Raw genomic sequence first — 57,671 nt, 5'->3', positions numbered from 1 at the left:
GAGATCCGGCTCCACGTCGTCGCGCCAGACGGCCACGGCGTTCGTGCCGACGGCCTTGCTGTAGGTCACGGCGAGCGTGCGCGGGTCGCCGGAGGCGCCGAAGGTGACCCGGTAGGCCAGGTCCTCCTGACGCGAGGTGTCCAGCGGCTTCCAGCCCTTGGGCAGCGCGATCGAGAAGCCCAAGGGGGAGTGGTACTCCGTGTACCCGGCCGGCAGACCCGCGCCCGCGGTGGGAGAGGCCGACCTGGTCGGCGTGGGCGGCGGTGTCGTCGGCGGGGTGGGGTTCTGCTCGTCGGTGCGGTTCCCGGGCGGGCTCGCCGACGGGGAGGGAGTGGGCGGTGCCGAGGCGGACGCGGACGGGGCGGGTGCCTCGCCGGTCGTCGCGGAGTCGGTGCCGGGCAGCCCGTTGGTGACCGTGAGGACGGCGGCGGCCACCGTGACGACGGCCAGCGCGGTCCCGGCGATCAGCAGCCGGCTGCCGCGGCCCGGCGCCGTGCCGTGCAGGCCCCGCAGCCGGGACCTGGACTCCTGGGCCGGCATCGCATCGGGGTCCTCGTCGAGGACCCGGATCAGGGCGTCCCGCACCGAGGCCCGCGTCAGTCGCTCCTGGGAGCTCTTGCGCAGCAGCCCCTGCACGGTCTGGGTGAGCGGCCCGGCCCGCACCGGCGCCCGCAGGGGCAGCCGGTCGACTCCCTTCAGGGTGGCCGCGGGACGGTCGCGGTCCCGGAAGGGCGGCCGGCCCTCGACCATCGTGTAGAGGAGCGCGCCGAGGGCCCACAGGTCGGCCGCGGGGCCGATGCGCTCGTCGCGGGCCTGTTCGGGGGAGGCGTACGACGGTGCCGCGAGCCGCGGTGCGAGGGTCGCGCCCGCCAGGCCGAAGCCGGTGACCACGACGGTCCCGTCGGTCCGCACGAACACCTGGCCCGGACTGAGTTCCCCGTGCGTGATGCCCTCGCCGTGCGCGGCCTCCAGCACCTCCAGCAGCTCCAGCCCGATCCGGGCCGCCCGCACATGGTCGAACGTGCCCTGCTGGGCGAGGAGTTCGCCGAGCAGTACGCCGTCGACGGGCTCGGTGACCGTCCACAGGAGGCCCTCCTGCGTGACCGCGTCCACGACCGCGGCGACCCGGCCGGGCGCGAGCACCCGCATGGTCTTGGACATACGGATCACGCCCGCGGAGGTGCGCAGCGAGGCGTCCTCGTCCGTGTCGGCGGGCAGCCCCATCTCGGTGAGCAGGCAAGGGCGTTCCGTCGAGATGTCCTCGCCGTACCAGCACGCCCGGTTGGTCTCGCGGTGCAGGACGTCCAGGGGCCGGTACCTTCCGGCGACCAACTCATTTGTGGAGACGTGCGCCTTGACCATGGTCATCCTTCGCTGAACCCCTGGCTCTCACCTTTCCCAGTGGTACGGCGGGTGCGGCTGGGTATGTTCAATCAAATCCTCAACCGATGGAATCCGCTTTCCGGCCGGTCGGTATCTGACTCAGGAGTCAGTAGAACGGCCTGTTCATGACCCGGAGTTGAACATCTCTCTCAGCGCAGCCCGAACCGCTCGGCCCACCCCATGACATCGGCGGTGGTCGCGTTGCCTCCGCACACCACGAGCCCCAGCCGGGCGCCCTCCCCGACCCGCTCCAGCACCCGGCGGGCGGCGGGCAGGAGACAGCCGGCCGCCGGTTCGGCCCACACCTTGGCGTGGTCGGCGAGGTCGAGCGAGCCGCGCACCGCCTCCCGGTCGGGGACCACGAGGACCTCCTCGACCAGGGCCGCCACATGGTCGTAGGTGGACCGCGAGACGGCCGGCGCGCTGAGCGTGGAGACGAGGGAGGACAGGGCGACCGGCACCGGTCCGCCCGCCGCCAGCGCCCGGGACATGGCCTCGGCGCCCTCGGTCTCCACGCCCCACACCCGCACTCCGGGACGGCGGGCCCGCAGTGCCGTCGCGACCCCCGAGATCAGCGCGCCGCCCCCGACACTGACGAGGACGTCGGTGAGGTCGCCCGCGTCCTCGGCGAACTCCAGCCCGACGGTGCCCTGTCCGGCGATCACCACGGGGTCGTCGAAGGGGTGGACCAGCGTGAGCCCCTCGTCCCGCAGCCGGTTCATCAGCGCGAACGCGCTGTCCATGTCGTCCGTCAGCCGCAGCGACGCTCCGGACGCCGTCACGAGCTCCACGGACCGGGCGGGCGCCGACCGCGGCATGACGACCGTCGCCTTCACGTCGAGGGCCGCGGCCATGTGGGCGAGGGCGATCCCGTGGTTGCCGCCGCTGACCGCCACGACCCCGGCGGCCCGCTCCTTCTCGCCGAGCGACAGCAGCTTGGCCGTCGCCCCGCGCGCCTTGAACGAGCCGGTGCGCTGGAGCAGTTCGAGCTTGACGGTGACGGGAGCACCGAGCAGCTCGGACAGGCCGGGGCTCGGCAGGGTCGGCGTGCGCACGACGTGTCCGGCGATCCGCTCGGCCTGCCGCTCGATGTCGGTGATCCCGATCAAGACAGTCTTCCTTCCGCGGGGCGGGCGCGCTTCCGGGAGGAGCAGCGCTCGGGGGTCCAAGAGGGCGGCGCGCCCGATAGAGGGGTGCTTCGAACCCTGTCCCGGCGGACGGCGACGGTCAAATCGGCGTCAGAGCTCGCGCCGCACCAGGTAGTCCAGCAGGGGCCGCAGCTCGTGCACGGTCCCCGCGGCGGCGATGTGCCGGCGTGCCTCGGCCAGCGCCGCCGTTCTGCCACCGCACCGCTCGACCAGGGCCGCGATCTCCTGTGGGGTCCCGTCCGACTCCAGGAGCCGCGCCAGGCGGGCCGCCTCGGGGGTCGGCGCGTCGAGCGCGGCCAGCACCGGGAGGGTCTTCTTGCGCTCCCGCAGATCGCCGTGCACGGGCTTCCCGGTGACCAGGGGGTCGCCCCAGATGCCCAGGACGTCGTCGACGATCTGGAACGCGAGGCCCAGGTGCCGCCCCGCCCGGTCGAGCGCGGCCACCGTGGCGGGCGGTGCCCCGCAGAGCAGCGCGCCCAGCGAGGCGGCGCAGCCCAGCAGCGCCCCGGTCTTGTGCTCGGCCATGGTCCGGTACTCGTCCGGCCGCACCCGCTCCGGTCCGGCCCAGGGGCGCGTGGCGAAGAGCAGGTCGTCCGCCTGCCCCCGCACCAGGTCGCCCAGGGCCGCGGACAGCAGCCGCACGGCGCCAGGGCCGGAGTCGGCGAGGGTCTCGACGGCCAGCGCGAACAGGGCGTCACCCGCGAGGACCGCAGGACCAGTGCCGTACGCCTTCCACACCGTCGGACGGCCGCGCCGGGCCGCGTCGCCGTCCATGATGTCGTCATGGAGCAGGGAGAAGACATGCACCAGCTCCACCGCGACCGCTGCGGGCACCCCGGCCCGTCCCGGAGCGCCGGCCGCCTCGGCACCCAGTACGGCGAGCGCCTGCCGCACGCCCTTGCCGCCGGACGCCACGGCCGGAGCGCCGCCCACCTCGCACCAGCCGAAGGAGTACGCGGCCATCTCCGCCACCCACGGGTGCAGCCGGCCGACCGCCTCCCCGAGCGCCGGTCGCACCAACTCCCGGCACCGGGTGAGGACTTCGGGAGCGACGAGCGTCGTCACCGTACCGCCTCCGCCCGGACGCCGAACTCCTCCTGGGCCCGCGCCACCATCTCCCGCGCGTGCCGGAGCCCGGTGCGCTCCAACGTGCGGGCCAGATCGTCCAGTTCGGCCGCCGTCTCGGCACGGTCGCGGCCGAGCCGGGCCAGGGACTTGGCGAGCCCCAGCCGCGCCAGCGCCTCCCCGCGCGGCTCGCTCATGGCCCGGAACTCCGTGAGCGCCTGCTCGTAGAGGTCCCGTGCCTCGGGGTAACGCCTGTCCCGGTACAGGACGTTGCCGCGCATCTTGTGGTTGTAGGCGAGGGCGCTCGACAGGTTCATCTCCCGGCAGATCTCCTCCGCCTCGGACAGCAGCGTCAGAGCCCGCTCGGTGTCGCCGTCGCGCACGGAGGCGAGATCGGCGAGCCCGCGCAACGCCCAGGCGTGACCGCGCCGGTCGTCGGCGACCGCGGTGATCCGGGCCGCCTCCTCGAACATGGCGAGCGCGGTGTCGTAGGACCCGGTGTTGCGGTGCATCTGCGCGATGCCCGACAGTGCCCACACCGTGTGCCGTGCCTCCCCGCGCCGCCGTGCCTCAGCCAGCAACTGCTCGTGCAGTCGGCCGACGGCCTCGTAGTCGCCCTGGATCCGGCCGGTCTCGGCGAGCCCCGCCAGCGAGTAGCCGCGGACCACGACGTCGCCGCCGCGCTCGCCGAACTCGGCCGCGAGCTCCAACAGCCGCCGGGCCAGGGCGAATCCGCCGCGCTGCCGGGCAAGGGTGCCGCCGCTCCACAGCGCCCAGGCCATCCCCGCGGTGTCCCCGGCGCGCCGGGCGGCACGGTAACTCGCCTTCCAGGCCCGGTCGGCGTCGGCGACCCGGCCGAGCCTGCGCTGTGCCTCGGCGACCGCGAGCCCGGAGCGGGCCGCCTCCGCGTGCCGCCCGGCCAGCTCGGCGGCTCTCAACTGCTCGGTGCCCGCGGCCAGTACGTCGTCGAGCGAGGAGTTCACGGAGAGGGTGGTGAGGGCGCCCTGGTACTCAGGGGCGAATGCCTTGCCGTACATGCATCCCTTTCGGTCCGTATACACCGCATCTATACGTGCTGTGTATACATGGTGTGCATAGTGCCTCGAAAATGAGCCCCGGCCGGGCGGCGGGGGCGTCACCTGTTGCCGGTCAAGACGTGGACGGAGCCGGACGGGTTGCCTGTGAGGCGTAGATCACGTGCTGCGGTCTCAGTGCTGCTGCGGCTTCTGCGGGGTCGCCTCGCTAGGCCGTACGACGACATATCCGGACCCCTGGAGCATCAGCTGCACCGCCTCGCCCGAACCGCCGCGCAGCATCGATCCGATGGACTGCGAGCGGTGCAGGGAGGTCGAGAGGCCCGCGGTCCAGCCGACCACGGCGTCCGTGTCGACGTACACCGGGAACTCCGGCGAGACCGGGATGACCAGCGGGTTGCCCTCGCAGACCAGCCCGAGCCTGCCGTGGCCCGTGAAGACGCTGTTGAACAGACCGCCGCCGGCGATGCCCGCGCCCTTCACGGTCGAGATCCGGTACGCCAACGAGGCGTCGAAACACAGGACGTTGCGGCCGTTGACCGTGAACTCGTCGCCGGGTTCCACGTCGACGATGAAACAGTTCTGGGCCTCGTGCGCGAACCAGGCCTCACCCTGACCGCGCACCGCCATCAGCGGCAGGCCCTCACCCGTGACGGCCCGCTTGAGCATGCCGCCGACGCCCTGGCCCTTGCGCTCGAACTGGAGATTGCCGCGGTAGGCGACCATCGCCCCCTGGCGGGCGAGCATCTCGCCGTGCACCGCGTACCTGATGCACTTGGCGTTCTCGACCGTCATGCCCGGCGCGGTGGCCGGCTGCACCATGTGCTCACTGGAAAAGAGGTCACCCTTCATGGGGGCATCCTGGCCCGGAGGGATTCCTTCCGCCAAGATCGGGGCCCAGGCGGCGTTTCCGGCTCCGCTCAGGCACCGAACATCTGGGTCCAGTACGTGCCCGCCGGGCCACCGCCCGCGAATCCGATCCCGATGTGGGTGAAGTCCGGCTTGAGGATGTTGGCGCGATGCCCTGGACTGTTCATCCACCCCTCGACGACCTCGGCGGGGGACCGCTGACCGCGCGCGATGTTCTCGCCGATCATGCGGCGTGTGGAGCCCGCGGCGGAGGCCCGGTCCCAGGGCTGGCTGCCCTCCGGGGAGGTGTGGGAGTAGAAGGCCCGGACCGCCATGTCCGTGCTGTAGCCCTGCGCCGCCCTGGCGAGCAGGGGGTCGACGGCGAGCGGCGGCAGACCCGCACCCGTGCGCTCCCGGTTGGTGAGCCGGACGACCTCGTCCACGGTCCGTGCCAGCTCCGCGGCGGTGAGCGGTCTCGCCCACAGCGCCGTCCAGTACGTGTCCCCGGAGCGACCGCCCTTGACGTACGCCAGGCCGACGTCGGTGAAGGCCGGGTCGTGCAGGGTCCTCCGGGGCTGCTCGGTGCGCAGGCAGTACTCGACGAACTCGGACGGGTCGCGCGGACCGGAGACCAGGTGCTCGCCGACCGTGATGTACGTGTATCCGGTGGCCGTGAGGCGCTGGTGGACGGAGACGCCGTCCGGGCCCTCCGTGCCGAGGCGCCCGGCGGAGGCCATGGCGGCGGCGTGCGCGCGGGCGGCGTCGGAGAGGCGGGGATCGAGGGACACCGGGGGTGAACCGGCCTTGGAACGGGCCGAGTTGACCAGGCCCAGGAAACCCGCAAGGGCAGGGTCGGGGGAGTGGGAGCCGGTCGCCGGGTGGGACCGGTGCGGGACGGCCGGTGCCGGATGCGGCGCGGGCGATCCGAACGGCGTCCCGGATGCCGTACGCGGCGCGGTGGCGGGCACTCCGGCCTCCGGTGTGTCGTCGATGACATCCACCCCGAAGTCCCGGGCCAGCCCGGCCAGTCCGTCCGCGTACCCCTGCCCCAGCGCGCGCAGCTTCCAGCCGTCGCCCCGCCGGTAGAACTCCGCCAGCAGCAGGACCGTCTCCTGCCGTGGCCGCGGAGGCGCGAACCGGGCGAGCGCGCGGCCGTCCGCGCCGGTGACCTGGAGCACCGGGGCGGGCAGCCGGACCAGGGGAGTGGTCGGGTCCTCGGCGCTGACGACCACCGTGACCCTGGTGGCACCGGCGCGCAGCCGCCGGGGCTCCACGGTCAGCGTGTCGCCGGCGAGCCGGGCGCCCGGGGCGGACGGCTGGTTGAAGAACACGAAGTCCGCGTCGCCCCGGACCTTTCCGTCGTCGTCCGTGACGAGCGCGGACACGTCGAAGGGGCCGGGCACCCGGACGGTGACAGCCCCTTCGGGGAGCGGCAGATTACCGCCGGGGACCAACTCGCTCATCGCGCCGCCCTGTTGTCGTCGTTCGCTGGAGGAACGCACACCAGGGCACCGGGGTTCCCGGCCCGCCGATCTCTCTCGGTCCGGCGCGACCGGCCGGTCCGCTCGGTCCGGCGTGACCCCGGACCGGTCGATCCAGCGCGCCCCCGGGACCGCTCAGTCCAACGCGACCCCCGGCGCCACATCCTCGTGCCGCTCCATCGGCGCCCGGCCCCGTGGAGCCTTCGCCGACTTGCCGCAGAACGCGGAGTCCAGGGTGCGCAGCATGGTGTTGAGGACCGTGCCGTTGTTGGACGTGTTGGCGACCGCCGCGAGACTCCGCTTCCCGTCCTTGGACGCGAACGCGTAGGTGTAGAAGCCCTGCACGGCACCCGTGTGGCCGTACACCGAGACACCGCACGACAGATCGCGACGGCGCAGCCCCAGGCCGTACGCCTGACCGGTCCCCGCCGGTGCCCACCGCTCCATCTGGGCCAGTTGGGCGGCCGAGGTGAGACGGCCCCCGAGCAGCGCGGAGAGGAAGGTGTTCAGGTCCCGGGTGCTGGAGATGAGCGCGCCCGCGCTCTGCGCCCACGACACGGTCTGCTCGGTCGCGTCGACGAGCGGGGCGCCCGAGCGGTCCGGGGTGAGATAGCCGCGGGCGTGCCGGCCGGGGATCTTCATGCCAGGGTGCACATAGAAGGTGTCCCGCAGCTTCAGCGGCTCGATGATCCGCTTCCGGTACTCGGTCCCCACCGGGTTGCCGGTCAGCTTCTCGACCAGCATCCCGGCGACCACGAAGTTGGTGTTCGAGTACGAATACACCGCGCCCGGCGCGTTGGTGCGAGGCCGCCGCAGCGAGAGGTTCACCAGCTCCCTGGGCGTGAAGACCTTCTTGCGGACCGCCTCGAACCCGGGGACCGTCCTGGCGAACATGTCGTTCGTGTAGTCGTACAGACCGCTGCGGTGGCTGAGCACATGACGGACCGTGATCCGGCGGTCGGGCAGCAGCCCCGGCAGGTAGCGGTCGACCGGCGCGTCGAGGCGCAGCTTCTTCTCGTCCACCAGCTGGAGCAGTACGACGGCCGTGAAGGTCTTGGTGACGCTGCCGATGCGGAACCGGTCGGCGTCGCCCATCGCCCGCTTCGTCCCGCGGTCGGCGACGCCCGCGGCGACCCGGTACACCGTGCCCCGGTCGTCGATCCGGGCCATCGAACCCGGCGCTCCCTGCGCCAGCGCGGAACGCAACACGCCGCGCAGACCTGCGAGATCCGCGGTCGGCGCGGTCGGTGAATCGGCGTGGGCGGGGACCGCGAGCAGGGGCAGCAGCACCGCTCCCGCCACCGTCCCGACGAGCACTCTTACTGATGCCATGCGGAATGTCTCCCTGATCGATCACAGCAACGGCACAGCCAATCCTGCTTCTTTTATTGACGTCAGAAAAGAATCCTCATAGGTTCCCGGCCATGCGCCCGACCTCTCGCGCCGAGACCTTCCCCGCCAACACCCCGGCCGCCACGCAGGTGTTCACCGCCGTGCTGTCCCACGGACCCCTCGCCCGACTGGAGGTGGCCCGGCGTGTCGGACTGTCACCCGCCGCCGTCACCAAGGCGGTCCGCCCGCTCATCGAGGCCGGATACCTGGTGGAGGGCGCGGACGAGGAGGCCCGGCCGGCGCTCGGACGGCCAGCGAACCTCGTACGGGTCGACGGCGGACGCGCCCTGTTCATCGGTGTGAAGGTCACCGGCAGCGAGATCATCGGCGTCCTCACCGACCTGTGCTGCCGCATCCGGGTCGCCCGGCACCTGCCGCTGCCCGACCGCGACCCCAGGACGGTGCTCGCGAGCGTCGCCGAGATCACCCAGAAGCTCCTGGCCGAGACGGACGACTCCACCGCCCCTGTCCTCGGCCTCGGCATCGCCGTCTCCGGTGACGTCGACCGGGGCGAGGGGACCGTGCGCTACTCGCCCTTCCTGGAGTGGCGTGACGTCCCGCTCGCCGAACTCGCCGCCATGACCACCGGGTTGCCGGTCACCGTCGACAACGACGTACGCGCCCTGACCGTCGCCGAGCAGTGGTTCGGCGCAGGAGTGGGCCTGTCCGACTTCGCCCTGGTGACCGTCGGCGCCGGCATCGGATGCGGACTGGTCGTGCACGGCCGGGTGGTCGCCGGGGCCCATGGTGTGGCCGGTGAGATCGGCCATGTGACCGTCGACCCGGCCGGTCCGCTCTGCCACTGCGGCAACCGGGGCTGCGTGGAGGCGATCGCCGGTGAGGCCGCGATCGTCCGGCGGATACGTGAGGCCACGGGCGCCGAACTCGCCGATGCCGACGCGGCCCTGGCCCTCGCCCGTGAAGGCGTCGCCGGAGCCCGGGACGTCTACGCGCGCGCGGGCGAGGCGATAGGCCGCGGCATCGCCACCGTCGCCAACCTCCTGGGCCCCGAACGCGTGATCATCTCCGGCGAGGGACTCGCCGCCTACGACCTGTTCGCCGAACAGATCCGTGACGCCTTCGTCGCGGCCGCGTTCGGCTCCGCCGCCCAGTGCGACGTCCGCACCCGCCCGCTGCCCTTCGACGAGTGGGCGCGCGGAGCCGCCGCCACCGCCATCCAGTCCTTCATCACCCCGAGCCACTAAGGCAACCCGCACCCCTGGGAGGCACGACCCATGCGGTCATCCTCGTACTTCGTCATGCCCGCGAGAGCCCTGCTGGTGCTCGCCCTCACCGCGGTCGCCGTCCCCACGGCCCATGCCGCCGACACCCCGGCCGCGGCCCCCGCCGCCCTGGCCTCCGCCCTCGCCGCTAAGCCCTACATGGGCTGGTCCAGCTGGAGCATGCAGTCCTCCAAGTACCCCGGCCTCAACCCGGACGGCGACTACAGCTACCTCACCGAGGCCAACGTCCTCAAGCAGACCGACGCCCTCGCCGCCAAGCTCAAGAAGTACGGCTACGAGTACGTGAACATCGACGCCGGCTGGTGGATGGACAAGACCTGGAAGTCCGGCTTCGACCGGTACGGCCGCCAGAAGCCCGACCCGGTCCGCTTCCCCCACGGCATGAAGGCCGTCGCCGACCGCATCCACGCCAAGGGCCTCAAGGCCGGCATCTACCTCCCGGCCGGCCTGGAGAAGGGCGCCTACGGCGACGGGAAGACCCCGGTGTGGAACGCGGACGGCTGCACCACCGCCGACATCGTCTACGACGACCTGCGCACCACCAACGGCTGGGACAGCGCGTACAAGCTCGACTTCGCCAAGCCGTGCGCCGGCAAGTACATCGACTCCCAGGCCGAGTTGATCGCAAGCTGGGGCTACGACTTCCTCAAGCTCGACGGCGTCGGCCCCGGTTCCGGCAAGAGCGGCGACCAGTACGACAACGTTGCCGACGTCGCCGCCTGGCACCGGGCGATAGCCGCGACCGGCCGCCCGATCCACCTCGAACTCTCCTGGTCCCTCGACATCGGCCGCGCCGCCGACTGGAAGAAGTACTCCCAGGGCTGGCGCGTCGACACCGACGTCGAGTGCTACTGCAACACCCTCGTCAGCTGGGAGAACTCCGTCGACGACCGCTGGGACGACACCCCGGCCTGGACCCGGCACGCGGGCCCCGGCGGCTGGAACGACCTCGACTCCCTGGACGTCGGCAACGGCGAGATGGACGGCCTCACCAAGGCCGAGCGCCAGAGCTACGCCACCCTGTGGGCCATCGCCAAGTCCCCCCTCTACACCGGCGACGACCTCACCCGCCTCGACTCCTACGGCCTCTCCCTGCTGACCAACCGCGAGGTCATCGCCCTGAACCAGGGCCCCAACCCGCCCGCGCAGCCGGTCACCCCGTCCGACCCCCAGCAGGTCTGGGCCGCGAAGAACCCCGACGGCACCTACACCGTCGCCCTGTTCAACCTCGCCGACAAGCCGGCCTCGGTGACCGCCGACTGGTCCACCCTCGGCTTCACCGGCAAGGCGTCCGTCCGCGACCTCTGGAACCACGAGAACCTCGGCACCCACCGGAACAAGGTCACCCAGGCCCTGCCCGCCCACGGCTCCCGGCTCTTCACCGTCACCCCGCGCGGCACCGCACTCGCCCACAAGGGATACGAGGCCGAGTCCACCACCAACACCCTCACCGGCAACGCCTCCGTCGCCGACTGCTCCTCCTGCTCCGACGGAAAGAAGGTCGGCAACTTGTACCTCGGCGCCAAGCTGACCTTCAACGACGTGATCGTCGCCAAGGCCGGCACCTACCAGATCAAGGTCTCCTACATCAGCGGTGACGCCCGCTCGGTCGACGTCTCGGCCAACGGCGGCGGCGCCACCCGCCACAAGCTCCCCGCCACCGGCGACTGGGGGACCGTGGCCAGCGTGTACGTGCCCGTGACGCTCAAGGCCGGACCCAACACGATCACCTTCGACAGCGGCACCGACTACGCACCGGACATCGACCGGATCGACGTACCGAAGGCGTGAACGAGCCCTCCGCGAAGCCTCCAGGAGCCGCCATGACCCCCGCCCCCTCCAGACGCGGTGTCCTCGCGCTGACCGCAGCGCTCGCCGCCCTGCCCACCTTCACCGCGACCGCGGCACCCCAGCGGCCCGTCGGCGCATCCGCTCTCGAAGCCGATCCGCGCCACCGGCTCTGGTGGCAGGCCCCCGCCGACGAGCACTCGATGATCGAACAGGGCCTGCCCGTCGGCAACGGCCGCCTCGGCGCCCTCGCGAGCAACGACCCCGGCCGCGAACTCCTCCTGGTCACCGACGCCACGATGTGGACCGGCGGCCTCAACGACACCCTCGATCCGGACGGGCAGTTCCCCTACGGCCGCCAGGACTTCGGCTCGTTCACCCTGCTCGCCCGGCTCACCGTGGACATCCCGGACCACGACCTGTCCGCCGTCTCCGGCTACCGGCGCACCCTCGACCTCGACCGGGGCGTCAACACCACCTCGTACGTCCGCTCCGGCGTGACCTACCGGCGCGAGATCTTCGCCAGCCACCCCGACGACGTCATCGTCCTGCACTTCACCCAGAGCGGGGGCGGCCGCTACACCGGAACCGTCACCCTGGAGGGCACGCACGGCGAGGAGCCCGCGGTCTCCTTCGGGGCCGCCCTCCCGAACGGACTGAGATACGGCGCCGCCGTCACCGCGTACGGCACCGGCGGCCGAGTCCGCGTGGACGGCTCGCACATCACGTTCGCCGGGTGCCGGGACCTCACCGTGGTCCTCAGCGGCGGCACCGACTACGCGCCCGACACGGCGGCCGGTTTCCGCGACCCGTCCCTCGACCCCGAGCGACTGGCCCGCACCAAGGTCAGGGCCGCCGCCCGCCACTCGGCGACCACCCTGCGGAACACCCACACCGCCGACCACCACGCCCTGTACGGCCAGTTGGGCGTCTCCCTCGGCACCTCCACTGCCGACCGGCGCGCCCTCGACACCTGGGAGCGGCTCCACGCACGCGCTCGGGACGACGAGCCCGACCCCGAACTGGAGGCCCAGTACCTCCAGTTCGGCCGCTACCTGACGATCGCGGGATCACGCGGCAGCCTCCCGCTCAACCTCCAGGGGCTGTGGCTCGACGGCAACGACCCGGACTGGATGGGCGACTACCACACCGACATCAACATCCAGATGAACTACTGGGCCGCCGACCGGGCCGGTCTGTCCCAGTGCTTCGACGCGTTCACCGACTACTGCGTCGCCCAACTCCCGTCCTGGACCGACCTCACCCGCAGACTGTTCGACGACCCCCGCAACCGCTACCGCAACTCCACGGGCAGGAACGCCGGCTGGACGGTCGCCATCTCCACCAACCCCTTCGGCGGAGGCGGCTGGTGGTGGCACCCGGCGGGCAACGCCTGGCTCTGCAACTCCCTCTACGAACACTGGGAGTTCACCGCCTCCCGGGCCCATCTGGAGAAGATCTACCCCCTCCTGAAGGGCGCCTGCGAGTTCTGGGAGGCGCGGCTGCTGACCATGACCCTCCCGGGCACCTCACGGGAGGTCCTCGTCGCCGACAGCGACTGGTCACCCGAGCACGGACCGCTCGACGCCAAGGGCATCACCTACGCCCAGGAACTGGTGTGGGCCCTGTTCGGCAACTACTGCGCCGCGGCGGCCGAGTTGAGGAAGGACACGGGATTCGCGGCCACCGTGGCAGGCCTGCGGAAGCGCCTCCACCTCCCGCAGGTCAGCCTCACCACGGGCTGGCTGGAAGAGTGGATGTCCCCCGACAACCTCGGCGAGACCACCCACCGCCACCTGTCCCCGCTCGTCGGCCTGTTCCCCGGCGACCGCATCCGCCCCGACCGCTCCACCCCGGCCGACCTCGTCGACGGCGCCACCGCCCTGCTCACCGCCCGCGGCATGGAGAGCTTCGGCTGGGCCAACGCCTGGCGCGCCCTGTGCTGGGCCCGCCTCAAGAACGCCGACAACGCCTACCGGCTGGTCCTCAACAACCTCCGCCCCTCCAGCGGGGGCAGCAACGGCACCGCGTTCAACCTCTTCGACATCTACCAGGTGGAACAGGGCCGCGGAATCTTTCAGATCGACGCGAACCTGGGTACCCCTGCGGCGATGATCGAGATGCTGCTCTACTCCCGCCCCGGCCACCTGGAACTCCTGCCCGCCCTGCCCGACGCCTGGGCCGCCTCCGGCTCCCTCACCGGAGCGAACGCACGCGGCGGCTTCGTCGTCGATCTACGCTGGCGGAATGGGAAACCGACCGAAGCACGGATCCGCAGCACCGGCGGCCGCACCACGACGGTCGCCTTCGGGGGGAGCGCTCGTACGGTGACGCTGAAGCCCGGGACCACCGTCACCCTGAAGGACTTCGACCGATGAGGGGCGGGATACCCCGGACCGTACGGCTGCTCGCCGTCACCGTCACGGCCGCGGCCCTCCAGGCCGGCCCCGCACCGGCCGCCGTCGGCCCGCCCGACGGGGTGATCACCTGGGGCACCAGCGCCTACCGCATCGCCGACGTGTCGGCGGCGCGCGGATACCGCATGGTGGTCCACACCAGCGTCGGCGGCCGGTCCCCGCGCATCCGGCTCTCCAACGCCTTCGGGGACCGGCCGGTGACCTTTGACAGCGTCTACGCCGGCCTCCAGCTGAAGGACGCCGAACTGGTCCGCGGCACCAACCGGCGGCTCACCTTCGACGGCTCGTCCTCCGTCACCCTGGAACCCGGCACCACCGTGTACAGCGACCCGCTGCCCGGCAGGCTGCCCGCCGAGTCGGACCTGGTCGTCAGCGTCCACACCCCGGACGCGGCGGGACCGGTCACCGGACACTGGATGGCCCTGCAGACGTCGTACACCGCCGAGGGCGACCACACCGCCGAGGAGAGCGGTACCGGCTGGACCGGGACCGTCGGATCGTGGTTCTACCTGGACGCCGTCTCGGTACGCACGGACGCGGCCACCGGCGCGGTCGTCGCGCTCGGCGACTCCATCACCGACGGCTGGCAGTCCACCACCGACCGCAACCGGCGCTGGCCCGACTACCTCGCCCGCCGCCTCCAGAAGGCCCGCACCGGTGTCAAGGGCGTGGCCAACGAGGGGATCTCCGGCAACAAGGTGCTGGCCGACGGCGCCGGACCGAGCGCCCTGAACCGCCTGGAGCGGGACGTGCTGTCCCAGCCGGGCGTGTCGACGGTCTTCCTCTTCGAGGGCGTCAACGACCTCAAGGCCCACACCGGCGTCACCGCGCAGGACCTGATCGGCGGCTACCGCCAGATCGTCGACCGGGCCCACGACGCCGGCAAGTGCGTGGTCGTCTCCACCATCGCCCCCTTCAAGGGCTGGCCGGAATGGGACCCGGCCGCCGAGGCCGTACGCCAGGAGGTCAACGAGTTCATCAGGAGCCACCGGGACGAGTTCGACGCCGTCACCGACTTCGACCGCGTCCTGCGCAGCCCCTACGACCACGAGCGGATGCTCCCGTTCTTCGACGGCGGCGACCACATCCACCCCAACGACAAGGGCATGCAGGCCATGGCGGACGCCGTCGACCTCAAGAGCCTGGAGTGCGCCCGCAGTTGAGGGGCCGTCAGTCGCGGGCCGTCGTCTCCGGGATGATCAGCCCCTCCCGGTAGGCGACGGCCACGGCCTCGGTACGGCTCGCGGCGCCCAGCTTGGCGAGGATGTTGGAGACGTGCACACTCGCCGTCTTGCCGGAGATGAACAGCTCCTCGCCGATCTGCCGGTTGCTGCGCCCCCGGGCGAGCAGCCGCAGCACGTCCCGCTCCCGGGCCGTGAGCAGGGACGCGGTGGCGGCCGGGGCCTCGGCGAGACGGCCGCGCCGGATCAGCTCGTCCGCCTGTCCCAGCAGCACCTCGGCGCCCAGCCCGGCGAACACCTCGCGGGCGGCGCGCGCCTCGACGGCGGCCTCCTCGCGCCGGTCGGCGGCGAGCAGGGCCTCGGCGTACCGCAGCCGGCAGCGCGCCGGTTCGTACACGTCACCGAAGTCGAACGCGGCCACCGCCTTCGCCCAGACCTCCGCGTCCGGCCCCGACACGGCCCGTGTCCACTCCGCCTCGGCCCGCGCCAGCCACGCCTGCCCCTCCGGACCCTGCGGTATCCCGCCCTCGCCGTCCACGGCGGTCGTCCTGGCCAGCTCCACCAGCTCCGTCGCGGTCCGCGCCCAATGGCCCGCCCCGGCCGGGTCGCCCTTGAGGCGCAGGTCCACGGCCCGGTCGGCGACCGCGGCCAGCGCGAGCGCGGCCAGCCGGACCGTCACATGCGGAGCCGTACCCGTCTCGTCGGTCAGCGCGGCCACCGTGGTCCGCATCCGCTCCACGGCCCCCTCCGCGTCGCCCTGCAAGGCGGCCGCGTCGGTCAGCGCGATGCCCGCCACCAGCGTGGCCATCCAGTCGAACGGCGGCTCCAGCAGCGCCCGGGCCCGGTCGGCAGCCCGGAAGTCCCCGCGCGCGAGCGCCACGTACAGCGCGGGCGCGACCGTGTACCCACCGGCCACGGGCAGTACCTCGGCATCGGTCCGCGCCGCCGCGACGCAGTCGTCCCAGCGGCCCAGCGTGTACAGCACCAGCAGCTGGAGGTAGCGCATCTCCATCGGGTACGGCGACGACAGCAGCCCCGCCCGGCGAGCGCGGTCCAGGCCGTCGCTGATCCAGGGCAGGCTCTCGTCGAGATGCCCGGACTCGAAGGAGCCGATGGCGAGGTTGAACAGCGCGCGTGTCTCCACCGGCGCGTTGCCCGAGCTGCGGGCCAGCTCCCGTGCCTGCCGCAGCCGCTCCCGCCCCTCCACCGTGCGCCGGCCGCCGCCCTCCAGGATCGCCAGCGAGATCAGCAGGTCGGCCTGCGCGTCGGTCACGCCCAACTGCTCCGCCCGGCCGAGCGCCTGCCGGGCGACCCGCAGCGCGGTCTCGTTCTCCCCGACATGGCGGGCCGCCAGCACATGGGTCGCCGCCGCCCACACCCAGGTACGGGTCGGGGGCTCGGCGGGGATCATGGCGAGCGCCTCGCTGCTGTAGGCGAAGGCCGCGGTGAGGTTGTCGACGCTCATCAGGTTCCCGGCGAGCGTGTAGCGCACCCGGGCGGCGAGTTCGGAGTCCGCCTCCTGGCCGACGCCCGCGAGCGCGGCCCGGGTGAGCGACACCGCCCGGTGCAGCTCGCCGGTGTGCGCCGCGGCGGCGGAGGCCCGCAGCATCAGCCGTACCCGGTCGACCCCCTCGCCCGCGGGCCGCGCGGACGCGTCCACCGCCGACCACAGGTCGAGGGCCGCCTCCAGATGCCGTAGCTCCTCGGCCGGCGCCCCCACCCGCATGGCATGGTCCGCGGCATCGAGCGAGGCCGCGAGCGCCTCCGCCAGGTCGTGGCTCTCCCGGTAGTGGTGGGCCCGCTCCGCCGCGCTCTCGGCTCGGTGCCCCCGCCCGTCGAGCAGCCGCGCGAACGCCCCGTGCAGCCGCGCTCGTTCACCCGGCAGCAGATCCGCGTAGACCGCCTCACGGGCCAGGGCGTGCCGGAACGCGTACGTGTCCCGGTCGCCCGGCACCAGCAATTGCCGCCCGATGGCCTCCCGCAGCGCCGCCTCCAACTCCTCGTCGGGCAGGCGTACGGCGTCCCGCAACAGGTCGTGCTCGACGCGCCGCCCGGCGACTGCGGCGGTGCGCAGCACCTGCTGGGCGGTGTCGGAGAGCTGCTCGAACCGGATCAGCAGCACGTCGGCGAGCCCGCTGGGCACACCGCCGTCCCCGCTCCCGGTGGCGGCGAGCAACTCCTCGGCGTAGAAGGCGTTGCCCTCGGCCCGCTCGACGATCCGCCGCACGGTGGTGTCGGCCAGCGGCCCCTCCCGCAGCGCCCGCACCAGCCGCGCCACCTCGGCGTCCGCCATCGGCCGCAGCTCCAGCCGCTCGACGGAGGGCAGCCGCACCAACTCGGCGAGCAGGGGCCGCAGCGGATGCCGCCGGTGCAGGTCGTCGGCCCGGTAGGAGGCGAGCACCGCCAGCGGATGCGTGGGCGTCCCACCGGCGGCCCGCTGGAGGATGCCCCGGCTGAGCAGGAACCGCAGCAGATCCCGCGACGACTGGTCCGCCCAGTGCAGATCCTCCAGGACCAGCAGCAGGGGAGCGATGTCCGCGATGCCGGCGAGCAGCCCGGCGATCCCCTCGAACAACCTCAGCCGATCGCCGGAGTCCCCAGGAGATCCCCCTCCCAGCAACCGTTCCACCACCGGATGGGCCGCGAGCACCCCGGCGAACCGCTCGTCCTGCGCGAGGGCCCCCAGCATCTCGGTGAACGGGAGATAGGGCAGCCCGACGTCCCCCAGATCGACGCAGTGCCCGGTGACGACGGTCATCCCGTCCGCAGCGGCCCGCCCCATGACCTCGTCCAGCAACCGCGTCTTGCCGACCCCGGCATCCCCGGCGACGAGAACAGCCCGGGCCTCCCCGCCCCGGGCTCGTTCCAGCACCCCGGAAAGCCGGTCAAGCTCGTCGTCCCGCCCGATGAGGGGAGCACTGATGGAGATCTGCGACACGACTACATCCTGGCACTTCGCACGAACAGCCGGTCGACCCACCTAGGGGCGCGGGGAACTGCGCGACCGGCCACGAACACTCTGCGGCCGCACCACGACCGTCTGTCCCGGGCTCATCGGCGCAACGTCCGTGCCCAGTCCACCGGCACTCGCCCCTCCGGCCCGGGCGACGGCTGCCCCGAAGGATGGCTCCCCGGCGCGGCCAGCTCCGGCCCCGCCTCGAACATCTCACTCGTCTCGAAGTTCCAGAACCACTCCTCACCCGGCTCGAAACTCTGCACCAGCGGATGCCCAGCATCCCGGAAGTGCCCCGTGGCGTGCTGACCGGGGGAGGAGTCGCAGCACCCCACGTGCCCGCACTGCGCGCACCGCCGCAGATGGAACCACCAGCCGCCCACCGCGTCGCACTCCACGCACCCGTCCCCGCTCGGCGGCACGCTCGGGTCGATCCCCTTGACGTCGGTCATTCCGGCTCCTCGGTCGTGTCGTTGTCGTCGACGGCGGTCAGCGGAAGCAGTACCTGGAAGCGCGTGTCGCCCGGCGAGGACTCCACCTGGAGCGTGCCGTGGTGCTTGTTGACCACGATCCGCCAGGAGATGTCGAGCCCGAGGCCGGTCCCCTCACCCACCGGCTTGGTGGTGAAGAAGGGATCGAAGATCCGCCCGCGGATGTCCGCCGGCACCCCGGGCCCGGTGTCCCGGAACTCCACCAGCAGCCGGTCGTGGTCGAGCGCGGTCCGGACCGTCAACGTGCCTTCCCCGCCCGTGCTGTTGATGGCGTGCACCGCGTTGTCGATCAGGTTCGTCCACACCTGGTTGAGCTCGGCGGGGTAGGCCGGCACCCGCGGCAGGGTCCGGTCGTACTCCTTGACGACCTTGATCTGCTGCCCGATCTTCCCGGAGAGCATCAGCAGTGTGCTGTCGAGGAGTTCGTGCACATCGGCCACCTGGTAGGGCGCCCGGTCCAGCTGCGAGTACTGCTTGGCCGCGTCGACCAGGTGGGAGATCCGCGCCGTGGAGTCGTTGATCTCGTCCATCAACAGCTCGGTCTCGACGGTGTAGTTGAGCCAGCCGATCGCGTTCGGGAGGATCTCCTCGTCCACGGCCGCCGCGACCTGGTCCAGCCAGTCGGCGTCGAGGCCAGCCTGCACGAAGGTGGGCGCGATCCGCCAGCCGTCCTGGATGCCGTGGTCGTCGAGCCAGTCGCTCAGGGCGTCCTCCCGGTCGGAGGCCTCCAGCGGGCTCAACACCGGCGCCTTGGCGACCCGTTCGGCCGTGCGCTCCTGGATGTCGATGAGGTTGGCCATGTCCTCCGGGGTGTAGGAGCCCTGGGCGATGATGCCGAGCTTGTGCCGCATCTTGCCGACGCGCTCCCGCAGGGTGGCCGTTGCCCGCACGGCCGCCGCGGCCGGGTTGTTGAGCTCGTGCGTGAGCCCGGCCGACAACGAGCCAAGCGCCAGCAGCCGTTCACGCTGCCCGATGGCCCGCTGGGTGTTCTTCGACCCGAAGAAGAGGCCCTCCAGCAGATGGACCGCCATCGGGAACCACTCCTGCATGAAGTCCGAGAACGTCTCCGCGGGCAGCACGAAGAACCGCGAAGGCTCCGTCACCCGCATGGAGTTGTTGTAGATCTGCCGCACCCGGTCGCCCAGGTACGCCTGCATGGACCCCGAGTACACCCCGCGCTGCGAGGTGCGGCTCACCTCCACGTCGTCCCCGCCGACCCGGCGGGAGAGCACCACCGTGCCCTCGATCATCACGTAGAAGCAGGTGGCGGCCTCGCCCTCGGTGTACACCGGACCGGGCTCGAACCGCTCCACCCGGCCCGCGGCGCACAACTGCCCCAGCTGCTCGGAGGAGAGCTTCTCGAACAGGAACAGCGACCCGATCTCCGTGGGGCTGCACGGCATCAGCTGCCCGCTCACGACTGCTCCAGATACCGGTGGACGAGCATCACGGCCATGGCTCCCTCTCCGACGGCGGACGCGACCCGCTTCGCGGACTCGGCGCGCGCGTCCCCGGCGACGAACACGCCGGGGATGTTGGTCTCCAGGTGGTACGGCGGCCGGTCCAGCTCCCACTCCGCCGGCGGCCGTCCGTCGGCGGTGAGGTCGGGCCCGGCCAGGATGAACCCGTGCTCGTCCCGCAGCACCGTGCCGTCCAGCCAGCCGGTCAGCGGGGCCGCCCCGATGAACACGAACATCCACTGCGCGTCGACGAGTTCGGTCTCCCCGGTGTCGACGTCGCGCAGGGTGAGCTGCTCCAGGTGGTCGGTGCCGTGCGCGGACTCGACGACGGTGCGCGCGCGGACCGAGATGTTCGGGGCCTCCTCGATCTGCTGGATCAGGTAGTACGACATCGACGCGGCGAGGTCGGCACCACGCACCAGCAGGGTCACCGACTTGGCGCCCCGGGACAGGTACATCGCCGCCTGCCCGGCGGAGTTGGCGCCGCCGACGATGTAGATGTCCTGGCCCTGGCAGGACGCGGCCTCCGTGAGCGCCGAGCCGTAGTAGACCCCGCAGCCGGTCAGGTCGTTGCAGCCCGGCGCCTCCAGCTGCCGGTACGACACACCGGTCGCGAGGATCACGGAGTGCGCGGCGACCGCCGACCCGTCCGAGAACCGCACGGTACGGGCCGCCCCGTTGACCTCCAGACCCGACACCTCGCGGGCCGTGAGGATCTCCGCGCCGAACTTCGCCGCCTGGCGCCGGGCCCGGTCGGTGAGCTGGCCACCGGACACGCCGTCCGGGAAGCCCAGGTAGTTCTCGATCCGCGAACTCTGCCCGGCCTGCCCGCCAGTCGCCGACCGCTCCACCAGCACCGTCCGCAGGCCCTCCGAGGCCCCGTACACCGCGGCACCGAGCCCGGCGGGCCCGCCGCCGATGACGACCAGGTCGTAGAAGTCGGCCGTGGGTGTCGTCGCCAGCCCCACGTGCGCGGCGAGTTCGGGCACATCCGGCTCGACGAGCGCCGTACCGTCCGCCGTGATCACCACCGGCAGCCGCTGCCCGTCCTGCCCCGCGGCCGCGAGCAGCCGCTGTCCCTCCGGCTCGTCGGTGGAGTACCAGCGGTACGGCACCTGGTTGCGGGCCAGGAACTCCCTCACGTCCGAAGAGCGCGCCGACCAGCGGTGCCCGATCACCTTGGTGGCGGGCACCGGCCGGTGGTCGCTGCACCGCCACGCCTCCAGGAGGTCGTCCAGGACCGGGTAGAGCTTCTCCTCGGGCGGGTCCCAGGGCTTGAGGAGGTAGTGGTCGAGGTCGACGACGTTGATGGCGTCGATCGCCGCATTGGTGTCCGCGTACGCCGTCAGCAGCACGCGGCGCGCCCCGGGATACACGTCCAGGGCCTGTTCGAGGAACTCGATGCCGTTCATCTGCGGCATGCGGTAGTCGGCCAGGATCACCGCCACGAGGTCGCCGCGCAGCTTCAGCTCCCGCAGCGCCTCCAGCGCGGACTCCCCGGACTCCGCGCGCACGATCCGGTACGACTCGCCGTAGCGCCGCCGCAGATCGCGGGCGACGGCACGGGAGACTCCCGGGTCGTCGTCCACGGTCAGGATGACGGTCCGCGCCGATTCGGCGGCCTGTGCCATACGTCTCCCACCCCGAGCGATCGGTCGGGGCACGGTGTCCCCGTCGTCACCGGCCCGGTCCCGCCCATCGTATGTTCGATCGGCCCGCCGCGCGCAGGTACGCCTGACCCCGTCGGGGTCAGGCTCGCCGCTCACCCAGCACGCAGAACTCGTTGCCCTCCGGATCCACCAGGACCACCCACGGCTGCTCGCCCTGCCCGACGTCGGCACGGCGGGCTCCCAGGGCCAGGAGGCGGGCGACCTCGGCCTCCTGGTTGTTGGGCCGGAAGTCGAGATGGAGCCGGTTCTTGACGCTCTTCGCCTCCGGCACCGGTGCGAACAGCAGCCCCGGCAGCCGGTCCCTCTCCGGACGGATCTCGAACTCGTCCGGGGCGTCCCCGACCACCACCCAGCCCAGCGCCCGGGCCCACCAGCGCCCCAGGGCCACGGGATCGGCCGAGTCCACGACGACTTGTTCCCATTCCAAGGCCATACGGGCAGCGTAGTGAAGACTGGGCAGGACGCACGTCGCCGCGAACAGGGAGGCCACCGCATGACCCGCCCGATCACCGCAGGGATCGACGGAACCGAGGAGAGCCTCGCCGCACTGGGCTGGGCCGCCCGGGAGGCGGTCCGGCGGGGAGTGTCGCTGAGGGTGGTGCAGGCGTGGCGGTTCCAGCCGTACGAGGGGATCGACGCGGGGGACCACGACACCCAGGCCGACTGGGTGCGGGACGCCCTCGCCGAGGCCGTACGGGCCGTCACCGCGCGCCATCCGGGCCTGGACGTGTCCTCCGACATCCTGGAGGGCGGCAGCGTGGACGTCCTGGTCGCCGCGGCGGCCGACGCCGAGCTGCTGGTCCTCGGCTCACGCGGGTACGGGCCGGTCGTCGGCTTCCTGCTCGGGTCCGTCGGACAGCAGGTGATCGTCGAGGCGGCCCGGCCCGTCGTTCTGGTGCGCGCCGGCGACCAGGTCGCGGCCGAGGCCGCGGGGCGCGAGATCGTCGTCGGCCAGGAGGGCGAGCCCGACGACAGCGCCGACACCCTGCGGTTCGCCTTCGAGACGGCGGCGGCCCGGGGCGCGACCGTGCGGGCCGTCCGCGCCTGGACCCTGCCGCCGGTGTTCGCCTACAGCCCCGGCTCGATGAAGCTGCTCGACGAGGCCGGGGGACTGGTGCCGTACGAGAAGAAGGCCCTGGCCGCCGCGCTGGAGCCGTGGCGGGAGCGGTTCCCCGACGTGCCGGTGGTCGAGCACGTGGAGATGGGCAGCGCCGGACAGGTGCTCCTGTCGGTGGCGGGGCGGGCCCAGCTGATGGTCGTCGGCCGCCGGGCCCGCCGTACCGCCGTGGGCGCCCGGATCGGGTCGGTGGCCTACGGCGTCCTGCACCACGCCGACTGCCCGGTCGCCGTGGTGCCGCACGCCTGAGTCAGTCCGCCACCGTGGGTTCGAGGGTCTCGCGCGCCTTGGGCAGGATGTTCTCGATGTAGTCCTTGACCGCGGTGTCGATCCCGATGTCGTGCTGCGCCCGCTCCGACAGGTACCAGCGGTGCTCCAGGAGCTGGTGGTAGATCTCGGCCGGGTCCATCGACCCGCGCAGTTCCAGCGGTACGGCCCGCACGGTCGGCCGGAACACGTCCCGCACCCAGCGGTGCGCGAGAACCTCGGGGCGGGCGCCGAGCGGGTCGCCCGGGGCGTAGTCGTCCTGGGTGGCCATCCAGCTCTCCAGGTCGTTCAGCAGCCGCCGGGCCTGGTTCTCCTCGGTGTCCAGGCCCGTCAGGCGCAGCAGCTGGCGCTGGTGGTGGCCCGCGTCCACGACCTTCGGCACGAAGGTGACCGTGTCGCCGTTCGGAGCGTGCTCGATCTGCATCTCGGCCACGTCGAAGCCGAGGTCGTTGAGCCGCCGGATCCGGCGCTCGATGAAGTGGTACTTGCCCGCCGGGTAGACGGATCTGCGGGTCAGCTCGTCCCACAGGCCGCCGTAGCGGGCGCAGATCTCCATGCCGAACTCGATCGGGTCCACGGAGGGGTGCAGCGCCCCCGACGCCTCCAGGTCGAGGAGTTCACCGCTGATGTTCACACGGGCCAGGTCGAGGTCGTAGTCCCGCTGCCCCGGGCTGAGCTGCGCGTGCAGGTCGCCGGTCTCGGCGTCCACCAGATAGGCGGCGTAGGCGCCCGCGTCCCGGCGGAACAGGGTGTTGGACAGGGAGCAGTCGCCCCAGGCGAACCCGGCCAGGTGCAGCCGGACCAGGAGCACGGCCAGCGCGTCCATGAGGCGGTGCATGGTGGCGGGCCGCATGGTCGTCTCGAACATCGAGCGGTACGGCATCGAGCCGCCCAGGTGCCGGGTCACCAGCACCGACTCCAGCGGGGCGTCCTCGGCGTCGGTGCGCCCGGTGACCACGGCCAGCGGGTCGACCGCGGGGATGAAGAGCCGGTCCAGGTCGCGCAGCAGTTCGTACTCGCGCAGCGCCGGGCGCTCGGCCAGCTCCTTGACCGCGATGACCTCGTCGCCGGCCCGGGCGTAGCGCACCACGTGCCGGGATATGCCGCGCGGCAGCGGGACCAGGACCTCCTCCGGCCACTCCTCCAGCGGCAGATGCCACGGCAGTTCGAGCAGGAGCGCGGGATGCTCCGGGTTCGTCGCGCTGATCTGCAGTGCCATGGTGCGGTGTCCTTGTCCGGCCGGTGATCGTCACCTCACCTTAGAGCGCGCGGTCCCTGGCCTGAAGTGCCGATTCACGGACTGGACCGCGGTGGACCGGACCGTGCCCGGGAAGCAGGACGTCACCCTCCAGTTCCGCGAACACCGTCAGCGAGGCCACGGCCCGGGCGCGCTCGTGGTGGAACATGTCGGGCAGCAGCTGGGGACCCTTGATCCGCGAGGTGGGATGTCCACTCACCAGGCCGTCGCCCGAGATCACCACCCCGCGCTCGGGCAGGTGGAAGGCGCAGTGCCCGTCGGTGTGCCCCGGTGTGTGCACGGGCACCGGGCGGCCCGGCAGGTCGAGCGCGCCCTCGGCCGGGAACGGCTGCGGGGACGCGACCGGCACATGGGCCGTGCCGCCCGAGCGGATCGCGTGCACCGCCCACGGCAGCACACCGGGCCGCCAGCCGTTCTTGACGACCGTGCCGACGGATACCTGGTGCAGGAACTCCCGCCGGGCGTGCGGCACTTCGGCCTCGTGCAGGTACACCGGGGCGCCGTAGGTGCCGCGCAGGTACTCGGCGGACCCCAGGTGGTCGTTGTGGGCGTGGGTGATGAGGACGGCCGTCACGGCCTCCGGTGAGCTGCCGACCTCGGCGAGGGAGGCGAGCACCTGCTCCCGGTCCCCCGGGTAGCCGGTGTCGATCAGCGTGGCGGAGTCCCCCTCGGTCAGGATCACCCAGTTGGTGTTGCTGCCGTGCACCAGATAGGTGCCGTCCGCCACTTGCTGCACGCCCGCGCTCATGATCGCCCCGCCCACTGAGTACCTGCTCGACGGCACACAGCAAAGCAGACGCTCAGTCGATCCGGAGCGGCGGGTACCGGTCTTCCCACGCTCAACTGCCCCTGGGTCACCGCTTTCCACGCCCCGGCGTCCTGCGCGCCCGCCCCGCGCCCGACGAGGCTGCCTCCGGCACCGTCCGCCGGAGGCAGCCCCCGCGCGCGGCAGAGGCAGCCGCCTCTCCGCCTCACCGCACGCCGTGCGGGCGGAACTGAATGCTGATCCGCGGTCCCGTCGCGCGCGTGCTCTTCGGTACGGCGTGCTCCCAGGTGCGCTGGCAGGAGCCGCCCATGACGATCAGATCGCCGTGGCCCAGCGGGCGGCGCACCGTCCGCGAGGTGCCGCGCAGCGGACGCAGCAGCAGATCGCGCGGCGCGCCCACCGACAGGATCGCGACCATCGTGTCCTCCCGGGCGCCTCTCCCGGTCCGGTCGCCGTGCCAGGCCACACTGTCCCGCCCGTCGCGGTAGTGGCACAGCCCGGCCGTGGTGAACGGCTCGCCCAGCTCGGCTGCGTAGTGCGCGGTGAGCGCCGCGCGTGCCTCCTGGAGCACCGGATGCGGCAGCTCGTCGCCGGCGCCGTAGAAGGCGAGCAGGCGCGGAACGTCGACGACGTGGTCGTACATCTGGCGGCGCTCCGCGCGCCACGGCACCTCGGCGGCCAGCTGTTCGAACAGTGTGTCGGAACCGCCGAGCCATCCGGGCAGCACGTCGATCCAGGCGCCGAGGCCGAGCACGGTACGGCGGATCCCGTCGAGGGGGCCGAGCCGGAGCTGGTCGGTCTGGTCGAAGAGGGAGCCCTGGAAGTGCGCGGTCATGGGTCCAGCGTACCCCTTATTCGAAAATATGTTCCCATTGAAATCGTGGACGTGTTCGACTCTTTCGATACATCGCTGTATCGGATACATTCCTGTATCGAGCGGAGGACCCGAGATGGCGATCGAGGAAACGACCAGGCGCGTGACCAGGCGCCGGGTCCGTACGCGTGCCAATCTCCTGGACGCCGCCTTCGCGGTCTTCGCCGCCAAGGGGTTCGGGCGGGTGTCGATCGAGGAGGTCTGCGAGGCGGCCGGGTACAGCCGGGGTGCCTTCTACTCGAACTTCGGCAGCCTGGACGAGCTGTTCTTCGCCCTGTACCAGCAGCGCGCCGACCTCATCGCGGACCAGGTCGCCGGGGCCCTGGCCCTCGACGGGCCGGGGCTCGACGTACCGGACGCCGTCGACCGGGTCACCGAGGTGCTGCTCCTCGACCGGGACTGGCTCCTGGTGAAGACCGACTTCCTGGTGCACGCCGCCCGTGCGCCCGAGGTCGCCCGGACCCTGCTCGAACACCGGGCACGGCTCAGGCGGGCGATCGCCGACCGGCTGGCATGCGCGCGTGGGCACACCGAACTGCCCGCCGCGCTGGTCGACGTCGAGGGCGCCGCCCACGCCGTGGTCGCCGCCTACGACGGAGTCACCGTCCAACTGCTGCTCGACGGAGACGTGGAGCGGGCCCGCGTCTGGCTCAAGCAACTGCTCACCGCGCTGCTCACCGACGGCAGCGACACCACCGTATGAGGGAAGGGACGGTCGCCATGGATGCCGACGTCATCGTCGTCGGAGCGGGGCTCGCGGGCCTGGTCGCCGCGCACGAGCTCACCAGCCGCGGCAAGAGGGTCGCGCTGGTCGACCAGGAGAACGCCGCCAACCTCGGCGGCCAGGCCTTCTGGTCCTTCGGCGGGCTCTTCCTCGTCGACTCCCCGGAACAGCGCCGCCTCGGCATCAAGGACTCCTTCGAGCTCGCCTGGAGCGACTGGCAGGGCAGCGCGAAGTTCGACCGGGTCGACGACGAGGACTCCTGGGCGGTGCGCTGGGCGCGCGCCTATGTCGAGTTCGCGGCGGGGGAGAAGCGGTCCTGGCTGGAGGGGCACGGCATCAAGTTCCTGCCCACCGTCGGCTGGGCCGAGCGCGGCGACCTCACCGCCCACGGCCACGGCAACTCCGTGCCCCGCTTCCATGTCGCCTGGGGCACCGGTACCGGTGTCGTCGAGCCGTTCGTCGGCTACGCCAAGCAGGCCGCCCGGGACGGACTGCTGACCTTCTACCACCGCCACCAGGTGGACGAGCTCGTCGTCGAGGAGGGCACCGCGCGGGGCGTGCGCGGGACCGTGCTCGCCGAGGACGACTCCGCGCGCGGAGTCGCCTCCAGCCGCGAGAGCGTGGGCGACTTCGAACTCACCGCCCAGGCCGTCGTCGTCACCACCGGCGGCATCGGCGCCAACCACGACATCGTCCGCCGCTACTGGCCCGAACGGCTCGGCAACCCGCCCGCCGAGATGGTCACCGGCGTACCCGCCTACGTCGACGGCCGCATGCTCGACATCAGCGCCGAGGCCGGTGTCCGGCTGGTCAACCGCGACCGCATGTGGCACTACACCGAGGGCATCCAGAACTGGGACTCCATCTGGCCGGGCCACGGCATCCGCATCCTGCCCGGTCCGTCCTCGATGTGGTTCGACGCGCTGGGCCGCCGGCTGCCCGAGCCGTGCCTGCCCGGCTACGACACCCTCAGCACCCTCAAGCACCTGCGCACCACCGAGGACATCGCGGAGCACGACCACTCCTGGTTCATCCTCACCCAGAAGATCATCGAGAAGGAGTTCGCGCTCTCCGGCTCCGAGCAGAACCCCGACATCACCGCCAAGGACCGCGCGGGCTTCCTCAAGGAGCGCATCCTCGGCAAGGGCGCTCCCGGACCGGTCGACGCGTTCCTGCGCAAGGGCGCGGACTTCGTGACCGCCCCCAACCTGGAGCAGCTGGTCGAGAAGATGAACGGCCTCACCGACAAGGCGCTCCTGGACGCCGCCTCGATCCGCCGCCAGATCGAGGCCCGCGACCTCCAGATCGCCAACTCCTACAGCAAGGACGCCCAGGTGCAGGGCATCCGCAACGCCCGCCGCTACATCGGCGACCGCCTCGGCCGGGTCGCCACCCCGCACCGCATCCTCGACCCCGCCGCGGGCCCCCTGATCGGCGTCAAGCTGCACATCCTGACCCGCAAGACCCTCGGCGGCATCCAGACCGACCTCGACTCCCGCGCCCTCGGCACCGACGGCAAGCCCCTGGCGGGCCTGTACGCGGCGGGCGAGGTCGCCGGGTTCGGCGGCGGCGGTGTCCACGGCTACAACGCCCTGGAGGGCACCTTCCTCGGCGGCTGCCTCTTCTCGGGGCGCGCGGCGGGGCGGGCGGCGGCCAAGCAGGTCGGCTGAGCGGGTCTCCTACGACCCCACCGTCCTACGACCCCACCGTCCTACGGCCCCACCCGTGCTACGACCCCACCCGTGCTACGACCCCACCCGTGCTACGACCCCACCCGTGCTACGACCCCAACAGCCGTACCAGCACGGTGGCGTGGCTCTGCTCCGGCGTCTTCGACGCGGTCAGCAGGGTCACGTCGCCCGCGTTCGCCAGCTCCCGGACCCGGTCGAGGGCCCCGGCCGCCTCGGGATCGGCCAGCTCCGCCTCGTAGCGCCCGGCGAACTCCTCGTAGGAGCCCTCGCCCGCGTGGTACCAGCGGCGCAGCTCGGTGGACGGGGTGAGCGCCTTCGGCCACTCGTCCACCCGGGCCGCGTCCTTCGACAGGCCACGCGGCCACAGCCGGTCGACCAGGACGCGTACGCCGTCCGCGGGCTCGGGAGGTTCGTAGACGCGGCGGACGCGGACGCTCACGGGGGGCCTCTCGACGAAGGGGCGGTGCGTGGGGAGCGTACTGCTGGGCGCGATGCGACTTGACCGGATCGAGGGCGAGTTGCGGGGGAGGCCGCCTTTAGTGTGAAGCCGTTGCCAGCCCCCCACCCGTAGGAGCGCACGTGCCGAAGGCCGTCAGACGCACTTTCGTCCTCGCCACCACCCCCGTCGCCCTCGTGGCGCTGCTCGGGGCAGCGGCACCCCCGTCGACGGGCTCGTCGGGAGCGGGCGACCCCTACTTCCCGCTCGCCGGGAACGGCGGCTACCACGTCGGCCACTACGACCTGACACTCCGTTACGACACCGGCAGCGGCCACCTCGACGGCAAGGCGGTCCTCACCGCCCGCGCCACCCAGCGACTCAGCCGCTTCGACCTGGACTTCCACGGACTGACCGTCACCGGACTGACGGTGGGCCGCACCAAGGCCGACTTCCGGCGCGCCGGACAGGAACTGGTCGTCACCCCGAAGCGCGCCCTGCGCAAGGGGGAACGGTTCACCGTCACCGTCACCTACCAGGGCAAGCCCGCCCCCGTCACCGACCCCGACGGCTCGCTCGACGGCTGGATCCCCACCGACGACGGCGCGTTCGTCGCCGGGGAGCCCCAGGGCGCGATGACCTGGTTCCCGGCGAACAACCACCCCACCGACAAGTCGTCGTACGACTTCACGATCACCGTCCCCCAGGGGCGCACCGCGGTCGCCAACGGCGTCCTGCGCTCCCAGCGGACCGCGCACGGGAAGACCACGTTCCGCTGGCACCAGAGCGAGCCCATGGCCGCCTACCTGGCCACCGCGACCGTCGGGAAGTTCAAGGTGGAGCAGTTCACCACCAGGGACGGCCTGCGCGTCTACAACGCCGTCGACCCGCGCGAGGCCGCCGCCGCGGCACCCGTCCTCAAGAAGCTGCCGTCCGTCCTGGAGTGGGAGAGCAGGCTCTTCGGGCCCTACCCGTTCCGCGCCGCGGGCTCGATCGTGGACCACGCCCCGAACGTGGGCTACGCGCTGGAGACCCAGACCCGGCCGGTCTACGACCGGGCACCCGACCTGAGCACCCTCGTCCACGAGAGCGCCCACCAGTGGTTCGGCGACTCCGTCTCGCTGACCTCCTGGAAGGACATCTGGCTCAACGAGGGCTTCGCGACCTACGCCGAGTGGCTCTACGCCGAACAGCACGGCGGCGACAGCGCGCAGAAGGCCTTCGACGACCTGTACGCCCGCCCGGCGAGCGACGGCCTGTGGGAGTTCCCGCCCGGTGACCCCGGCAGCGGCGCCAACATCTTCGGCACCCCCGTCTACGCCCGCGGCGCCATGACCCTCCAGGTCCTGCGCACGACCGTCGGCGACCGGGCCTTCCTGCGGATCCTGCGCGCCTGGGCGGCCGGACACCGGGACGGTCACGGCACCACCGCGCAGTTCGAACGACTGGCGGAACAGGTCTCGGGGAAGAAGCTGGACGACTTGTTCCGGACCTGGCTCTACACCCCGGGCAAACCGAACAGGCCCTAGAACCTGACGAGTTCCAAACAAGTGTCGGTCAAGGTCGACCCATGATCACACGCAGAACCCACGTGGCCCTGCTCGCCGCATCCGTGCTCCTCACCGGATGCGGCGGCGGTGCCGTGGCCAGCACGCGGAGCGCGCCGGAGCCCGCCGCGGAGCCCACCCCCGCCCGGGAGGGCGCCCCCGCTCCGGAGGTCTCCATCGAGGTCGCCCCCCAGCAGATCCCCGGCCTCGGCCCGAAGACCTGGGCACAGGTGCCGGCCGACGCCCGGCAGGCCGTCGTGGTCACCGGCCGGGGCCGCGACTCCTCGGACTCGACCGTCGTCCTGTACCGGCGCACCGACGCCGGCTGGCGGTCCGGCGCGAGCTGGCCCGCGCACAACGCCCTCAAGGGCTGGACCGACCACCACCTGGCCGGAGACCTGCACTCACCGATCGGCGTCTACGACCTGACGGACGCCGGCGGACTGCTGAAGGACCCCGGTTCGAAGCTGCCCTACGACCGGTCCGCCAGCTTCACCGCGCCCGGCACCGGCTTCGAGGGCGAGCCGCTGGCCGGCTCCTTCGACTACGTGATCGCCATCAACTACAACCGGCAGCCGGGCACCTCGCCCCTCGACTGGACCCGCCCCATGGGCGCGGGCCGCGGCGGCGGGATATGGCTCCACGTCGACCACGGCGGACCCACGCACGGCTGTGTCAGCATCGCCGAGGAGCACATGAAGGAGTTGCTGCGCACCCTCGACCCGGACCTGCACCCCGTCGTCGTCATGGGCGACGCCAAGTCCCTGCGACGCTGACCGCTTAGGATCCGCCGGGTGTGCGCACATGTGCTGGTCGCCGAGGACGACGTGATGCAGGCCGAACTCATACGGCGGTCCCTGCTCGCGGAGGGACACACCGCGACCGTGGTCCACGACGGCCGGGCCGCCCTGGACGCGGCTCGACGGCTCGCCCCCGACCTCGTCGTCCTGGACCTCATGCTGCCGGTGATCGACGGCTTCGGGGTGTGCCGGGTGCTGCGCCGCGACGAGGACATCCCCGTCGTGATGCTCACCGCGCGGTCCGAGGAGGAGGACGTCCTGCTCGGACTCGAACTGGGCGCCGACGACTACATGACCAAGCCCTACAGCCCGCGCGAGCTGATGGCCCGCATCCGCACCGTCCTCAGACGCAGCGGCCGGGACGCCGACCCCGGCCGGCGCGAGGACCCCGTCGTACGGGCCGGCGGTCTCGCGATCGATCCCGTGCGGCACGAGGTGCACTGCGAGGGAACCATGGTGGAGTGCACACCGGCCGAGTTCGAGATCCTGCTGGCCATGGCCGCCGAGCCGGAACGGGTCTTCTCCCGGCGGCAGTTGCTGGAGGTCACCCGGGGCACCGACCGGGCCTCCACCGAACGGGCCGTGGACGTGCACATCATGAACCTGCGCCGCAAGATCGAGGCCGACCCGCGCCGCCCGGCACGGCTGGTGACCGTGTTCGGCGTGGGCTACAAGCTCAGCGGCGGCCGTGGATGAGCCCCCGGATACCCCTGCACAAGCGGCTCCTGGTCCGCCTGCTGATCACCTCCGGCCTGATCGCCGTGTGCTCGGTGGCCGCGACCGCCTGGCTGGCCGTGGCCACCACCACCCAGGCCCTGCGCGAGGAACAGGGACAGGCGCTCGCCGACGACATGGACGTCCTCGCCGAGCTGAGCGGCTACGCGGCGACCCACCCCGACTGGTCCGGCGCGGCGGCAACCGTGCGGAAACTGTCCGCGCAGACCGGCCGGCGCATCGCCCTGACCACCTCGGACCGCCGGGTCATCGCCGACTCCGCGCCGCGCGGCACCTCCCTGCCGCCGAGCGCGGCCGCCGCCGTCGACCCGCTGCACACCGACACCTACAGCGAGCGCGGCGCCCAGATCCCCGGCATCGACCCGCGCGCGGTGGGCCCGTACCGGCTCACCGACGGGGAACGCGTCGAGGTCGACGACCTGGCCCGCACACGACAGCTCTGCTTCTCCCAGCACGGTCTGCGGACCAGCCTGCGCCGCGCCCCGAGCGGCCGGATGTACCTCGTCGACCCGGACAGCGGCACCACGCCCGACTACGTGCCCGACGCCTGCGCCGACGGACGGCTCAACACACCGACCGCGATGGAGGCGAAGGCGTCGAAGGCGCTCATGACGCTCGCCCGCGGCTGCCTCACCAAGGCCGGGCTGAGCCCCGCGTACGCGGGCCTGCTGAGCGTCGGACTCGGCGGGACGGACACGCGCGAGCCCCTGACGGGCAAGCTCGGCGACAAGGAGGCCCGCCTGGCCCAGCCCTGTCTCGACCAGGCCCGCCGCACCCAGCTCGACCCGTACGTGGCACCGGCCGCCGAACTCTTCCTCGGCACCGGGGACACCCCCGCCGTGCTGTTCGACATGTCACCGGCCAACAAGGCCAAGGTCATCGGCACCGCCGGGCTCGTGCTCGCCGTCACCGTCGCCGCGACCGCGCTGGTCGCCACCCGGCTGGTCCGGCCGCTGCGCGCGCTCACCGCGGCGGCCCAGCAGCCGCCCGAACTCCATGTGCGCGTCCCCGTGACCACCCGGGACGAGACCGGCATCCTCGCCGCCGCCTTCAACGACCTCACCGAACGCCGGGAGCGCCTGGAGGCCCAGCGCAAGGCGATGGTCAGCGACATCGCCCACGAACTGCGCACCCCGCTCACCAACATCCGCGGCTGGCTGGAGGTCACCCGGGACGGCGTCGTCGACCCCGACCCCGCCCTGCTGGCCTCCCTGCACGAGGAGTCCCTCGTCCTCCAGCGCGTCATCGACGACCTCCAGGACCTCGCGGCCGCCGACGCCGGCACCCTGCGCCTGCACCGGGAGCCGCTGCGCTGCGACGAACTCGTCCAGCAGGTCGCCGCGGCCCACCGCGTGGGCGCCGCCACGGCCGGGGTCGAGCTGCGCACCGACATTGAGGGCGAGCCGTGGCTGGACGCCGACCCGGTCCGGATGCGGCAGGCGCTCGGCAACCTGGTCTCCAACGCTGTACGCCACACCCCGCCCGGCGGCACGGTCACCCTGTCCGCGCGCCGCGACGGCGACCACGTCGTCCTGGACGTCGCCGACACCGGCTCCGGCATCGGGCCCGACGACCTGCCGCACGTCTTCGACCGGTTCTGGCGCGCCGAGAAGTCCCGCAGCCGCCGTACCGGAGGCTCGGGACTCGGCCTGCCCATCGTCCGCCACCTGGTCGCCGCGCACGGCGGAACGGCCGGGGCGGCGAGCGAACCCGGCAGCGGGAGCGTGTTCACGCTGCGGCTGCCGAGTGGCGCGCCGCCGTAGCCGTACGTCCGGATCGGTCCGTACGACCGTCAGCCGGCCCTTCTCCGGGCGGCCGCCGTGCGCCGCGCGAGCGCACGGCGTTCCGTCTCGCTGGTGCCGCCCCAGACGCCGATGCCCTGCCCGGTGTCCAGAGCCCACCGCAGACACTGCTCCTGGACGGGACAGCGCCGGCAGACGGACTTGGCCTGCTCCGTCTGTACGAGTGCGGGGCCGGTGGTGCCGATCGGGAAGAAGAGGTCGGGGTCCTCACGGCGGCACGCGGCATGGGTGCGCCAGTTGTCCATCAAAGTCACCTGCGATCGAGTCGTACGTGCCCTCGTTGGATGCCTTACACGTTTTCGGGTCACCTGTCGATGCGCGGTGAAACAACCGGGTCCCGTGGGACGCGTCCGGTCACTGCTCGCGGATGCCCCAGGGGGAGCCGTATGCGGTGAGCAGGTCCAGGAAGGGGCGGGCCGGGAAGGCCTCCGGGCCGAGGACGCCGGTGCCCGACCAGGCGCCGCCGGCGAGGAGTTCGAGGGCGACGACCGGGTTCACGGCGGTCTGCCACACCACGGCCTGGCTGCCGTACTCCGCCATGGACCACTGGTTGTCGACCACGTGGTAGAGGTACACCTCGCGCGGCGAACCGTCCTTGACGCCCTTCACCCAGGTGCCCGCGCAGGTCTTGCCGTGCATCCGCTCGCCCAGCGTCGCCGGGTCGGGCAGACACGCGGCCACGACGTCCCGGGGCGAGACCGCGACCGGCCCGGCGGCGCTCGGCACGGTCACCGGCTCGGTGCGGTCCAGACCGAGCAGGTGCAGCGTCTTGAGCGTCTCGATGAACTCGCCGCCCAGGCCGTACTTGAAGGTGACCCGGCGGGCCCCGACCCAGCGGGGCACGAGCAGTACCTCCTCGTGCTCCACGTTCACGCACTCGACCGGGCCGATGCCCTCGGGGAAGTCGAAGACCTCGGGCTCGCTGAAGGGCTCCGTGGTGAACCAGCCGCGGCCCTGCTCGTAGACCACGGGAGGGTTCAGGCACTCCTCGATGGTGGTCCAGATGCTGAAGGAGGGCGCGAAGTCGTAGCCGTCCACCGTCAGGTTCGCGCCGTCGCGGACACCGATCTCCTCGATCTCGTCGAACAGTTCGTCGGCGGCGTACCGCGCGAAGACGTCCGACAGGCCCGGCTCCACCCCCATGCCGACGAGCGCCAGCACGCCCTCCTTCGCCCACTCCTCCGCCTGCGCGAACTGGTCGTCGCCGAGCTTGACCCCGCACTCCTCGTACGGCCGCTCGGGATGCGGACGGGACAGGGACATCGCCATGTCGACATAGGTCGCCCCGGCGGCGCGCGCGGCCCGGAACAGGGGCATCACGAAGCGCGGGTCGGTGGCGTTCAGGAGGACGTCACAGGCGTGCCGCTCCAGCAGCGCGGTCACCGCCGACTCGTCGCTCGCGTCCACGCGCTCGGCGGTGAACCGGCCGGCCAGGTCGCCGAGCGCGGCCACCGCGGCCTCGGCGCGGGCGGGGTCGTAGTCGGCGACGACCATCGCCTCGAAGAACGGCCGCCGGGCGGCGATCCGGGTGATGGAGGTACCGACGCCTCCGGCGCCCACGAGCAGTACACGCATGACAAACACTCCCCAACAAGGTCGAAGGTCGCAGATGTACGGGGGCCCTGGCGCAGATACAACGCCGTGCGCTCGCTTAAGGTCAATGGCGTTGGCATAAGGAGCGAGCGGGAGGGAGACCGTCGTGCCGAAGCCCGTGATCCCCGAGGAGAGGCGCCGCCGGCGCAGGCCCACCAAGAGCGGCACCGTGCTCTCCGAGGCGCTGATCGTCGAGACCGCCCTGCGCATGCTCCGCGAACACGGCAGCACCGGCCTCACCGCCCGCCGACTGGGCCTCGCCCTGGACGCCGACCCGAGCACCCTCTACCGCTACTTCCGCGGCATGGACGACCTGACCCTGGCCATCGGAGACGCGCTGATCGGCCAGGCGCTGGCGGGCTGGGAGCCGACGGGGGAGTGGCGGCGGGACCTGCGCGAGGTGGGTCTGCGCATCCACGCCGCGTATGTCGCCCACCCGCAGGCCGCGCTCCTGACGACCAGCAGGGTCACCGGCCGGGCGAACGAACTGGCCGCGGACGAGGCGGTCCTGGACATCCTGCGCACGGCGGGCCTGCCGCTCGCGGAGACGGTCCGCGTCTACCACGCCTTCATCGACCAGACGCTGGCCTTCGCGGCCCTGGACGCGGCGTCGCTGGCGCTGCCGAGCGAGGCACTGGGCGAGGACGAGGCGAGATGGCGCTCGACGTACGCCCAAGTGCCCGTGGAGCGATACCCGAGGATCGCCGAGGCGGCACCCCTCCTGGCCACCCGGATGGTGACCAGCGCCTTCCCGACGGCCCTGGAGATGCTCCTGGACAGTGTCGGGAAACGGATGGACGGCGCTCGTCGGGAGCACGGGGCCGTGTGACGGGTGGCCGTATGAGGGGTGGCCGTGTGACGGGTCCTATCGGAGCGATTCCGAGGCCGCTTCCGCCACCGCCGACGCCACCGCGGCCAACGCGGGCGAATCCAGCTTCCACTGCTGCCAGTACAACGGAACGTCGATCGGCTGATCCGGCGCCAACGAGATCAGTCCACCGGCACGCAGCAACTCCCCGGCCTGCACCTCCGGCACCATCCCCCACCCGAGGCCCAGCGCGACCGACTCCACGAACCCCTCGGACGTCGGCACCGCGTGCCGCAGCCGACTCGCCCCACCCCGCCCCAGCTTCCGGAGGAACCCGTCCTGGATGTCGTCACTGCGGTCGAACGTCATCACCGGAGCCTCGGCGAGCCCGTCTGCGAGCGGCCCCCAGAGATACCGCGAGACGAACTCCGGGCTGGCGGCCGCCAGATACCGCATCCGCCCCAGCGGCCGTACGGAACACCCCGCCACCGCCTCCGCCGAGGACGTCACCGCGGCCATCACCGCCCCCTCCCGCAGCAACTCCGCCGTGCGCGTCTCGTCCTCCCGCCGCAGCTCGAAGGAGAGTCGCTCCCGCCGGGGAACCCGAGTCAACGCGCTGAGGAACCAGGTGGCGAGCGAGTCCGCGTTCACCGCGACCGAGACCCGGGTCACCTCCCCCTCGCCCGGCAGCCCCAGCTCGGCGAGCGCGTCCCGCTCCAGGCGGGCCAGCTGCCGGGCGAACCGCAGCACCACCTCGCCCGACTCGGTCGCCCGCACCGGCTTGGTGCGCACCAGCAGCACCCGCCCCGTGCGCTGCTCCAGGGCCTTGACCCGCTGACTCACCGCCGACGGCGTCACATGCAGGGCCGCGGCGGCGGCATCGAAGGTGCCCTCGTCGACAACCGCGAGCAGCGTCCGCACCTGATCCAGAGGAAGCTCGGTCATCATCACGACAACTAATGATACGTAAGAATCTTTAGCTGTACGTTCAGTGATCGTCTCCGTACCGTCGAAGCCATGCCCGCTTCTCTGTCCGCCGCTGCCGCCGGTTTCGGCACCGGTCTCTCGCTCATCGTCGCCATCGGCGCCCAGAACGCCTTCGTCCTGCGCCAGGGGATCCGCCGTGACGCGGTCCTCGCCGTGGTCGGCATCTGCGCCCTGTCCGACGCCCTGCTCATCGCCCTCGGTGTCGGCGGCGTCGGCGCCGTCGTGGTCGCCTGGCCCGGCGCGCTGACCCTGGTCGGCTGGATCGGCGGCGGGTTCCTGCTCTGCTACGGCGTCCTCGCCGCCCGCCGGGTCTTCCGGCCGGGGGAGTCAGGGCTGCGGACCGACGGGGACGTGGCCGGTTCCCGGAAGCGGGCCGTGCTGACCTGCCTCGCGATGACCTGGCTGAACCCGCACGTCTACCTCGACACCGTGTTCCTGCTCGGCTCCGTCGCCGCCGACCGCGGCCCACTGCGCTGGACCTTCGGCCTCGGCGCCGTGCTCGCGAGCCTGTGCTGGTTCACCGCCCTCGGCTTCGGGGCCCGGCTGCTCAGCCGCGTCCTGGCCGGGCCGACCGCCTGGCGGATCCTCGACGGCCTGGTCGCCGCCATGATGATCGCCCTCGGGGCCGCGCTCGTGGCCGGAGCGTGAAGTCTCGGCCCGCGTGTTCCACAAGCTGAGACACCGCGTCCCGAACTCCCGGACGGTGCTGCGATAGTGAACCCTGGACCCGTTAGATGTAACGAGCAACCAGGAAGCGCGTGGACACCGGCGAGAGCAGCACCGAACCCAAGAGCCCGGCCGCCGAACAGGCACCGCCGCCCCGGCGCGGATTGCGCCGCTGGGCCATGGACACCCGCCCGCTGCGCATCCCGGCCTACCGCCGCCTGTGGAGCTCGACCATCGTCACGGCCGTCGGCAGCCAGCTCACCGCCGTTGCCGTGCCGAAGCAGATCTACGACATCACCGGCTCCTCGGCCTGGGTCGGCGCCGCGAGCTTGGCGGGCCTGCTGCCGCTCATCGTGTTCGCCCTGTGGGGCGGCGCGGTCGCCGACACCATGGACCGCCGCAAGCTGCTGCTGATCACCAACACCGGCATCGCCGTCACCTCGGTGCTGTTCTGGCTCCAGGCCGTCACCGGGCTCGACTCGGTGGCGGCCCTGATGGTCCTGCTCGCGGTGCAGCAGGCGTTCTGGGGCCTCAACGCCCCTGCCCGCAACGCCTCCATCGCCCGTCTGGTCCCCGGGGAACAACTGCCCGCGGCCAACGCCCTCGGCTCCACCGTCATGCAGACCGGCCAGGTCGTGGGGCCGCTGCTGGCGGGTGCCCTGATCCCGCTGATCGGCCTGCCGGAGCTGTACCTCATCGACGCCCTGGCGCTGTGCGTCACCGTGTGGGCCGTCCACCGGCTCCCCTCCCTGCCGCCGCTCGCTTCGACGGTCGCGCGCCGGGCGGGGGTGCGCGAGATCGCCGAGGGCTTCCGGTACATCTCCGCGCACAAGGTGCTGCTGCTGTCGTTCCTCGCGGACATCATCGCCATGGTCTTCGGCATGCCCCGGGCCCTGTTCCCGCAGCTCGCCTCCCAGACCTACGCCCCCTACGGCGAGGGCTTCGCCCTGGGCCTGCTCTTCGCCGCCATCCCGATCGGCGCCGTCGTCGGCGGGCTGTTCTCCGGCGCCTTCTCCCGGGCCCGCCGACACGGCTGGATGGTGATCGGCGCGGTCGTGGCATGGGGCGTGGCCATCACCGGGTTCGGACTGAGCGGCAGCCTGTGGCTCGCCGTGGTGTTCCTCGCCGTGGCCGGGGTCGCCGACATGGTCTCCATGGTGTTCCGCGGCGCGATCCTGCTCTCCGCCGCGACCGACGAGATGCGCGGCCGGATGCAGGGCGTCTTCACGGTCGTGGTCGCGGGCGGCCCGCGCCTCGCCGACGTCCTGCACGGCACCGCCGGCTCGGTCTTCGGCGCACGCACCGCGGTCGCCGGCGGTGGCCTCCTGGTCGTCGCCGTGATGCTGGGCCTGGCCTTCGCGGTACCGGCGCTGCGCCGCTACCGCGTCTGAAGGCCGGGGTCTGTCGTCTGGATCAGGCCGGCTGTGAGGAGCGGTGCGTCCTGGCGGACCCGAGCGGGGTCTGGTGCGGGTGGCTGCGAGGCGGATGAGGTCGGCGCGGACCGTCGGCGAGTGACGACAAACCGCTGGGTCCCCCGTGCCTTTAAGGCTGCGAAGGAGTGCGTGCCAGCCCCCGCGACGCCGGACCGATCCAAACGACAGACCCTAGAGACCGCTCCGGCGATGTGACCCGTACTGCTCCATGAGCTTGCCCCGGGTCGTCTCCAGCCGGTGGGCGAGGATCTCGGCCACGCTGCGGACGAGGATCATCCCGAGCTGCCGGTCCTCCTCGCACAGCCGCAGCACCGCCGCCGCCTCGAACTCGTAGGCCCGCACCGGGCTGAAGGCCTCCGCGCCGAAGTCCCACCGGTACGGCGGGAACAGCCAGGACCAGCCGAGCAGGTCGCCCGAGGCGAGACCGGCGACGGTGACCCGCTGGTGGGTGGTCACCTGCTGGGTCAGGGAGACCGAGCCGGAGCGGATGACCCAGAAGCGGTCGGCGGTGCCGTCGGCCTCGAAGATGCGGAAGTCCTCGGGGAAGGAGACCTCCTCGGCGAGCGTCATCAAACTCTGGCGCTGCGGCTGCGGAAGTGCGGTCAGCAGTTTTATCGCTTTGGTCATGACGCGGGGCTCCTCGCCGGCGATGGTTCCGGTGTTGTGCCTACGCCCATTTCAGCGGTAGCCGACGCGTGGGGCACCTCGGAGGAGGTGAGGATCTGTCCACGGCATGTAAAAGCCCTGGCTGGACGGGGGAGGCCAGCCAGGGCAGTCAGAGGTGGATTTGGGGGAGGTGTGTCGACCCCGTCACCACGTATGGATGAACCGTAAACCATCCATGGCGATTTCGCGCAATCCGATCCGGGGTGCGTGACCGGTTTCACTCGTTGGGCGTGCTTACCACCCTGATCGTCCCCAACTCCGCGTCGACCGGATCCGGGAGGCCGTGGACCGCCCCGGCCGGGATCGACCGGTCAGCGGGTGCCCGGCCGCACCACCTCGTCCAGCACCCTGACCACCGCCTCGTAGGCCAGCGTGCGGATGACTGCGTCCTGGGCGGCGTCCGGATCGGCGGGCCGCAGTTCCGCGCTCCGCGCCCGCCAGGACTGTTCCTCCTGCGCGGCACAGTCCCGGGCGCGCCGGATTCGGCGCAGCAGTTCGTCTGAGTCCACGACATCCGTCATGGGGTCCGCCTACCCCGGGAAGGCGATCGAATGGCCACGCAACCTGCCCGGAACGGGGAGGTTTGACCGGGCGAGGATCGGTCAGCCGACAAAGAGAGGCCCACGGAAGAGCGCACCATACGCCGCGGTCACCGTGGGCCGGGCCGGGCCCGGCTTCTGCAGCACCTGTCAGAACGCAGTCGATCCATCGATCAGGAGCCACGTCATGTGCGACGAGCACAGGACCGAAGCCGCCCCCGAATCCTCTGTCATGGACCGGCGCGCGCGGCCGCGGCCCTACCGGCCGGCCGAGGCACGCCGCGCGGTCGAGCGAGCTGTGTCCGAACGCTGCCGCGCCACGCACACCCCGTGCGACGCGCAGGCGCTCTCGGACGCGCTGCTCGTCGCCTCCGAACTCGCCACCAACGCCATCCTGCACGGCGGCGGCATCACCGACTTCCACGTCGACGTGGAGGGCCGGGGCGTACGCGTCTCGGTGAGTGACCGCAGCTCCGCGCTGCCGGTCGCCAAGGTTCCCGTCGATCCGCAGGGCCGGTGGCGGCCCGGCGGGCACGGCTGGCCGATCGTGTGCCGGCTGGCCCGTGACGTCCAGGTGACCGGCCTGCCGTCGGGTGGCAAGCGCATCACCGCCCTGGTGCCGCTGAGCTGAACCGACACCGCTGGGGAAACCGCCGAAACGGAGTTTCCGCAGCGGAGTTTGGGCCCCGTGCAGCAGGGCAGACGCAGTTTCGTGCTTCGGACCGGAGGCGCGCCAGCGGGAGCCGTACGGCAGCTGGGCCTCCTTCGGCGGTCCGGTGACGTACGCCCCGCGGTCAGTCCCTGAACCCGTTCTTCAGGAGCGAATCCGCATGCTCACCGACACGTCGACCAGCCGTCCCGCCACTCCGGGCCGTTCCGCCGCCAACCGGCGGCGGCACGACGACGCCCCCGACACCATGGCCCTCTTCGCCCGCCTCAGCGGGCTGCGCGAGGGCCCCGAGCGAGACGCCCTGCGCGACGAACTCGTCACCGCCTGGCTGCCCATGGCCCACCGCATCGCGGGACGCTTCCGCGACCGGGGGGAGTCCATCGAGGACCTGCGCCAGGTCGCCGCCCTCGGACTGGTCAAGGCCATCGACCGGTTCGAACCGGAGCGGGGCGCCTTCGAGAGCTACGCCGTGCCCACCATCACCGGTGAGGTCAAGCGGCACTTCCGCGACCGCATGTGGGCCCTGCGGGTGCCCCGCCGGGTGCAGGAGCTGCGCAACAAGGTGCGGGTGGCCCGCCGGGAACTCACCCAGAACCCCGGCTCCGCCGAACCGTCGCCCGCCGACCTCGCCGCCCACACCGGCCTGACCGAGGACGAGGTCACCACCGGGCTGGAGGCGCTGGAGAGCTTCAGCACCCTGTCCCTGGACGCCGAGCTCTCGGCAGGGGACGACGGCTACAGCCTCGCCGACACCCTCGGCGCCCCCGACGCGTCGTACGACGTCGTGGTCGACCGCGAGTCCGCCAAGGAGGGGCTGCGCCGGCTGCCCGAACGCGAACGGGCCATCCTCTACATGCGCTTCTTCGAGGACATGACCCAGAGTCACATCGCCGACCAGCTCGGCATCTCGCAGATGCACGTCTCCCGGCTCATCAGCCGCAGCTGCGCGCGCGTGCGCGACGAGGCGCTGGCCGACCGGGCGCGGCGGCATTCCGCCGACGGACCGTCGGCGGCCTGAGCGACGAGGAGTGAGCGAGCCATGCTGATACCCGACCCCGTGTTCCTGCGCCGCCTCGTCGAGGCGTACGAGGCCCTGCGGGCCGAGGAGTCCGCCACGGCGGCCGAACCGAGCCCCCGGGCCAGGGACCTCGCCTACACGCTCTGTGTGTCGACCGGCACACGGGACGTGCGGCTGGCCCTGGAGACCGCCCACCGTCTGCTCGCGGCCATGCCCGCACACGCCCGTGTGGCCGACTGACCGCCCGATGCCCGGGCGACCGGACCCCAGGAGGCCGATGTGAACACGAGCTCCATGGCACAGACCGGCCGGATCGAGGCCAGGCGCGCGGCACGCGGTTCCGTCACCGAGGGGGCCGCCCGCGCGGGCCTCGCCGCCCGCGGCGTGATCTACCTGCTCGTCGGTGTGCTGGCGCTTCAGGTCGCCTTCGGTGACGGCAAGCGCCAGGCCGACCGCGGCGGTGCCCTCGCCGCCCTCTCCGACAAGCCCTTCGGCTCCGTCGTCCTGTGGGCCCTGGGCATCGGGCTCGTCGGCATGGCCGTGTGGCGGCTCTCCGAGGCCCTGTTCGGCTCGGCCGGAGCCGACGGCCGCAAGCCCCACAAACGCCTGCTGGCGGCGGTCCGCTGCGTCTTCTACGCGTTCGTCGCCTACTCCGTGCTGTCCTTCGCCGTCGGCTCCGGCGGCGGGGGGTCGAGCGACAAGCAGTCCCAGGACATCACCGCCCGGGCCCTCGGAGTGCCCGCCGGACAGTGGCTCGTCGGCGCGGCCGGCGCCGGCGTCGCGGTGGCCGGGGTGTGGATCGCCGTACAGGCGGTGCGCCGGTCCTTCCACGACGAGCTCAAGCTCGCCGAGATGGGGCGGCGCGTCAGGAGGCTGGTCGACGTGACCGGGGTCGGCGGCGGAGCGGCGCGCGGAGTGGTGTTCGCCGCGGCGGGCGCCTTCGCCGTACGGGCCGCCGTCGACTACGAGCCCAAGAAGGCCAAGGGCCTCGACGACACCCTCCGCTCGTTCGCCGACACCCCGCTCGGACCGTGGCTGCTGGTCTGTGTGGCCGCCGGGCTCGTGCTGTTCGGGATGTTCTCGTTCGCGATGGCCCGCTGGCGGCGGGTCTGAGCGGCGATCCGTGGGGAACCCGAGGCTCATGAACCAACCCGAGCTTCCGCCCGACGGTAGGCCCGTGGACGTCTACCTGGACCTTCTCCGCCTCCGCATGGCATCGGAGGACTACGAGCTGCTGCTCAGCGTGGTCCGACCGGTCCTGCGCGCGATCGACGAACAGCATCTGCCCGCCCTGGACTTCGCACTCGACGACAGCCAGACCACCGGACTGCCCCAGGAGGTCCGGGACGAGGCCGCCCTCGTCATCGCCACCGCCGTCACCGGCCGGCTGGACAACAAGGTGATCGAGCTCCAGGTCGACGACGGCGGCCCGGTCCGGGTGGTCACCGACGCGGACACCGCGTCCGACCCGGTGCGCCTCGGCGAGATCGCCGACTACATCCGCGAACGCCAGCAGCTCAACGACGAGTTGCGCGGCATCGCCGAGGCCAGCGGTCTGCCCACGGACCTCTGACCGCCGGGCTCACCGCTTCGGCGCCGCGACCGGCACCCCGAGCGGCCGGGCGAGACCGACCAGCGTCTCGTCCAGCCGCTGCACATGCCGCAGCACCCGGTCGGTGACCCGCCCGAACCGCGGAGTGCCGGGCACCTCCGTCTCCAGCAGGGACGCGATGCTCGGCCCGGTCTCGATCTCCTCGGCCGAGTGCTCGTCGGCGGCATGCGCGGCGATCGCCGCGATGTTGTGCCCGATCCGCCGCCCCGCCCTGCGCAGCCGCGGGTCCGCCGTGATCGACGGATGCGTGGGCAGCAGTTCGGCGGTCGCCGCCAGCGAACGCGCGTGGTACGCGCAGGTCTCCAGCAGCGCCACCACATAGCGGGCCGTGTCCCGCCGGGCCCGCAGCGGCGTGATCGGGTGGGTGAGCGGCTGGGTGGCCGCCCGCAGGTCGGCCAGCGCCTGGTCCAGGTCGCGCGCCTGGTCGAGCAGGTCCACCGGCGAGCCCCCGCTGAGCTGGTCCACGGCGGCCTCGGTGACCTCCCCGAGCCGGTCGAGGACGGTCACGAGGAGGTCGTTCGTACGGCGGTCCGTGCGCACCGGGAGGACCAGGGCCGCCGCGATGACACCGCAGGCCGCGCCGAGCGCGGTCTCCTCCACGCGCAGCAGCAGGACCGAGAGGCTGTAGGTGTGCAGCAGGGTGTAGAGGAGGCCCAGGGCGGCGGTGACGAAGAAGGACATCAGCGTGTAGGACAGGGGCGCGGTGTAGAACATCGCGAACACCAGCACCAGGACCAGCGCGAACGCCGTCCAGGTGTGCTGCCCGACCAGCCCCGCCAGCACGATCCCGGCCAGGACGCCGAGGACCGTCCCCAGCAGGCGGCGGTAGCCCTTGACCAGGATCTCGCCCGTGGACGCGGTGTTGATGAAGACGATCCAGCAGGTCAGCACCGCCCAGTACCAGCGCTGACTGGACAGGAACTCACCGCCGACGATGGCCAGCGACGACCCCACCGCGACCTGCACCGCGGCCCGCGTCGTCGGCCGCCCGAGCCCCGTCGGCTCCTCCTGGGCCCCGGCCTCCTCACCGGCGTCGATCACGGCGTCCTCGGCGTCCAGCTCCTCGCGCGAGCGGGCCGTGGCGGGGGAGTCGTCCGGGTCGTCCTGCGGCCCGTCCAGGGCGATCCTGAGCCCCAGGACCGCCCGCGCGGCCTCGCCGATGCCCCGGAAGACGTCCTGGACGGCGGGCGGCGCGGCCGGCACGTTCTCCTCCTCGCGGTAGCCGAGGAGCCGGTTGCGGATCTGCGACAGGGCGGTGCCGAGACTCCCTGAGGGCGGGCGCAGCACGAGCAGCCGCAGCGCCTCCAGATCCCGGCGCACCGTCGCCGTCGCCTCCTCCCGGCCCGGCATCCGGCCCGCCCGCGGCGCCGGCGCCCCCGGCAGATGCAGGGTCAGCGTGTCCGCCCGCTCGGCACTGCGCGCCGAAAGCAGCAGCAGACCGAGCCGCTCGGCGGCGATCTCCGCGTCCGCGACCCTCCGCTGCACCAGCCGCGCCCCGGCCGCGTCCGACGTCCCCTCCTCCAGCCGCCCCTGGATCATCAGTGCCGTCTCGTGCAGCCGCGCGGTCCCCTCGCGTACGTCCGCCAGCGCCTCGTCGATACCGTCGGGCCCGGCGTCCAGCAGCTCCAGCTGCGCGGACACCAGCTGGGCCAGACGGGCCCGGAAGGCGTCCCGCAGCCGTTGCAGGAGGCCCGCGGGCGTCTCCGGCACCAGCAGGAAGCGCGCCGCCGCACTGCACAGGAAGGCGATGCCGAGAACGCCGTACAGCGTGGGAAGGCCGGAGACGGTCGCGCCGACGAACAGCGACACGAAGTAGACCTGGAAGCCGATCAGGCCCAGCGCGGTGCCGCGGTCGCCGAAGCGGCGGCCGTACACCGCGCTGAAGATCAGGACGACGAAGAAGAGGTCACCGGCCACCACCCGGGAACTCAGCAGCGCGCCCAGCGACACCGAGGCCAGCGCCACCGGCAGGCCCAGGGCGAGCGTCACGGCCTGGGAGGAGCGCTGCTTCTCCCGGATCGCGAAGGTCGCCACCATCGCCGTCATGGCGCCCGCCACCAGATGCCGGATGTCGGCCCCGAGCAGACCGAGCACCGCGAGGCTCAGGGCGATCGCGCCGACCGTGCGCAGCCCCGCGGCCAGCCGGAGCAGCCCCGGGTCCGACGCCGCGACCCGGTCCCGCAGCCTCGCTGTCTTCACTGCGCCGCTCTCACTCCCGTGTCACGTCATGATCCGGTCCAGCATGGCACGGCGGGGTGATGTCTCGTCGCCCTGGTCTCCGCGAGGGTGCGGGCCACCGAAGGGTCGGCGTGGCCATGGCCCGGACAGGGTCAGGCCGGCCGGGGCCGTGACGGGCCACGTGAGCTGATTCCCCTCGACCGAGAAGAAGTACTGCCGTCCTATTGCCGAGTCCCAGGAACTCGTCCGTCCTCGCCACTGACCCGGCACAAGGAGCCGGCGGAACTCATCGGTCCTGGCGCTGAGATCCGTCGACATGGGCCGCGACCTGCTCCGGCGTCAGGTACGCGTGCGTGTACTCGAAGTCCTTCAGCTTGGCGGGCTTGCGGGCCTGGAAGCCGGTGCGGACGAAATCGTCGCCCGCGATGGCGTTGAGCACCCAGTTCGTCATCACCCGCGTCTTGGCCACGTTGGTGCGCAGCGCCGACCAGTGGTAGCCGCGCGCCACGGCCTGGGCGGGCACGCCCCGCAGTTCGATGCCGAGCGGCTTGGACACCGCGTCCTTGCCGCCGAGGTCGACGACCAGACCGAGGTCCTTGTGGACGTACGGCTTCAGCGGCCGGCCGCGCAGGGTGGAGATGACGTTGTCGGCGACGTGCCTGCCCTGGCGCATGGCGTGCTGCGCGGTCGGCGGGCAGATCGCGTCCTCCTGGTCCTTGGCCTTGTCGGGCACCGCGGCGGCGTCACCGAGCGCGAAGACCCCGTCGTGGCCGGGCAGGTTCATCTCCGCGGCGACCGCGAGCCGGCCCCGGACCGTGTCCGCGCCCAGCGTCGCGATCAGCGGGCTCGCCACCACACCGGCGGTCCAGATCAGGGTCCGGGTGGGGATCACCCGCCCGTCGGTGAAGGTGACCTCCTCCGGGCCCGCCTTCTCGATCGAGACCCCGAGGGAGATGTCGATGCCCCGCTTGCGCAGCACCTCCTGGGCGCTGCTGCCCAGCTTGTCGCCCAGCTCGGGCATCAGCTTCGGGGCGATGTCGATCAGGTGCCACTTGATGAGCGCCGGGTCGATGCGCGGATAGCGCCGCACGGCGGCGTGGGTCAGTTTCTGGAGGCAGGCCGCGGTCTCGGTGCCCGCGTAGCCGCCGCCGACCACCACGAACTGGAGCCGCGCGGCGCGCTCGGCGTCGTCCTGGCTGGCGTCGGCGAGGTCCAGCTGGGAGATGACGTGGTCGCGGACGTAGGCGGCCTCGGCGAGGGTCTTCATGCCGAACGCGTGGTCGGTGAGACCGGGGATGTCGAAGGTGCGGGTGACGCTGCCGGGAGCCAGCACGATGTAGTCGTACGGCTCGTCGACGATCTGGTCGGTGATGGTGCGGATGACGCAGACCTTCGCCTTGAGGTCCACGCCGATCGCGCCGCCCGGGATGATCCGGGTGCGGTACCGCTTGCTGCGGCGCAGGGACACCGCGATCGACTGGGGCGTCAGCACGCCGGAGGCGACCTGGGGCAGCAGCGGAAGATAGAGCTGGTAGGCGAACGGCGTCACCAGCGCGACGTCGGCTTCGTCCGGGGAGAGCTTCCGCTCCAGACGGCGAACGCACTCGACGCCGGCGAAGCCGGCGCCGACCACCAGGATCCTGGGTCGTGTCACGGTGTTCATCCCTCTCTGCGGCTCCAGGCGGTCTGCCTCGACGCCCTTCGTGTGCCCGCGCGGGCACGACGAAACGCGTCGAGGACCACCATGCCCGCCCCGGCCTGAAAGTGCACCGGGAGAAAGGTGAAGGAGGTGCGCGGACCGGACCCGGTGACACCGCTTGTCGGTGGGCCGGTCGCCGAATGCGCGTGCGGCAGACGGGTATCTGGTGCTGTGGGCCCGGCTGGAGCGGACGGCCGGGGCCCGTGCGGCGCTCGGGAGGGAAGGAGCAGCGTGACCACCGACAGAATCTGGTCGTACGCGGCGGACAGCGGACACGTCGAGGGACAGGACCTGACCGGCTTCAGTGTCGTCGCGAGCGACGGCACCGTCGGCCGGGTGGACCGGCAGGCCGACTCCGACGGACTGCGGCATCTCGTCGTCGACACCGGCGTCTGGGTGTTCGGCAGGAGCGTCCTGGTGCCGGTGGGGGTCGTCACCGGCGTCGACCCCGAGGCCGGCCGGATCACGCTGGCCTGCACCGGGGCCGAGGTGAAGGCGGCCCCGCGCTTCCGGACCGACAGCGAGACCAGGGACCCGCGCTACCTCACCGCGGTCGGCGCCTACTACCTGCGGCTCGCCGCCCCGGCCTGACCGGGCCCCGGACGCTCACCACGGCAGGAAGACGTGCACGTCCTTGCCGCGCTCGTCCGGCACCACACTGACCTGGTCGCACAGCGCGTGGATCAGATGCCAGCCGATGCCACCGCCCCCGGTGCGCGGATCGAAGGAACGGGGGGCGGGCGGCGTCGGGTTCGTGTCGCGCAGGGTCACATGCACCCCGTCGAAGGTCCGGCGCATCCGCAGCGCGAACGGACCCGGCGCGTACTGGACGGCGTTGGCGGCGAGCTCCGTCACGACCAGCAGGATGTCGTCCCAGTGCTCGGGACTCGCGGGCGGCACGGCCGTGCCGAGATCGCACAGGAATTCCTCAGCGGCGAGCCGCGCACCCGTCACGCAGTGCGGTTCGCCCGCGAAACGGGTGGTACGGCTCGGGATCGCCTCGGAAGTCAGGGCCTCTCCCCACGCGGTTCGGTCGCCGGGCCGTTCTCGCGGCCCGGCGACAGCAGGGCTGTCTTTCTCTCTCACTTCACCACTGAGCCGTGTTCCCGGCGGCACGCGGCTCAATCGTCCCCGGCGGCCCGGAGCGCGGTCCGGAGACGATCACTCATCTGAATACGTTGTCCGAGTCGTCCCAGCTCAGCAAGTCCTCCGTGGGCCCACGCCCGCTGCCGGCCGAGCGCGCCTGGTACATCCCGTCGATCTCGAGCGCGTACCGGCGGACGATCTCGTCCCTGCGCAGTTTCATCGACGGCGTCAGCAGGCCGTTGGCCAGGTCGAAGGGCTCCGCCAGGACCCGGAACACCCGGATCGACTCCGCGCGCGAGACCGTGCTGTTCGCCGCGGCCACCGCGCGGGCGATCTCCTCGCGGAGCGCGTTCTCCTCCCGGGCCTCCCGCACCGAGGGGTCCTGCTGGGCCATCAGCACCCCGCGCCAGTGCGCCAGGAACACCGGGTCCAGGGTGAGCAGGGCGCCCACACAGGGCCGGTTGTCACCGACCACGACCGCCTGGTGGACGAGGGGATGCATCCTCAGCCGCTGCTCCAGGGCGGTCGGCGCCACGCTCTTGCCGCTGGTGGTGACGATGATGTCCTTCTTGCGCCCGGTGATCGTCAGATAGCCGTCGGCGTCCAGCCGCCCCAGGTCCCCGGTGGTCAGCCAGCCGCCGTACAGCGCGGCCCGGGACGCGGCCTCGTCGTTGACGTAGCCCTGGAACACCGACGGACCGCGCACCAGGATCTCCCCGTCGTCCGCCACCCGGAGGTCGACGCCCGGCAGCGCTCGGCCGACGGTGCCGGACTTCTCGCGGCCCAGCGGCTGCATGGTGACCCCGCCGCTGGTCTCGGTGAGGCCGTAGCCGTCGTTCACATAGAGGCCGATGCCCTCGTAGAACAGGGAGAGCTCACGGTTGAGGGGGGAGCCGCCCGAGGTGGCCCGGCGGGCCCGCCCGCCCAGCGCGGCCCGGAGCCTGCGGTACACCGTCCGTTCGTACAGGGCGTGCTGGAGCCGCAGGTCGAACCCGGGGCCGGGGCCCTCGCCCAGCCGCTGCCGCTCGCAGGCCAGCGCGAAGTCCCGGGCGGTGTCGGCGGCCCGCTCGAACAGGGCACCGCGGCCCGACTGCTGAGCGGCCCGCAGGAAGTTCTTGTAGATCTTCTCGAAGACCGAGGGGACGGCGTAGAAGTAGGTCGGACGGAAGGACTGCAAGGACGCCGCCAGCGCCTCCTCGCCCAGGTCCGGCTCGTGGGCCATGACCAGGCCGCCGCGGATGCACAGGCCCTGGATCATGAGGCCGTACACATGGGAGAACGGCAGGAAGGCGAGGACCGAGGGCTGCTGTCCCGGCGGTGCCGTGATGTGGCGCCAGCCCTCGATCAGGGTGTCGCAGGGGCTCGCCAGACCGCGGTGACTGAGCGCGCAGCCCATCGGACGGCCCGTGGTGCCGGAGGTGTAGGCGACGACGGCGGTGGAGTCCGGCAGCACGATCCGGCGCAGCGACTCGACCGTGGCCAGCGGGATCGCCTCGCCGCGCTCCGTCAGCTCCTCCAGCGCCCCCGCGTCCAGCTGCCACACGTGGCGCAGCCGGGGCAGCCCGGCGCACACCGAGCCGACCGTCATCACCGCCTGCTCGTCCTCGACGACGACCCCGACACAGGAGGCGTCCCGCAGGATCCACTCGACCTGGTCGCGCGACGACGTCGGGTAGATCGGCACGACCTCGGCGCCGACCGCCCACAGCGCGTAGCTGAGAACCGTCCACTCGTACCGGGTCCGCGCCATGATCGCGACGCGGTGACCGGGCGAGATCCCGGACGCGACCAGCCCCTTCGCGAGGTCCACCACCTCGTCCCGCAGCTCCACGGCGGTGACCTCCTGCCACCCGGCCCGGGAGCCCTCCGGCCGGCGGGCGAGGACGGGCAGGGTGGGTTCGAGCTCCGCCCTCTCGAAGACGCTGTCGGCCAGACCACCGCTGGAGCGCGAGAGGGTCCGGGGAGCGAGGGCGAAGTCGCGCATGCGCTGGCTCCTGACGTGTACGGACTGTGACCGCGCCGACGATTTCGGTCATGCGCGGTGCTCGAATCTAGCCCAGCCGGCAGCAACAGGTACCTGGAATACGTAAGTAGACGGTCACCCGTGATCTGCGCGGGAGCACGGGTGACGGAGTCAGGTCTGGGTCCGGCGTACGCACTCGGTGACCACCTCCCGCAGACTCCCCGTGCGCTCCAGCAGCGCGCGCTGCACCCGGGCGCCGTCGCCGTGCCGCAGCAGCCCGGCGCAGGACTCCCGGGCCCGGTCCAGGTCACCGGCTTCGCCGAGCGCGTCCTCGACATGGTCCAGGAGGGCCCGCACCACCGTCTCGGCGGGCACACGGTGCATCGTCGCGGGGTGCAGCAGCTCCTGCGACAGTCCGGAGCGGGCCGCCTGCCAGGCCGCCAGCCGCAGCAGGCTCACACTGTGCGTCACCGGCTCCCGCTCCGCCCGCCACTCGCGCGCGGCCGTCTCCACCAGCCCGCGGGCGAGGGTGGCCAGCAGTACGGCGGTGTCCGCGTGCAGACAGACGTCCGAGACCCGGATCTCCACCGTCGGGTAGTTCCGGGACAGCCGGGCGTCGAAGTAGATCATCCCCTCGTCCAGGACGGCCCCGGTCGCCACCATGTCCGCGACCCGCCGGTGGTACCGCTCCGCCGACCGGAACGGCTCGGTCGGACCGGCCGACGGCCAGCGCTGCCACACCTGGCTGCGGTAGCTGCTGTAGCCGGAGTCCTTGCCCTGCCAGAACGGCGAGTTGGCGCTCAGCGCGGCGAGCACGGTCAGCCAGGGCTGGATCCGGTCGACGACGGCGACCGCCTCGTCGTCGGACTCGACGGACACATGTACATGGCAGCCCATGACGAGCTGCTCCTGGGTGGCCATGCCGTACTGCTCCGCCATCCACCAGTAGCGGCGCCCGACGCCGACGGACGGGCTGACGGGCAGCGGCGAGGTGGCCAGGGCGGCGACGGCACAGCCGCTCTCCTCGGCATGCCGGGCGGCCTCCTTGCGACAGCGCACGATCTCCGTGTGGAGCTCGTCCATCCGCGACTGCGGGTGGGTGGCGAACTCCACCATCTGGTTGTGCAGTTCCTTCTCGAAGACATCCTGGTCCGCCGCGTCCTGCGCGGCCCGGGCGAGCACCGCGGCGGACAACGCCTGCGGTTCCCCGCTCTCCGGGTCGACCAGGAGGAGTTCCTCCTCCACTCCGACGGTGCGCACGTGAGCCGCCCTTCTGCCGAGACGACGATGTTCGTACGCCCCGACTGCCCAGGCGACGGCTGATCACACGGGCGTCAGCCAGACCGTGGCGAGCGGCGGCAGGGTCGGGCGTACGACGCCGTCGAGCGCCTTGACCGGATCGGGCGCCACGACGTCGCCGCCGCCGTACCGGCCCGCGTCGGTGTTGAGGACCTCCCGCCAGGCGGGAACGTCGCCGGGCACACCGAGGGGGTAGTCGTGCCGGACGACGGGGGAGAGGTTGGAGACCGCGAGGAGCGGACTCCCCTCGGCGTCGTACCTCAGGAAGGCGAAGACGTTGTCCTCGGCCGCGTCCCCGAGCACCCACTGGAAGCCGGAGGGGTCGGTGTCGCGTTGCCAGAGGGCGGGGGTGGTGCGGTAGACGGTGTTGAGGTCGCGGACGAGGTCGCGGATGCCTCGGTGGTCGGGTTCGGCGCCGTAGGCGGGGTCGAGGAGCCACCAGTCGGGGCCGTGTGTCTCGGACCATTCGGCGCCTTGGGCGAATTCCTGGCCCATGAAGAGGAGTTGTTTGCCGGGGTGGGCCCACATGAAGGCGAGGTAGGCGCGGAGGTTGGCGCGTTGCTGCCACCAGTCGCCGGGCATTTTCGAGACCAGTGAGCGTTTGCCGTGGACGACTTCGTCGTGGGAGATCGGCAGGACGTAGTTCTCGCTGTAGGCGTAGACCATGGAGAACGTCATCTCGTGGTGGTGGTATTTGCGGTGCACGGGTTCGTGGGCCATGTAGTCCAGCGAGTCGTGCATCCAGCCCATGTTCCACTTCAGCCCGAAACCCAGGCCCCCGCCGTCCGTCGGCCGGGTCACCCCGCCCCAGGCGGTCGACTCCTCGGCGATCGTCACGACACCCGGTGCCCTGCGGTACACGGTGGCGTTCATCTCCTGGAGGAAGGCGACCGCGTCCAGATCCTCCCGGCCCCCGAACACATTGGGGGTCCACTGCCCGGAGTCCCGCGAGTAGTCGAGGTAGAGCATCGAGGCGACCGCGTCGACCCGCAGGCCGTCGATGTGGAACTCCTCGCACCAGTACACGGCGTTGGCGACCAGGAAGTTGCGCACCTCGACGCGCCCGAAGTCGAACTCGTACGTCCCCCAGTCCGGGTGCTCGGCCCGCCGCCAGTCGCCCGGCTCGTACAGCGGTTCCCCGTCGAAGCGCGCCAACGCCCAGTCGTCCTTGGGGAAATGGGCCGGGACCCAGTCCAGGATCACACCGATCCCTGCCTGGTGGAGGGCGTCGATGAGGTACTTGAAGTCGTCGGGGGTGCCGAGCCGGGAGGTCGGCGCGTAGAAACCGGTGACCTGGTAGCCCCAGGAACCGCCGAAGGGGTGCTCGGCTACCGGCATCAGCTCGACGTGGGTGAAGCCCAGGTCCTTGACGTAGGCGGGCAGCTCCTCGGCCAGCTGACGGTAGGTCAGCCCCTTGCGCCAGGACGGCAGATGGATCTCGTACACCGAGAACGGCGCCTCGTGCACCGGAAGTTCACCGCGCCCGGCCATCCACTCCTGGTCGCTCCACTCGTGGTGCGAGGCGGTCACGACGGATGCGGTCGCGGGCGGCACCTCGGTGCCGCGGGCCATCGGGTCGGACTTCAGGAACCGGTCGCCGTTCCGGGCGGTGATCTCGAACTTGTAGCGGGCGCCCTCGCCGATCCCCGGCAGGAACAGCTCCCAGACGCCGGACGAGCCGAGCGAGCGCATCGGGAAGGCCTGGCCGTCCCAGAAGGTGAACTCCCCGGCGACCCGGACCCCTTGGGCGTTCGGCGCCCACACCGAGAACCGGGTGCCGGTCACGCCCTCGTGGGTCATCGGCTCGGCGCCGAGTGCCGTCCACAGCTGCTCGTGGCGTCCCTCGCGGATCAGATGGAGGTCGGTCTCGCCGAGCGCGGGCAGGAAACGGTACGGGTCGTGCACCTCCTGCTCGCCGTCCGCGTACGACACCAGCAGGGTGTAGTCGGGGATCGCGGGGAGCGGCAGCACACCGGAGAAGAGCCCGTCGCCCTCCGAGGCCAGCTGTCTGCGCTCGCCGTCGACCACGACGGCCACCGCGCGGGCGAACGGGCGCAGCGCCTGGAACATGATGCCGTCCGCGACCGGATGCGCGCCGAGCAGCGCGTGCGGGTCGTGGTGGGCGCCCGCGAGCAGCCTGGACCGCTCGGCGGGGTCGAGCGGCGGGGCCCCGGCACACCGGTCCGTTGGTCCGGACGGCTCGGGAAGCGAGGTGTCGCGCAGGGCCACGGCTCAGTCTCCTCTCACGGCGAGGCGCTCGATCGCCGCCATCGGCACGGGCAGCCAGTCGGGGCGGTGTCGTGCCTCGTACAGGACTTCGTAGACGGCCCGGTCGGTCTCGTACGCGCGCAGCAGCCCGTGCTTCTTGCGTGGATCCCAGCCGGCGAGGGCGGCATAACCCCCGCAGAAGGCTTCCCGGCAACGGCGCGCCCACTCCGGTCGCCACGGGCGGCGCTGCCGGGCCGCGTAGTCGAAGGAGCGCAGCATGCCCGCGATGTCCCGCACCGGCGACTGCGCGGTCCTGCGCTCGGCCAGCGGACGGGACGGCTCGCCCTCGAAGTCGATGACGAACCACTCCCGCCCCGCCCGCAGCACCTGCCCCAGATGCAGATCACCGTGGACGCGCTGCGCGGGCGGCCCGGCGTCGCAGCCGGCCAGCGCTCCGAAGGCGCCGCGCAGACCGGGCACGAACGGCCGCAGCGCGGGCACGCTGTGCGCGGCGGAGTCCAGCCGCTCGGCCATCGCGGCTGCCGTGGAGCCGTTGTCCCCGTGGAGGCCGTCGTCTGCGTGCAAGCCGCCGTCTCCGTGGAGGCCGCCGTCCACGGGGAGCGCGGCGGCCAGCGCCAGGTGTACCTCCGCCATGGCCCGCCCCAACTCGTGCGCCTGCGCGGTGAAGTCCTCCCCGGAGGCGAGGGCGCGCAGGGCCAGCGCCCAGCCGTCGGACGCGTCCCGCAGATACGGCTGGAGCACACCGAGCGTCGCCCCGTGCGGGAACGTGGTCCGGAACCAGGCCACGGGCGCGGGCACCCGGCGACAGCCCTGCCCGGCCAGCGCTACCGGCACCTCAAGGTCCGGATTGACCCCGGGCTGGATCCGGCGGAAGACCTTCAGGATGAACTCGTCGCCGTACACCAGCGAGGAGTTGGACTGCTCGGCCTCCAGCAGCCGCGGCGGCAGCCCGGTGGGCACCGGCACCGAGGGATCGCGCTCGAAGCGAAGGGGGCCGGCGGTACCGGGGTGCCGCAGCCGCTCCAGGAGGAGCTGCGCCGAACGCGGCTCGTGCAGGGCGTCGTACACCGTGAGACCGGCCAGCGGGCCCTGCTCCGCGCGGCCGATGAGGGCGCGGCCGAGACGCGGGGAGAGGTGTTTGCGCACGCCGAGCAGCAGTTGGTAGCAGTCGCCCGCCGGGGCGGTGCCGGGCGCGGGCACGCCGCCGTGACCGGTGTGGACCAGCAGATGCAGACAGCCCGGGAACAGCTCGGTCATGGACAGCAGACCGAGTTCGATCACGGGCCGGTCCTTGCCCGCGAACCAGCGCTGCCGGGGCAGCCACTGGCGCAGGAGCCCGTCGAGCGAGTCCATGAGACCGGTCGCGAGCGCCGGTCCGGGGCTGAGGGATGCGGTCTTCGGCATGGTGACGCGTCCTTTCGTCGGCACGCTCAAAGGCGTCGGCCGATGCGGGATGCGACTCGGGAGAGCCGGAACCAGTAGAAGCCGTGTCCGCCGAGCGTCAGCAGGTACGGCAGTTCACCGATGGCCGGGAAGCGGACCCCGCCGAACAGCTCGACCGGGTGCCGGCCGTCGAACTCCCGGAGGTCCAGCTCGGTGGGCTGTGCGAACCGGGAGAAGTTGTGGACACACAGCACCAGGTCGTCCTCGTACTCGCGGAGGAAGGCCAGCACCGCCGGGTTGGACGACGGGAGTTCGGTGAAGGTGCCGAGGCCGAACGCGGGGTTCTGCTTGCGGATCTCGATCATCCGGCGGGTCCAGTGCAGCAGGGAGGCCGGGGACGCCATGGACGCCTCGACGTTGGTGACCTGATGCCCGTAGACGGGGTCCATGATGATCGGCAGGCTGAGGCGTCCCGGATCGGCCGTGGAGAAGCCCGCGTTGCGGTCGGGTGTCCACTGCATGGGGGTGCGTACGGCGTCGCGGTCGCCGAGCCAGATGTTGTCGCCCATGCCGATCTCGTCGCCGTAGTAGAGGATCGGCGATCCGGGCAGGGACAGCAGCAGGGCGGTGAAGAGTTCGATCTGGTTGCGGTCGTTGTCGAGGAGGGGGGCGAGGCGGCGGCGGATGCCGATGTTGGCGCGCATCCGTGGGTCCTTGGCGTACTCGGCCCACATGTAGTCGCGTTCCTCGTCGGTGACCATTTCGAGGGTGAGCTCGTCGTGGTTCCTGAGGAAGATGCCCCACTGGCAGTTGGAGGGGATCGCCGGGGTCTTGGCGAGGATCTCCGAGACCGGGTAGCGCGACTCGCGGCGGACCGCCATGAAGATGCGGGGCATGACGGGGAAGTGGAACGCCATGTGACACTCGTCGCCACCACCGGCGTACTCGCCGAAGTAGTCGACCACGTCCTCCGGCCACTGGTTCGCTTCAGCCAGCAGCACGGTGTCCGGATACATCGCGTCGATCTCGCGGCGCACCCGCTTCAGGAACGCATGACTGGCGGGCAGGTTCTCGCAGTTGGTGCCCTCCGCCGCATAGAGATAGGGGACGGCGTCGAGACGGAAGCCGTCGATGCCGAGGTCCAGCCAGAAGCGGAGCGCGGCCAGGATCTCCTCCTGGACCGCCGGGTTCTCGTAGTTGAGGTCCGGCTGGTGGGAGAAGAAGCGGTGGAAGAAGTACTGGCCGCGGACCGGGTCGTGGGTCCAGTTGGAGACCTCGGTGTCCACGAAGATGATCCGGGCCTCGTCGTACTGCTTGTCGTCGTCGGCCCACATGTAGTAGTCGCCGTAGGGGCCGTCGGGGTTGGCGCGGGACTCCTGGAACCACGGGTGCTGGTCGCTGGTGTGGTTCATGACGAAGTCGATGATGACGCGCATGCCGCGTTGGTGGGCGGCGTCGACGAACTCCACGAAGTCGGCGAGGTCACCGAACTCCGGAAGGACGGCGGTGTAGTCGGAGACGTCGTAACCGCCGTCCCTGAGAGGCGACTTGAAGAACGGCGGCAGCCAGAGACAGTCGACACCGAGCCACTGGAGGTAGTCCAGCTTGGCGGTCAGCCCCTTGAGGTCGCCGACGCCGTCGCCGTTGCTGTCCTGGAAGGAGCGGACCAACACCTCATAGAAGACAGCGCGTTTGAACCAGTCGGGATCCCGGTCCTTCACCGGAGTGTCCTCGAAGGTGTCGTGGACGGGCTCGTTGACAGTCACTCTGGGGACCCTCCGATCTGTGGCGCCGACCTGCGGACCTGGAACACGTGCGCGGGTGCCCGGCCGGGCTCCAGGCGCACATAGTTGTCATTGCCCCAGCGGTAGGTCTCACCCGTCAGTTCGTCGTGCACGGACAGGGACTCGTGCCATTCCAGGCCGAGTTGCGGCATGTCCAACGAGACCGTGGCCTCCTGGGTGTGGTGCGGGTCGAGGTTCACGACCACCAGAACCGTGTCGTCACCGGCGCGCTTGCTGTAGGCGATGACCTCGGCGTTGTCGGTCGCGTGAAAGCGGATGTCGCGGAGCCGCTGGAGGGCGGGATGGCGACGCCGGATGGTGTTGAGCTGGGTGATGAGCGGGGCGAGGGAGTCGTCGCTGTCCCAGTCGCGGGTTTTGAGCTGGTACTTCTCGGAGTCGAGGTATTCCTCGCTGCCCGCGCGCAGGGGGGTGTGCTCGGCGAGTTCGTAGCCGGAGTAGATGCCCCAGGTCGGGGAGAGGGTCGC

Annotated in this window: 50 protein-coding genes and 1 pseudogene (1 of these 51 running past the window's edge); 21 read left to right on the top strand and 30 right to left on the bottom strand. The window is 72.0% G+C overall.

The window, feature by feature from the left end; all coding sequences use genetic code 11:
* The 7 genes from G3I78_RS04260 to G3I78_RS04230 form a co-directional block, all read right to left on the bottom strand.
* Positions 1–1,368: the 5' portion of a serine/threonine-protein kinase gene (locus G3I78_RS04260; RefSeq protein WP_164421423.1), read on the bottom strand. The gene continues 252 nt to the left of window position 1, outside the view; the window shows 1,368 of its 1,620 coding nt (coding positions 1–1,368); it begins with the start codon at positions 1,366–1,368; its stop codon lies beyond the left edge, outside the window.
* A gap of 164 nt (positions 1,369–1,532) precedes the next feature.
* On the bottom strand, positions 1,533–2,492 hold the full coding sequence (locus tag G3I78_RS04255) for a threonine/serine dehydratase (protein ID WP_164421422.1): 960 nt from the start codon (positions 2,490–2,492) through the stop codon (positions 1,533–1,535).
* A 129-nt stretch (positions 2,493–2,621) separates the two neighbouring features.
* Positions 2,622–3,596: a polyprenyl synthetase family protein gene (locus G3I78_RS04250; RefSeq protein ID WP_164421421.1), complete on the bottom strand. Its 975-nt coding sequence runs from the start codon at positions 3,594–3,596 to the stop codon at positions 2,622–2,624.
* Positions 3,593–4,633, bottom strand: coding sequence for a tetratricopeptide repeat protein (locus G3I78_RS04245; RefSeq protein WP_164421420.1), 1,041 nt, complete (start codon positions 4,631–4,633; stop codon positions 3,593–3,595). Before G3I78_RS04245 ends, G3I78_RS04250 begins: the two co-directional genes overlap by 4 nt.
* Positions 4,634–4,804: 171 nt before the next feature.
* Positions 4,805–5,482, bottom strand: a complete 678-nt coding sequence (locus G3I78_RS04240) for an AIM24 family protein (protein ID WP_164421419.1) — start codon at positions 5,480–5,482, stop codon at positions 4,805–4,807.
* Between the two features lie 68 nt (positions 5,483–5,550).
* On the bottom strand, positions 5,551–6,942 hold the full coding sequence (locus tag G3I78_RS04235; RefSeq protein ID WP_164421418.1) for a CAP domain-containing protein: 1,392 nt from the start codon (positions 6,940–6,942) through the stop codon (positions 5,551–5,553).
* A 153-nt stretch (positions 6,943–7,095) separates the two neighbouring features.
* Entirely contained in the window at positions 7,096–8,292 is a 1,197-nt protein-coding gene (locus G3I78_RS04230; RefSeq protein WP_203614365.1) for a serine hydrolase domain-containing protein, read from the bottom strand.
* Between the two features lie 92 nt (positions 8,293–8,384).
* Here G3I78_RS04230 and G3I78_RS04225 point away from each other — a divergent pair, with 92 nt between their 5' ends.
* The 4 genes from G3I78_RS04225 to G3I78_RS04210 are packed head-to-tail and all read left to right on the top strand — an operon-like array spanning position 8,385 to position 14,964.
* Positions 8,385–9,557 (top strand): ROK family transcriptional regulator, encoded by a 1,173-nt coding sequence (locus G3I78_RS04225; protein WP_164421417.1) that lies wholly within the window; start codon positions 8,385–8,387, stop codon positions 9,555–9,557.
* Between the two features lie 30 nt (positions 9,558–9,587).
* A complete protein-coding gene (locus G3I78_RS04220) occupies positions 9,588–11,387 on the top strand; it encodes a carbohydrate-binding protein (protein ID WP_164421416.1) in 1,800 nt (599 codons plus the stop codon).
* A gap of 32 nt (positions 11,388–11,419) precedes the next feature.
* The gene (locus G3I78_RS04215) at positions 11,420–13,762 is read left to right on the top strand and encodes a glycoside hydrolase N-terminal domain-containing protein (RefSeq protein WP_164421415.1); all 2,343 of its coding nucleotides are present in this window, start codon (positions 11,420–11,422) and stop codon (positions 13,760–13,762) included.
* Positions 13,759–14,964, top strand: a complete 1,206-nt coding sequence (locus G3I78_RS04210) for an SGNH/GDSL hydrolase family protein (RefSeq protein ID WP_164421414.1) — start codon at positions 13,759–13,761, stop codon at positions 14,962–14,964. Before G3I78_RS04215 ends, G3I78_RS04210 begins: the two co-directional genes overlap by 4 nt.
* Before the next feature lie 7 nt (positions 14,965–14,971).
* On the opposite strand, the gene G3I78_RS04205 is transcribed toward G3I78_RS04210, so the two are convergent.
* The 5 genes from G3I78_RS04205 to G3I78_RS04185 form a co-directional block, all read right to left on the bottom strand.
* A complete protein-coding gene (locus G3I78_RS04205; protein ID WP_164421413.1) occupies positions 14,972–17,920 on the bottom strand; it encodes a helix-turn-helix transcriptional regulator in 2,949 nt (982 codons plus the stop codon).
* A 113-nt stretch (positions 17,921–18,033) separates the two neighbouring features.
* Positions 18,034–18,387, bottom strand: a complete 354-nt coding sequence (locus G3I78_RS04200; RefSeq protein WP_164421412.1) for a UBP-type zinc finger domain-containing protein — start codon at positions 18,385–18,387, stop codon at positions 18,034–18,036.
* Positions 18,384–19,844, bottom strand: a complete 1,461-nt coding sequence (locus G3I78_RS04195; protein ID WP_164421411.1) for an ATP-binding protein — start codon at positions 19,842–19,844, stop codon at positions 18,384–18,386. Before G3I78_RS04195 ends, G3I78_RS04200 begins: the two co-directional genes overlap by 4 nt.
* Positions 19,841–21,517, bottom strand: a complete 1,677-nt coding sequence (locus G3I78_RS04190) for an FAD-dependent oxidoreductase (protein WP_164421410.1) — start codon at positions 21,515–21,517, stop codon at positions 19,841–19,843. The genes G3I78_RS04195 and G3I78_RS04190 overlap by 4 nt, the downstream gene beginning before the upstream one ends.
* Before the next feature lie 118 nt (positions 21,518–21,635).
* Positions 21,636–21,989, bottom strand: a complete 354-nt coding sequence (locus G3I78_RS04185; protein WP_164421409.1) for a VOC family protein — start codon at positions 21,987–21,989, stop codon at positions 21,636–21,638.
* A gap of 60 nt (positions 21,990–22,049) precedes the next feature.
* Between G3I78_RS04185 and G3I78_RS04180 the strand changes: the two genes are divergently transcribed.
* On the top strand, positions 22,050–22,922 hold the full coding sequence (locus tag G3I78_RS04180; protein WP_164421408.1) for a universal stress protein: 873 nt from the start codon (positions 22,050–22,052) through the stop codon (positions 22,920–22,922).
* Position 22,923: 1 nt separating this feature from the next.
* Here G3I78_RS04180 and G3I78_RS04175 read toward each other — a convergent pair whose 3' ends face one another.
* From G3I78_RS04175 to G3I78_RS04165, 3 genes are all read right to left on the bottom strand, one after another.
* Positions 22,924–24,159, bottom strand: coding sequence for a DUF4032 domain-containing protein (locus G3I78_RS04175; protein ID WP_164421407.1), 1,236 nt, complete (start codon positions 24,157–24,159; stop codon positions 22,924–22,926).
* A 40-nt stretch (positions 24,160–24,199) separates the two neighbouring features.
* Positions 24,200–24,946 carry an MBL fold metallo-hydrolase gene (locus G3I78_RS04170; RefSeq protein ID WP_164421406.1) on the bottom strand — a complete coding sequence of 249 codons (747 nt, stop codon included), beginning with the start codon at positions 24,944–24,946 and terminating at the stop codon, positions 24,200–24,202.
* A gap of 223 nt (positions 24,947–25,169) precedes the next feature.
* Positions 25,170–25,799 (bottom strand): alpha-ketoglutarate-dependent dioxygenase AlkB, encoded by a 630-nt coding sequence (locus G3I78_RS04165; protein WP_164421405.1) that lies wholly within the window; start codon positions 25,797–25,799, stop codon positions 25,170–25,172.
* A gap of 115 nt (positions 25,800–25,914) precedes the next feature.
* On the opposite strand from G3I78_RS04165, the gene G3I78_RS04160 reads away from it, so the two are divergent.
* Both G3I78_RS04160 and G3I78_RS04155 read left to right on the top strand, forming a co-directional pair.
* Positions 25,915–26,541, top strand: a complete 627-nt coding sequence (locus tag G3I78_RS04160) for a TetR/AcrR family transcriptional regulator (RefSeq protein ID WP_164421404.1) — start codon at positions 25,915–25,917, stop codon at positions 26,539–26,541.
* Positions 26,542–26,558: 17 nt separating this feature from the next.
* On the top strand, positions 26,559–28,232 hold the full coding sequence (locus G3I78_RS04155) for an FAD-binding dehydrogenase (protein WP_164421403.1): 1,674 nt from the start codon (positions 26,559–26,561) through the stop codon (positions 28,230–28,232).
* Positions 28,233–28,341: 109 nt separating this feature from the next.
* Here the strand turns inward: G3I78_RS04155 and G3I78_RS04150 are convergent, their stop codons facing one another.
* Complete coding sequence (locus tag G3I78_RS04150) at positions 28,342–28,692, bottom strand: DUF488 family protein (RefSeq protein WP_164421402.1); 351 nt, start codon at positions 28,690–28,692, stop codon at positions 28,342–28,344.
* A gap of 140 nt (positions 28,693–28,832) precedes the next feature.
* On the opposite strand from G3I78_RS04150, the gene G3I78_RS04145 reads away from it, so the two are divergent.
* From G3I78_RS04145 to G3I78_RS04130, 4 genes are read left to right on the top strand one after another with little or no spacing between them, the layout of a single operon-like run.
* Complete coding sequence (locus G3I78_RS04145) at positions 28,833–30,218, top strand: M1 family metallopeptidase (protein ID WP_164421401.1); 1,386 nt, start codon at positions 28,833–28,835, stop codon at positions 30,216–30,218.
* A gap of 41 nt (positions 30,219–30,259) precedes the next feature.
* Complete coding sequence (locus tag G3I78_RS04140) at positions 30,260–31,012, top strand: L,D-transpeptidase family protein (protein WP_164421400.1); 753 nt, start codon at positions 30,260–30,262, stop codon at positions 31,010–31,012.
* A gap of 18 nt (positions 31,013–31,030) precedes the next feature.
* Complete coding sequence (locus G3I78_RS04135) at positions 31,031–31,732, top strand: response regulator transcription factor (RefSeq protein ID WP_343243645.1); 702 nt, start codon at positions 31,031–31,033, stop codon at positions 31,730–31,732.
* Positions 31,729–33,534, top strand: a complete 1,806-nt coding sequence (locus G3I78_RS04130; RefSeq protein ID WP_164421399.1) for a HAMP domain-containing sensor histidine kinase — start codon at positions 31,729–31,731, stop codon at positions 33,532–33,534. Before G3I78_RS04135 ends, G3I78_RS04130 begins: the two co-directional genes overlap by 4 nt.
* A 29-nt stretch (positions 33,535–33,563) precedes the next feature.
* On the opposite strand, the gene G3I78_RS04125 is transcribed toward G3I78_RS04130, so the two are convergent.
* Both G3I78_RS04125 and G3I78_RS04120 read right to left on the bottom strand, forming a co-directional pair.
* Positions 33,564–33,818 carry a WhiB family transcriptional regulator gene (locus G3I78_RS04125; protein ID WP_164421398.1) on the bottom strand — a complete coding sequence of 85 codons (255 nt, stop codon included), beginning with the start codon at positions 33,816–33,818 and terminating at the stop codon, positions 33,564–33,566.
* Positions 33,819–33,927: 109 nt separating this feature from the next.
* On the bottom strand, positions 33,928–35,148 hold the full coding sequence (locus G3I78_RS04120; protein WP_164421397.1) for a saccharopine dehydrogenase C-terminal domain-containing protein: 1,221 nt from the start codon (positions 35,146–35,148) through the stop codon (positions 33,928–33,930).
* Between the two features lie 124 nt (positions 35,149–35,272).
* On the opposite strand from G3I78_RS04120, the gene G3I78_RS04115 reads away from it, so the two are divergent.
* On the top strand, positions 35,273–35,995 hold the full coding sequence (locus G3I78_RS04115) for a TetR/AcrR family transcriptional regulator (protein WP_164421396.1): 723 nt from the start codon (positions 35,273–35,275) through the stop codon (positions 35,993–35,995).
* A 36-nt stretch (positions 35,996–36,031) separates the two neighbouring features.
* Here G3I78_RS04115 and G3I78_RS04110 read toward each other — a convergent pair whose 3' ends face one another.
* The gene (locus G3I78_RS04110; RefSeq protein ID WP_164422084.1) at positions 36,032–36,922 is read right to left on the bottom strand and encodes a LysR family transcriptional regulator ArgP; all 891 of its coding nucleotides are present in this window, start codon (positions 36,920–36,922) and stop codon (positions 36,032–36,034) included.
* Positions 36,923–36,991: 69 nt separating this feature from the next.
* Here G3I78_RS04110 and G3I78_RS04105 point away from each other — a divergent pair, with 69 nt between their 5' ends.
* Positions 36,992–37,609, top strand: coding sequence for a LysE family transporter (locus G3I78_RS04105; protein ID WP_164421395.1), 618 nt, complete (start codon positions 36,992–36,994; stop codon positions 37,607–37,609).
* 110 nt (positions 37,610–37,719) lie between these two features.
* Complete coding sequence (locus G3I78_RS04100; protein ID WP_164421394.1) at positions 37,720–39,018, top strand: MFS transporter; 1,299 nt, start codon at positions 37,720–37,722, stop codon at positions 39,016–39,018.
* A gap of 213 nt (positions 39,019–39,231) precedes the next feature.
* On the opposite strand, the gene G3I78_RS04095 is transcribed toward G3I78_RS04100, so the two are convergent.
* Both G3I78_RS04095 and G3I78_RS04090 read right to left on the bottom strand, forming a co-directional pair.
* On the bottom strand, positions 39,232–39,687 hold the full coding sequence (locus tag G3I78_RS04095) for a cyclic nucleotide-binding domain-containing protein (protein ID WP_164421393.1): 456 nt from the start codon (positions 39,685–39,687) through the stop codon (positions 39,232–39,234).
* 350 nt (positions 39,688–40,037) lie between these two features.
* Complete coding sequence (locus G3I78_RS04090; RefSeq protein WP_164421392.1) at positions 40,038–40,247, bottom strand: hypothetical protein; 210 nt, start codon at positions 40,245–40,247, stop codon at positions 40,038–40,040.
* A gap of 205 nt (positions 40,248–40,452) precedes the next feature.
* Between G3I78_RS04090 and G3I78_RS04085 the strand changes: the two genes are divergently transcribed.
* From G3I78_RS04085 to G3I78_RS04065, 5 genes are all read left to right on the top strand, one after another.
* Positions 40,453–40,896, top strand: a complete 444-nt coding sequence (locus tag G3I78_RS04085; RefSeq protein WP_164421391.1) for an ATP-binding protein — start codon at positions 40,453–40,455, stop codon at positions 40,894–40,896.
* Positions 40,897–41,095: 199 nt separating this feature from the next.
* Entirely contained in the window at positions 41,096–41,953 is an 858-nt protein-coding gene (locus G3I78_RS04080; protein WP_164421390.1) for a SigB/SigF/SigG family RNA polymerase sigma factor, read from the top strand.
* 21 nt (positions 41,954–41,974) lie between these two features.
* Positions 41,975–42,193: a DUF5133 domain-containing protein gene (locus G3I78_RS04075; RefSeq protein ID WP_164421389.1), complete on the top strand. Its 219-nt coding sequence runs from the start codon at positions 41,975–41,977 to the stop codon at positions 42,191–42,193.
* A 39-nt stretch (positions 42,194–42,232) separates the two neighbouring features.
* Complete coding sequence (locus G3I78_RS04070; RefSeq protein ID WP_164421388.1) at positions 42,233–43,066, top strand: DUF1206 domain-containing protein; 834 nt, start codon at positions 42,233–42,235, stop codon at positions 43,064–43,066.
* A 28-nt stretch (positions 43,067–43,094) separates the two neighbouring features.
* Positions 43,095–43,526, top strand: coding sequence for a hypothetical protein (locus G3I78_RS04065; protein WP_164421387.1), 432 nt, complete (start codon positions 43,095–43,097; stop codon positions 43,524–43,526).
* 9 nt (positions 43,527–43,535) lie between these two features.
* Here G3I78_RS04065 and G3I78_RS04060 read toward each other — a convergent pair whose 3' ends face one another.
* Positions 43,536–45,764 (bottom strand): FUSC family protein, encoded by a 2,229-nt coding sequence (locus G3I78_RS04060; RefSeq protein WP_164421386.1) that lies wholly within the window; start codon positions 45,762–45,764, stop codon positions 43,536–43,538.
* 148 nt (positions 45,765–45,912) lie between these two features.
* Here G3I78_RS04060 and G3I78_RS53095 point away from each other — a divergent pair.
* A pseudogene (locus G3I78_RS53095) lies at positions 45,913–46,019 on the top strand (DUF4287 domain-containing protein); the annotation flags it as partial.
* A gap of 10 nt (positions 46,020–46,029) precedes the next feature.
* On the opposite strand, the gene G3I78_RS04055 reads toward G3I78_RS53095, so the two are convergent.
* A complete protein-coding gene (locus tag G3I78_RS04055; protein WP_164421385.1) occupies positions 46,030–47,406 on the bottom strand; it encodes an NAD(P)/FAD-dependent oxidoreductase in 1,377 nt (458 codons plus the stop codon).
* A gap of 267 nt (positions 47,407–47,673) precedes the next feature.
* Between G3I78_RS04055 and G3I78_RS04050 the strand changes: the two genes are divergently transcribed.
* Complete coding sequence (locus G3I78_RS04050; protein ID WP_164421384.1) at positions 47,674–48,033, top strand: PRC-barrel domain-containing protein; 360 nt, start codon at positions 47,674–47,676, stop codon at positions 48,031–48,033.
* A gap of 15 nt (positions 48,034–48,048) precedes the next feature.
* Here G3I78_RS04050 and G3I78_RS04045 read toward each other — a convergent pair whose 3' ends face one another.
* The 7 genes from G3I78_RS04045 to G3I78_RS04015 all read right to left on the bottom strand — a co-directional run.
* Positions 48,049–48,396, bottom strand: a complete 348-nt coding sequence (locus G3I78_RS04045; RefSeq protein WP_164422083.1) for an ATP-binding protein — start codon at positions 48,394–48,396, stop codon at positions 48,049–48,051.
* Between the two features lie 211 nt (positions 48,397–48,607).
* A complete protein-coding gene (locus G3I78_RS04040; RefSeq protein ID WP_164421383.1) occupies positions 48,608–50,512 on the bottom strand; it encodes an AMP-dependent synthetase/ligase in 1,905 nt (634 codons plus the stop codon).
* Positions 50,513–50,662: 150 nt separating this feature from the next.
* Complete coding sequence (locus G3I78_RS04035; RefSeq protein WP_164421382.1) at positions 50,663–51,751, bottom strand: glutamate--cysteine ligase; 1,089 nt, start codon at positions 51,749–51,751, stop codon at positions 50,663–50,665.
* 63 nt (positions 51,752–51,814) lie between these two features.
* Positions 51,815–54,019 (bottom strand): 1,4-alpha-glucan branching enzyme, encoded by a 2,205-nt coding sequence (gene glgB / locus G3I78_RS04030; RefSeq protein ID WP_164421381.1) that lies wholly within the window; start codon positions 54,017–54,019, stop codon positions 51,815–51,817.
* Between the two features lie 3 nt (positions 54,020–54,022).
* A complete protein-coding gene (locus G3I78_RS04025) occupies positions 54,023–55,423 on the bottom strand; it encodes a maltokinase (protein WP_164421380.1) in 1,401 nt (466 codons plus the stop codon).
* Positions 55,424–55,449: 26 nt separating this feature from the next.
* Positions 55,450–57,168: a maltose alpha-D-glucosyltransferase gene (gene treS, locus G3I78_RS04020; protein ID WP_164421379.1), complete on the bottom strand. Its 1,719-nt coding sequence runs from the start codon at positions 57,166–57,168 to the stop codon at positions 55,450–55,452.
* Positions 57,165–57,671, bottom strand: a 507-nt coding sequence (locus tag G3I78_RS04015) for an alpha-glucosidase C-terminal domain-containing protein (RefSeq protein WP_164421378.1), incomplete at its 5' end; no start/stop codon positions are given. The genes G3I78_RS04015 and treS, both read right to left, overlap by 4 nt.

Origin of the sequence: Streptomyces sp. SID13726 (assembly GCF_010548375.1) — a bacterium.
Classification (GTDB): domain Bacteria; phylum Actinomycetota; class Actinomycetes; order Streptomycetales; family Streptomycetaceae; genus Streptomyces.
This window is presented reverse-complemented; position numbering and strand designations above follow the sequence as displayed.

Coding starts and splice junctions, on each gene's coding strand:
- G3I78_RS04140 (WP_164421400.1), top strand. CDS start 30,260: ATGATCACACGCAGAACCCACGTGGCCCTGCTCGCCGCATCCGTGCTC.
- G3I78_RS04090 (WP_164421392.1), bottom strand. CDS start 40,247: ATGACGGATGTCGTGGACTCAGACGAACTGCTGCGCCGAATCCGGCGC.
- G3I78_RS04095 (WP_164421393.1), bottom strand. CDS start 39,687: ATGACCAAAGCGATAAAACTGCTGACCGCACTTCCGCAGCCGCAGCGC.
- G3I78_RS04130 (WP_164421399.1), top strand. CDS start 31,729: ATGAGCCCCCGGATACCCCTGCACAAGCGGCTCCTGGTCCGCCTGCTG.
- G3I78_RS04210 (WP_164421414.1), top strand. CDS start 13,759: ATGAGGGGCGGGATACCCCGGACCGTACGGCTGCTCGCCGTCACCGTC.
- G3I78_RS04025 (WP_164421380.1), bottom strand. CDS start 55,423: ATGCCGAAGACCGCATCCCTCAGCCCCGGACCGGCGCTCGCGACCGGT.
- G3I78_RS04120 (WP_164421397.1), bottom strand. CDS start 35,148: ATGCGTGTACTGCTCGTGGGCGCCGGAGGCGTCGGTACCTCCATCACC.
- G3I78_RS04245 (WP_164421420.1), bottom strand. CDS start 4,633: ATGTACGGCAAGGCATTCGCCCCTGAGTACCAGGGCGCCCTCACCACC.
- G3I78_RS04215 (WP_164421415.1), top strand. CDS start 11,420: ATGACCCCCGCCCCCTCCAGACGCGGTGTCCTCGCGCTGACCGCAGCG.
- G3I78_RS04055 (WP_164421385.1), bottom strand. CDS start 47,406: ATGAACACCGTGACACGACCCAGGATCCTGGTGGTCGGCGCCGGCTTC.
- G3I78_RS04155 (WP_164421403.1), top strand. CDS start 26,559: ATGGATGCCGACGTCATCGTCGTCGGAGCGGGGCTCGCGGGCCTGGTC.
- G3I78_RS04230 (WP_203614365.1), bottom strand. CDS start 8,292: ATGGCATCAGTAAGAGTGCTCGTCGGGACGGTGGCGGGAGCGGTGCTG.
- G3I78_RS04075 (WP_164421389.1), top strand. CDS start 41,975: ATGCTGATACCCGACCCCGTGTTCCTGCGCCGCCTCGTCGAGGCGTAC.
- G3I78_RS04220 (WP_164421416.1), top strand. CDS start 9,588: ATGCGGTCATCCTCGTACTTCGTCATGCCCGCGAGAGCCCTGCTGGTG.
- G3I78_RS04160 (WP_164421404.1), top strand. CDS start 25,915: ATGGCGATCGAGGAAACGACCAGGCGCGTGACCAGGCGCCGGGTCCGT.
- G3I78_RS04170 (WP_164421406.1), bottom strand. CDS start 24,946: ATGAGCGCGGGCGTGCAGCAAGTGGCGGACGGCACCTATCTGGTGCAC.
- G3I78_RS04180 (WP_164421408.1), top strand. CDS start 22,050: ATGACCCGCCCGATCACCGCAGGGATCGACGGAACCGAGGAGAGCCTC.
- G3I78_RS04175 (WP_164421407.1), bottom strand. CDS start 24,159: ATGGCACTGCAGATCAGCGCGACGAACCCGGAGCATCCCGCGCTCCTG.
- G3I78_RS04040 (WP_164421383.1), bottom strand. CDS start 50,512: ATGCGCGACTTCGCCCTCGCTCCCCGGACCCTCTCGCGCTCCAGCGGT.
- G3I78_RS04105 (WP_164421395.1), top strand. CDS start 36,992: ATGCCCGCTTCTCTGTCCGCCGCTGCCGCCGGTTTCGGCACCGGTCTC.
- G3I78_RS04200 (WP_164421412.1), bottom strand. CDS start 18,387: ATGACCGACGTCAAGGGGATCGACCCGAGCGTGCCGCCGAGCGGGGAC.
- G3I78_RS04125 (WP_164421398.1), bottom strand. CDS start 33,818: ATGGACAACTGGCGCACCCATGCCGCGTGCCGCCGTGAGGACCCCGAC.
- G3I78_RS04240 (WP_164421419.1), bottom strand. CDS start 5,482: ATGAAGGGTGACCTCTTTTCCAGTGAGCACATGGTGCAGCCGGCCACC.
- G3I78_RS04235 (WP_164421418.1), bottom strand. CDS start 6,942: ATGAGCGAGTTGGTCCCCGGCGGTAATCTGCCGCTCCCCGAAGGGGCT.
- G3I78_RS04185 (WP_164421409.1), bottom strand. CDS start 21,989: ATGGCCTTGGAATGGGAACAAGTCGTCGTGGACTCGGCCGATCCCGTG.
- G3I78_RS04165 (WP_164421405.1), bottom strand. CDS start 25,799: ATGACCGCGCACTTCCAGGGCTCCCTCTTCGACCAGACCGACCAGCTC.
- G3I78_RS04110 (WP_164422084.1), bottom strand. CDS start 36,922: ATGATGACCGAGCTTCCTCTGGATCAGGTGCGGACGCTGCTCGCGGTT.
- G3I78_RS04065 (WP_164421387.1), top strand. CDS start 43,095: ATGAACCAACCCGAGCTTCCGCCCGACGGTAGGCCCGTGGACGTCTAC.
- G3I78_RS04080 (WP_164421390.1), top strand. CDS start 41,096: ATGCTCACCGACACGTCGACCAGCCGTCCCGCCACTCCGGGCCGTTCC.
- G3I78_RS04225 (WP_164421417.1), top strand. CDS start 8,385: ATGCGCCCGACCTCTCGCGCCGAGACCTTCCCCGCCAACACCCCGGCC.
- G3I78_RS04085 (WP_164421391.1), top strand. CDS start 40,453: ATGTGCGACGAGCACAGGACCGAAGCCGCCCCCGAATCCTCTGTCATG.
- G3I78_RS04190 (WP_164421410.1), bottom strand. CDS start 21,517: ATGGCACAGGCCGCCGAATCGGCGCGGACCGTCATCCTGACCGTGGAC.